Origin of the sequence: Acinetobacter sp. AR2-3, assembly GCF_001878775.1 — a bacterium.
GTDB lineage: Bacteria > Pseudomonadota > Gammaproteobacteria > Pseudomonadales > Moraxellaceae > Acinetobacter > Acinetobacter lwoffii_D.
Window position 1 is genome coordinate 1 of the sequence record NZ_MJIQ01000021.1, and the last position, 57,671, is coordinate 57,671.

The window sequence follows — 57,671 nt, forward strand, 5'->3', positions numbered from 1 at the left end:
GTGCAAATATTAACCAAAAAGAAGATCATTTTTTGATTTATGAAAGAGATCTATTATATCGTCCATTAATTTAATATTTGATTTTATATTTTTAATATCATTCTCCATAGTTTCTTTATGGTTAATAAAATATTTCTCTAATGTTTTATCATCCGATAATAATGATTGTAGAAACTCAATATTATTTTCTTTATCTTTAATTTGATCTAAAAATTCTGTTTTCTTTTTAGAAAAAATCTCTTCCAATTTTTGCTTCTTTGTTCGATTCCTGAGTTCATTCATACGTGGTGTTTCGGTATAAGAAAAAACATTTTTTCTTGATGTTTCATGATTAACTTCTAAATATTGAAATCGTATTAAAACTTTTAAACCAGAATACATCAAACGCTTGGTCTTATCATTTCTGTAGATCTGATTAATATTAAGTTTTTCCCAAAATTTTTTGGCTTCCCAATTTTGAATTTCATAGTTATCGAATAATTCTAAGAATTCGTGATACAACGGCAAATGTACAGGTCTCTTCATGTTCAGTCTTTTAATCTTTTATTAAAAATGAGGATTATAATCCGTGGATATTTAATCCTCAATTAGTGATATTTCTGTTTTTGAGCAATTAGTTTCAAATGTCAGAATTATCAGTTGTGATTGGGCAATTAATACGCAGTAAAAGAACAGAATTGAAAATTACTCAAGAGTCTTTAGCACTTCAATGTGGAATAGACCGTAGCTATGTTGGTCGTATCGAGCGTGGAGAAGTAAACATTACAGTCGAAAAACTGTATGAAATTGCCGTCGTTTTAGAGATAAATGCAAAAGAATTATTACCCTAAACCCTTACTTGTCGTTAATTATTTAATTTCTATGTATTTATCTGGAAATTTAAGATAAATTTTCTCTACAAAATATTGAGAATTCTAAAATGAATACAAAATTTAGTGGGGATTTAGATTTTCCAGACTTAGATGATGTACGCCAAAAGCTTATCGTTTCTGAACTCATTCTAAGAGAAGAGGAAATCGCTTTTTCAATGAAATGGTCATATGCCTCTGGGAATTCTGATATTTGGCTTTTTGACGGTATTGCAGTAAAAAAGGAAGGTATCTTCATCGCTGAAAATGTCATTGGAAAAAAGTATCACGGATCATCTGGTGACGATGATGGGAACACCATTATTTTTAAGCAATTAAAGTTTGATCATGAGTATGGTGAGCTTGATGTGTTTGGTACGATTAAATACAAAGCCCAAGTTTTTGACTTCGAGGGCTTGCTTGAGCAAAGTGATTTTTCTTCACCAGCGATTCAAAACAGAATGGAAGAAACTAGGAAAAAACGAAATTTAGACGCGTCTATCGCAAGAGGCTCACGAAGAAATAATCGATTATTTTTTATTACAACTGAATTAGAGCAATTGCCGATCTATTTCAAATCCTATATTAAAGAAAATCGCATTTTTTTAGCAGAAGCAAAAAAATATGAAGACGTTTTAGGTAAATTGAACCTAGCAAAAAATATTTTGCATTGGGTTCAAGATTGTAAAAAGTGCATTAGTTATTTTGAAAAGAAAATAAATGACATTCAGGATAATCCTGAAAAACTTCACGTATTTTTTGATGATGAAAAACTAGACTTTGCCAATCAGCTGAAGGAAATCTTAGATCAAGAACCGGATACCTACATCATGGACTTTGATTTATTGGATCAGGAACAACAAGAGTACTTCAAAGATACAGAGACTTACTTTGAAGATATTTATACGAAACTTAAGGATCTTGGCTACGAAGTTTATCACGCTTGGATTGATGCAAAATAAAATGATTTGATGCCAATATCTCAAAATATAGGCAATTTTTTGCGACACAAGTTGTCTCATCTTTCTAATTTATCATAGCTTTTTTATCTAAAATTCAACACAATACTCTCAAAGAAATTTGAGAGTCATACCGTGATTACAGGTGAAATTAAAAGCAAAATTGACCAGATTTGGAATGCCTTTTGGAGTGGCGGTATTTCCAATCCATTAGAAGTCATGGAGCAAATGACTTATTTGCTGTTTATTCGCCGACTCGATGAAATTCAGATTACAAAAGAAAAGAAAGCCAATCGTTTAAAAAGAGAAGTTGAGCAACCTATTTTTAAGCCTGAGCAAGATCATTTACGTTGGTCAAAGTTTATTACTTTGGGTGATGCTGCAACACTGTATAACAAGGTTGCCAATGAAGTTTTTCCTTTCATTAAAAACTTAGGTGCAGAAGATGGAACTACCTATAGTCATCACATGAAAGATGCTCGTTTTACCATTCCTACGCCTGCTCTACTTACCAAAGTGGTGGATTTGGTTGCCGATGTGCCAATGGATGACAAAGACACCAAAGGCGATATTTACGAATATATGCTCGGTAAGATCGCTTCAGCAGGTCAAAACGGTCAGTTCCGTACCCCTCGCCATATCATCAAGATGATTGTGGATTTGATGCAGCCTAAACCAACCGATACCATTTGTGACCCTGCATGTGGTACAGCAGGCTTCCTTGTAGCAGCAAGTGAGTATTTAAACGATCACTACAGCACTGAGATTTTTGCTAATCCTGAAGCAGCAAAACGCTTTAGTGAAGAAACTTTCTTTGGTTACGACTTTGACAGCACCATGCTTCGCATTGGTTCAATGAACATGATGCTGCACGGTGTAGAAAACCCCATTATTGAAAACCGTGATTCTTTGAGTGAAACGCATTCACATATTGCGGAAAAATACAGTCTGATTCTTGCCAATCCGCCATTTGCAGGCAGTTTGGATAATGAAAGCTGTGCCAAGAACATTCAAGCCGTAGTCAAAACCAAAAAGACTGAATTACTCTTTTTAGCCTTGTTCTTACGTTTGTTAAAAACTGGTGGTCGTGCTGCGGTAATTGTGCCTGATGGCGTGTTATTTGGTTCATCAAAAGCGCATAAAGATTTGCGTCAAAAAATTGTAGAAGAACAAAAGCTCGAGGCGATTATTTCGATGCCGTCAGGTGTATTTAAGCCTTATGCAGGAGTTTCAACTGCCATTATGATTTTCACCAAAACCATGTCGGGCGGTACGGACAAAGTTTGGTTTTATGATATGCAGGCGGATGGTTATTCGCTGGATGATAAGCGTAACGAGCTAGATGCATCTAAGCATGAAAATAACAACATTCCTGACATTATTGCCCGTTTTAAAAACTTAGAGGGTGAAAAAGGCCGTAAAGCCACAGAGCAAAGCTTTATGGTGGATAAAGCTGATATTGCTGCCAATGGTTATGATTTGTCGATTAACCGTTATAAAGAAGTGGTTTATGAACAAGTGGAATATGAAGCACCAAGTAAAATTTTGGCGGATTTAGAAGAGCTTGAGCAGGATATTTTAAAAGGAATGGCTACACTTAAGGAGTTACTTAAGTGAAATCAGTACGTTTCGGTGACTTATGCAAATTACAAAACGGTAGAGCATTTAAACCTGAAGAATGGTCTGAGGAAGGAACGCCTATTGTGCGTATCCAAAATTTAAATGATGAGACTAAACCATTCAATTATTGTAATTTTGATGTAGAAAAACGCTTTTGGATTAATTCAGGTGATCTATTGTTTTCATGGTCAGGAACGCCTGGAACTTCTTTTGGTGCATTCTTTTGGAATCGTGGAAAAGGCTTCTTAAATCAACATATTTTCCGTGTAGACGTAAAAGAAGAGCTAGTCGATAAGCATTACTTAAGGTATGCGTTGAATTCTTTAATTGTCAAAATTATTGACCAAGCTCATGGTGGAGTTGGATTAAAACATATTACCAAAGCTAAGTTGGAAGAAGTTCAAATCCCACTCCCATCACTTGCAGAACAATGCCGAATTGCATCTATTTTACATCAAGCGGATGAGCTACGCCAAAAACGTCAGCAAGCCATTGAAAAGTTAGATCAGCTTTTACAAGCCACATTTATTGATATGTTTGGCGATCCGATATCAAATCCAAAGAATTGGAACAAATGCCTGCTTGAGAAAGTAACTCATAAAATTACTGATGGAACGCATAAAACTCCTACATATATGAGTTCAGGTATTGAGTTTTTATCAGCTAAAGACATTAAGAAAGGTCGTATTGTTTGGAATACAAACAAGTATATTTCTGAACAAGAACACAGCCAACTCATCAAGCGATGCAATCCCGAAATTGGAGATGTTGTGCTTGCCAAAAGTGGTTCACTTGGTTCAGTTGCTATAATTGATCGTTCACATCAATTCAGTTTGTTTGAAAGTTTATGTTTGATTAAACATGATCGGCAGCAAATTGATGCGATATTTCTTACTAGTATGTTGAGAAGTCCGTCCATGCTTTCTCATTTATTGGGAAAAAATAAAGGAATTGCCATAAAGCACTTACATTTGGTAGATATAAGAGAGCTTGAAATTCTCCTTCCACCAATTGAATTACAGCTTGAATTTTCAAGTAAGATTAGATCTATAGACAGACTAATTGGTATGCACTTATCTTCATTAGAATATATCGAATCTTTATTCAAATCACTACAAAACCAAGCATTTAACGGTACTTTATAACATTTAATTAAAAATATGAGGGAATATATACATGAGCAACTTCTCGTTTTTAGAACCTGAATTTAAAAGCTTGGCTGCCACTGCCAAAGAAGCCGAAAAGCTCGTGTATATTTCCCCACAATTTGCCCTTGCTGCGGCTCGTTCATCACTTGAAAACCTTGTACTGTGGCTGTATCAATACGACAAAAAACTGACTCAGCCTTATGATGCTTCACTGCATAACTTACTCAACGACATAAAGTTTAAAGAAATTATCCCACCCTATATTTGGGACAAAATGGACAACATCCGCATGGTCGGCAACAGTGCCGTACATGGGAAAAAGTTCAAGCAACTCACCACCGAAGAAACTGTAAAACACATCAGCCATTTATTCCTGATGTATGTCTGGTTTGAACGTAATTATGGCTCACCCTCAAAAGACCGCTCTCAGTCGATTTTATTTAACCCAAAACTAATACCAAATACTGACAATACTCAGCAAATCACCGCCAACAAAGAACAACTGCAAAAAGAAACAGAAGCTAAAGAAAAACAGTTTGCTGAACAACATAAAGCTTTACGCGAACGCGAACAAAAACTATTTGAACTGTCCGCAAGTTTAGAAGAGCGTGAAAAATTACTTGCCAACATAGATGCTGAACTTGCACAAAAACGTGCAGACGTTGAACAAGCCAAAATTGCTAATAGCAAAATCGAAGACCCTACCGACTATAAAGAAGACGAAACTCGAAAACTTAAAATTGACCTCATGCTTGAAGAAGCAGGCTGGGAAATTGGCACAACGGTTCGAGAGGAAGTTGCTGTAACAGGTATGCCGAGTCCATCGGGTAAAGGTGCAGTGGATTATGTGCTGTATGATGCCAATGGCTTGTCTTTGGCTGTGGTTGAAGCAAAACGCACATCGACTGACCCTGATATTGGACAGCAACAAGCAAAACTCTATGCCGACTGTTTAGAGCAACAAACAGGACAACGCCCTGTCATTTTCTATACCAATGGCTACAAAACCCGAATTTGGAATGATGTGCAAGGTGGTCCACCACGTTTAGTTCATGGCTTTTATACACAAGCAGAACTGAAACGCCTGATCGAAAGACGTAAGAACAATCCTGATTTAAGTAGCTTCCCGATCAATGCGGACATTGTCGAGCGTTACTACCAAACTCGTGCCATCAAAGCCATGCTTGCAGCCTATCAACGTAAAGAACGTGCAGGCTTACTGATTATGGCAACAGGCACAGGTAAAACACGTACTGCCATTGCACTGGTCGATGTGCTGATGAAAGCCAATGTAGTGCAAAAAGCTTTATTCCTTGCAGACCGCACTTCATTGGTCAATCAGGCACACAACGCTTTTAAAGCCAATTTAAAAGATGCCTCATTCGTCAATTTACTTGAAGATAAGAACCAAGTGGGTCGTGTGTATTTCTCTACCTATCAAACCATGATCGGCTTGATTGACGAAAAAAATGCGGACGGTACACGCCAATTCGGTACAGGCATGTTTGACCTGATTATTATTGATGAAGCACACCGCAGCGTTTATCAAAAATTTGGCGAGATTTTTAAATACTTCGATAGTTTGCTTGTTGGTTTAACTGCGACACCGCGGGATGAAGTGGATCGTGATACATACGCACTGTTTGGCTTAGAAAGCGGTGTCCCAACTGATTACTATGATCTTGATCAAGCCATTGCCGATGGTTATCTCGTACCGCCAAAAGCCTATTCTGTTCCGCTTAAATTTATGCGTGAAGGCGTGAAATATGACGAACTCTCAGAAGAAGAAAAACAACACTGGGATAGTCTAAATTGGGGAGATGAAGAAGCACCTGAGGAAGTTTCAGCATCCAAAATCAATAAAGAGCTGTTTAATACAGGCACGATTGATTTAATGCTCAAGCACTTGATGGAAAATGGTATTAAGACCGAAGGCGGTGATCGTCTTGGTAAAACCATTATCTTTGCCGTCAATCAAAAACATGCCCAGTTTATTGCTGATCGCTTCAATGAAAACTATCCGCAATATGATGGCAAGTTTGCCCGTGTCATTACCCATGCCACTAAGTATCCACAAAGCTTAATTGATGACTTTAGCAAGAAAGACTTAGCTGAGCCACAGATTGCGATTTCAGTGGATATGCTCGATACAGGTATAGATGTGCCTGAAGTGGTCAATCTGGTGTTCTTTAAAGCTGTGCGCTCTAAAGTGAAATTTATGCAGATGATTGGGCGTGGTACACGCCTCTGCAAAGAATTATTTAGCCCTGAAAAAGATAAAAAAGAATTCTTTATTTTCGACTATTGTTCTAACTTTGAATACTTCAATGAAAACCCTGATGGTGCGCCTGTTGCGACCACAGAACCATTAGGACAACGTTTATTTAAAGCACGTTTAAATATCCTGAGTTTACTGAATGCGAAGGACGATGCCACCGAAGAATTAAAAGCTGTACAGCAAGATATGCGTCAGAGTTTACAGACTGAAGTGAAGTCTATGAACAATGAGAATTTCATTGTGAAATCTGAACTTGAGCATGTTGAACATTTCAAAAATGATGATGCTTGGAACAACTTAGATGACCTTGCGATAGGAACATTACGAGAACACATTTCTAAATTACCAAACCAACTTGAGCCTGAAACTTTAGAAGCTAAATTGTTTGATATGCTTTGCTACAACCTTGAGTTGGGAGTATTGGAAAAGAACAATACAGCGATTCAGAGTTATGCCAATAAAGTGATTGAAATTGCTTCTAAGCTGGAAAGCAAAGAAAATATTCCTGTTGTTGCAGAACAGATTGCGCTGATTCAAGATATTCAAACCGTGGAATATTGGAAAGGTATTACCTTGCCAATGCTCGAAGCGATGCGTAAACGTATTCGTGGCTTGGTGAAACTGATTGAAAAATCCACATCGACTATTGTGTATTCTATGCTTGATGATGAAATTGGAGATATGCAAGCAGTCGATATACCAGTCGTTTCAAGTGGCGTAAACCTAGCCCAGTACCGTAAGCGAGTAGAGAGTTTCATCAAAGCGAATGAAAACCATATTACCATCGCAAAGTTAAAGCGTGGTTTAGCACTGACACCGACCGATCTAAGTGAGTTAGAACGCTTTGTTTTTGAAGCACAAGAAGTAGAAAGCCGAGATAAATTTGAAGAATGTTTTGGTACAGATCAATCATTGCCAATGTTCATCCGCTCATTGGTTGGTTTAGATCGCCAAGCAGTACAACAAGCATTTTCTAAATACTTGCAAGGTACAACCTATAACGATAAACAGATTCGTTTTATTGAAATGATGATTGATCATTTGACTCAAAACGGTGTGCTGGATGCGGCACAACTTTATGAACCACCTTTTAATCAAATCCATTTTGAAGGGATTGATGGTGTGTTTGGTGATGCGGATGCTGACAACATATTTGGGGTTGTTGAAGCATTTAATGAAGCGGTGGCATAAGTAGTAATTTTTTATTTAATAAAAGTACAAAGGGTAATTTTATGAATGCACATTCATATGAAATCGAAAAAGCATCTTTAATCAGTGAAATTGATCGTACAAGTTCATTAATTAATAAATTAATTAACAATGTAGATTTGGAACTGTTAAATAGTCAGCAACTAGAAAAGCTTAAAAACTATAGTGAGAAGAATAAAAAACTCAAACACAAATTAGAGAGTAATGAGTTTGAAATTGCTATTGTTGGGTTAGAGAAGGCTGGTAAGTCTACTTTTGCTAATGCCTTGATTGATAACTATGTACTACCTTCAGCACCCGAACGATGTACTTTTACTACAACGAGATTAGTTAGTGGATCGGATAAAGCTACTGTAGAGTTTTATACTGAAGCTGAATTTAATCAAATTTTTCAAGACATGCTTTTGGAGCTTGAATATCCAGCAGCAACAAGCGTTAGTTTTAAAGATTTAGACAGTAATGAATTTGAGAGCTATTTTGCTAATTTAGAAGAAAAAAATAATCAACTGCATAAAAATCATGTAGGTAAAACAGATCAAGAGATTTTAGATATTTTGAAATCTAAGTCAAAATTAACTTTAAATGGAGGAAAGATTGAATTTCATGGAGATGAGTTAAACGAAGATAAATTTCAAACGTTTATTAAAGGAGAAAAAAATGATACTTCAAAACCAAGAAGTGTTAAAAAAATTGAAATTGAATCCTCGAAACTTAAACAGATTGAAACAGCAATAATTTATGATGTCCCTGGTTTTGACTCCCCAACAAAATTGCATATCCGCCAAACAGAAGAACGTTTAAAAAATGCAGATGCCATTATTTTAGTTACGAATGCGGGAACTAATCCTAGTATTCAAGGAACTTCACTAAGTGTTATTAAAAATAATACCGATAGTGATGGAATTGCTTTAAAAGATAAATTATTTGTTTTTGGTAATCAAATTGATAGAGTAAATAATCCTGATCAATTGAATGGTAACTATGAAATCTTAAAGAATGATGTTTTAAAGTATAAAATTGGTACGGAAAAAAGAGTATTTTCTGGGTCGGCATATAAGTATCTTGTGTCTGAAAAAGCTATTATCCAAGATAAAAATTATGAATGTAAATATGATATTGATTCAGGTATAGATGCTATTAGATCTGAACTAGAACATTATTATCAGACTGAGAGATTTCAAATATTAAAGCAGAAAGTAAACACAAATATAAAATGTATTAAAACTACTTTTGAAGAAATTCATCAAAATAATGATTCAAATTATAACCTTGATACTTCCTCTGATAAGCAAAAAAGTTTAATTATTACTGCAGAATATCGTAAAATCCAGAAAAGATTAAGAGACCAACTTAAAACATTTATTTTCAATAAAAAGCATCAGATTCATAACGAAAAGTGGTTATCTGGTAAAATTCAAGAGGAAATTGAAAGTGATAAGTATTTTAACGAAATTGAAGAAGAGTTTTTTGATAAAGTAAGAATTCTTACCGATGAAAGTATTCGTGTCGATTTACAAGTAGAGAAAGTAAATAGACACATGAGAGATGAAATTCATCTACAGTACTTAGAAGATTACCTAAACTTAATCAAAGATATTACTAATGAAAATTGTAAAGAAATTGAAGTTTTATTGCTTAAAGAGTTTGCAAGTGCTGTAACTGGAAATTCCTCATATAGCGAAGAGATTCAAGAATTATGCGAAAATATAATAAATAAAATTACCTCAGAAGTGGCTCATAACTCATATAGATTTACATATCTTGTAGAAAGATTTTCGCGAGATATATTTGATATACTCTTAAATTCTCCGATAGCAAGTCATGATAGGATGAATCGTTTTGAAAGATCTAGTCATGAAGTAATACATCTAGATCACTATTATTCAAAGGGGCAAGGTGATCTTGTAAACTTGCTTTTAAGCCAAAATGAAAGTTCTTTAATTGTTGATGCTGTAAATACAATTCCAAAACTTACAATGGATGTAATTAGAATTGCAAATAGTGTAAATGGTTCTAATCAAACTATTGAATCTTTACAAAAAATACTTAGCTCATTTAAAGATATTGTTCCATCCTCAATTGTTGAGAAAATTCCAAACCCACAAGTTATCTTGGATAAATACAACATACGTCCTAGCACTACAAAGGAAATGGTGATCAAAGAAATTAACAATGATATTAATAACCTTAAAAAAATCTTGATTAAAGCTGTTATCCCAGCCATAGATCTTGAATTGGTATTTATTAATGGTGTTGATAAGCAAGTTAAGCTATTGTTAGCCGCTATGGAAAATGAAAATCATAAATTTGCAAAAACTTTTGATGAATTTTTATCTAATATAGTTCCAATAGTAAAGAAAAATGATCTAGATAATGTGGAAAGTATTATCAAAAAATTAGAGTTAAAAAAATCTATCCTAGATGAATTGTTACAATAATCTCAAGTTCGAATTATGAAGAATTTGATCTGGCAGTCATGGGATGGTTATAGAGACTGCCAGATTAAGTTTGGTCTACTAAAGCATTTTTTAGACTTAATATGGTCGACTTTTGAGTGAATTCAGTGGACTACTCTTAAATGGTATTAGTGGCCTGTTATTGATGATATATACATTACGTGTTAAATAACCACATTTATAAAGAACATTAATTCCTTTATAAATCTTTTTCTTATTTTCATCATTGATAAGATCTTCTGATAAAACATTGTTAATAAAAGTCTTAGCCTCCCATTCTTCAATTACAAGTCTATCAAAAAGATCAAAAAGATCAAAAAGATCAAAAAGATCAAAAAGATCAAAAAGATCAAAAAGATCAAAAAAACGATTATAGAATGGCAATACTCTCTTAGACATCCAGCAATCCAAAATTAAAATGAGGATTATAAACCGTGGACTTATAAACATCAAAAATTAATAGTTCTATTTTTTACTGATCCATCTGAATGAAAGAGTTAGCTAAAGATATTGGAAAATTAATACGCAAAAATCGTGAGATTAAAAAAATTAGCCAAGAGCATTTGGCATTACTGACTGGGATAGATAGAAGTTATTTAGGACGTATCGAAAGAGGGGAAGTCAATTTAACTGTCTTAAAACTTTATATAATTGCTAAGTCAATCGATATAAACCCTAAAGATTTATTGCCCTAATATTCTATCTTCTCAAATACTTAAGAACATTTTAAAATATTATTTCTCCGCCAGTCCCATGGAGTGGTGGGACATTTTTCTTTCCATAATCCTATTTTAGATTTACGACTTTCTATTTCTGCATTAGAGTACAATTGGCGATCAAGATCTGTCTGATCTTTTTGATAAAATTTATAGTGCCAAGCATAACCTTGTTTTATTTGAGACAAATTACAGTCTGTTTCATCTACTAAAACTTTTCCAAGTAACCTTCCATATTTGTCTTTTTCAGTCCATTCAATACGAATTTTTTTAGCTTTATACAAACAGTTAGCTAAAACACGCATGCTCTCTTTACCAAATGCTTGGTCTTTCTCTGGTGCATCAATTCCTTGTAAACGAATTTTTTTCCATTCATCTTTATCTTTTATATGGATGGTATCTCCATCAACAACATATAAAATATTACTAATTACGATACCTGCTGAAGAATAGCGAGGATTATTAGCATAGATAGAAGAAATGCAATTTAGATTTAGAAACAATACTAAACTGCAAGTCATTAATTTATTTAAACTTATTAAGCATTTCAAATGTATTACTTCATCAATCTTAGAAACTGCGGGTTCTTAATTTGCATTTGCATATTATTCTTATATTCCTCTATAGTTCCTCGACCACAAAATCTCTGCCCAATTTTTGCATCAATTTTACCAAAGCGCTCTTCAAACCAACGGTAATCATTATCCCATACTAATATTGTTAATGTTTGGTTTGGATATTTTCTATCCAGATTCAAATAATGTCGATTAGATAAATGCTTTATTTCAACTAATTTACCGCAAGCCATGACTGATTGACCTACATAAAAAGGAGCCTTTATAGCTTCTACTTTCACTTCTGCGGCAAATGCAGAGGACACCATACTTAAACAAAATAAACTTATGCTAAATTTCTTGAACATTATTTTCTTCATGACCTTAAATATTCCAAACAGTTATAAAAACTACTAATGCAACAATAATTATGAGTAAATACCATAGTATAATTTGATCTTTATTAAGTCCCATATTTTTTAAATTACTTTTATTTAATAATTTTGACTTATATACCTCAAGAGCTATACGGTCTTTTTCCAACTTTAAGCTATGTAATCTTTGTGCTTCTAATTTTCGTTTAGCATCATCTTCTGCTTTTTTCCTGTCTCGTTCCTCTTGATCTTTAAAATATTGTTCTAAAACGAGGAGAAAAAAAACAAAACCTACTATTCCTATGATGATACCCATAATATTAATTTACTTGCTCTAAACTGCTTAATTCAATCTGTGGCGTACCTCTATATGACGTAATTTCACCAGAAATACAGATACTATTACCCACATATTGATTCAAATTTCCAAAATTAGAAATATCACTTGACCAAACGACAGCTGTTAAATTTTGTCTAGGATAATTATTACCAAAATTTAAATATATGCCTTTTGAAAATTCTTTTATTTGTACAACCTGTCCACAAACTTTCCTGTATTCACCAATATATTTTGACGCGTCGCTAGCATGTATAAATGATGAGTCTTCTGTATGTGATTCAATATTCTGCTCCTGAGCAGTAACCTGTTCCACTTCAATTTGAGGTGAATCATTCACTAGAGGATCAATGTCTGGAGACTCATTAGAAATTTTATTAAAAGAAGGTTCAGAGTCCACAATTTTGCTTACTGTATCTTTAGAATCAGTATATTTAATATCTGAAGATTTTTCATTTTTCAAAATATATGTAGTTATACCTACTATAAAAATAACTATGAGCCCTAATAAAGCCATATGGATATGCTTTATACCAACAGATTTATTTGATGTAACTATTAATTCAGGACTAGTATTAAGCACTTGTTCCGGCCATTGTAGGTTTGTAGCACTTACCTCTTTATCTTGTTTAGATTCTGGGTTGATGTCTTCTTTTGACTTTGCCTTCAATTCATCAATCTGTTGGCTAAGCCCTTTCATCATTTGTGCAATATTTTTTAATTCATCAGTAGTTCCTACCTCATTCGGAGCTTCTTTTTTCTCAGCCATTTGTGCTTTTAAAGCCATAATTGCTGAGTTTAACTTTTTAAGTTCCTGCTCATGATTATTTTTTATGCTAAGTTCTTTTACCTCCAGTAATTCTTTTTGATAATCACTTAGAGATTTTTGTATCTGTTTTCTAGACTCTGCATCATTCATGTGCTTAATTTTTTGCTTATATAAAATTGTCTGAATTTCGTTGATAACTCTATTTGGATTATTCAACCAAGTCGTATTTGCATAACGTACTAAAGTACCAACATTAGCAACTAATGCATTTTGTCTTTCTAAAGTTTTTTCCAATAGATCATTTTGAAATTTAAAACGACCATCAAGCTCGATTGATAAAAAATACCCTTTTTCTGCATTTTTTATACAAAAGTCAATATAACGATTACCTCCATCAAAATCAGTAAAATGATATTGAGGAATAACATCCTCTGGCTTTAAACCATTAATTTTTTTAAGGATATCAATAACAAATCTTTCTTCAAAATCTACAGGGTGCTGCATCAATTTCCTATTGGAATCTAACCAATTTTCCCAAGTTTGCATCATGCACCCTAAATAATAATATTAAAAATATTGTATTAATAAATAAAGTTTTTTCATCAAAAATTAGAATAACTTCTTTGTTGATATTATCATAAACAACTTATTCAAAGCTAAACTTCTTCTGAAGCATGCTTATATCTTTTTCTGAAATATCAGTTGCACATTGACTTTCGGCATCCCAATAAGAATATTCAATTTCTTTATCTGATGCTAAGTCATTTGGGCTTAAAGGAAGACTATATGTATTTCTTTTTTGATCTTCCTCTAACTGAGGAAAAATATTAATTCCAGTGAGATCTTCCAACGCACATACACTGATCACCTGCACTTTTGGAACAGTATTTTTCAGGGTATTTTCGGCATAGTACACACCTGCAACCCCTGTTTTTGGCATATATATGGCTTTATAGGTTGCTGTTGGAACAATGACCCCCCTACCTATCGTTTTAAGTTTTTTCGTAGCAAATACTGGTCCAGTAACCACATATACATCTTGATTCTTCTTAATCGCAATACCCCGTATTAAATATTCTATTTTTGTTAGTACTTCTAAATTTGCAACTGGTGCTATATTCGCCAATGAAAAACTGTCAAATTGAGCAGTTTTATTTGGCATATCTGCATTTGGAGCTAAACGCCAACGAATATATCCAGAACCACGATAGTCTGAAAGCTTAGAACGATAATCAAGAGGAATCCTTTCCTCTTCATGAAAATTAACTTCTCTAGGCACATTTTGACTTAATCGTTGAACAGTTAAACGCTCAGCTACCCAAAGTGGAGTTTTTGATACTCCTGAGTACATCAGATTAAAACCATTAAAACATAATGGATAAGTATCTCTCTGCAAACTCTCTTTATTTAAATAGGGTGGAACATTTTTGTAAAACTGTTCTAAGCATTTTTTATCCCCTATTGGATAGAGCTTAACCAAAGTTGTTGATACCTGATCATAATAGAAAGCTAATCCAAAACTACTGATTGCTATAATTGCTAAAACTACTTTAATAAAATTTCCAGATAAAAAACCAGAGTCAGTTTTATATTGACTTTTATGTTTTGGCATAACAATCCGACTAATTAATAAAAATATACATTATTTAAAATAATCTCTTAATGAAGAATTTTAACAATTAAACTTTGCAGAAAGTTCTGCAACCATTCCAAAAATTTTGATTTTATATTCTCAATGAATATATCTTGTTCTTTAACAGGCTGACTAGATGAATTATAACTAGACCCATTACTGTTAATGAATCCAAATTTTATTCCTGTCTCAGTAACAAATTCTTCATAAGATATTGGTTCAGGTACAATCTTTATAGATTCATTTTTAATGAGATATACCCAAACTTTATCTTCGCTAGGGTTATAAATTAATTTAAATATTCTAGATGGTTTCCAAACTCTATTTTTACCGATCTTAACTGAATTTTCTTTTTTATCGAAAATAATGCCAGAAAGAATATAAGTATCTCCTTCAGATCTTAAGATATATTTTCTAACATCAGTCTCAATTTTTTTCCATGGACCTCTATTATTGTCTGAATCTTGCGGAAAAATATTAGATAATGCAAAAGTTTGAGCCATACCCCGAGCCGTAATTGAATTACCAGCTGGTACTAGATGTCCTCTATCAACGCTAGGCCGAACATTTTTATAATCAGATGCTTTTGCTCTACCATTAGTAGGTGTTCTAGGATCAGAATAAAAGAAATCTGTCCGTTTCAAACCTTCGCTTTTATTTTTAATTTGTTTAGCACTTAATTTTTCAATAACTAGAAGCGGTGTTTTAGTACGATCTGAATATACTACAGCAAAGTTATCAGAACATAGCTCCCTTATACTCCACTTCATCTTATTAAAATATGTTAACTCAGTTGTCTCTTTTGGATTTTTTTTAGGAAATAAATCAGAACAACCATCAAATGAATTTTGTTTTTGTTTACTGCTATATAATTCTATCGGTCTTTTCTTAGCAATTTCTGAATAATCTATACCACTAATATTTTCTTTAGCAAACACTAATGAACTATTTAGGCAGATACTAAATATGATTAAATAAAAACTAAATTTCACGATTATCAACTTAATAAAAAATTTATATGATATAAAAATATGACTATCATATTTCTATAATTATTTAAAAACAAATACTTAATACCAAATATGATATGATTAGATGGACAGAATTTGTGGTATCATATTGGCCAATGAAAAACTGTCAGACTGCGCAGCCTTGTTAGACATATCGGCATTCGGCGCCATATGACCACGGTCATAACCTGAACCTCGATAATCTGCCAATGTCGCACGGTGTTCAGGCTTTACTGCTGTTTCTTCATGGAAACTGTCCTCACGAGGAATTTTTTTTTGACTTAAACGTGATACCGTAAGTGCTTCCGCCACCCACAGTGGTGTTTTTGATACCCCTGAGTACATCATATTAAATCCATTAAAGCATAATGAATAAGTATCTGATTTGAGACTAGGACGAATTAAGTAAGGCGGCACATCCCGATAAAACTGGTCCAGACAGGCAGAATTGCTGGAAGAGGATAGTGACACCCACTGACTGATTTTTTCCTGGCCAAAAGCGATGGCGAAGCTGCTCGAAGCCACCACGCCCAGAATGACTTTAATACTATTATCATTTAAAAACTGAAAAAAAGAGTTCTTGGATTTACGCTGCTTCTTGGCCATTCTTACACGTACTTTTTAGATCAATACAGATTTTGACCGAGCTTAACAAGCTGTATAAGTGAAGTATATCTTGGCTCTACCATTCGTTTACTAAATAAACAATAACTATCTAAAACCCCAGGTAGTTGTAACAAACTGTCTAATTTTATTTCTTTTTAAATGAGGTTTCTCTGTGTTTGCGTAGCTTTGTTTGGCCCAATGGATTGAGTGTGTAAAGCTAACGGCCTATCTCAATTCGTACAATTATTAGCAATGGTGTCAATCATGAATTCCAAACTCTCTAAAGCATTAGGTTTAGGATTATTCACAAGTGTGATGAGCGTAGCGGCATTTGCCGAGCCACCGGTTCAACCAGGTAAAACACTTGAAAGCTTGTCTAAAGCTAAAATCAGTACCAAGGTGAATGGTCAGGAAGCCTCTTTAGAAAGCTTGGTGAATTCTGGTCAGATCCGTCTGGTCGATCCGCGCACAGCAGCACCGCAACCAGCCATGCCAAATACACAGGCACCGATGCCCAACGATCCAGCGATGACTCAGGCACCAAATTCAGGCACTGTTTCCCCTCAACCACCTGTCACAGAACCAGGTATGAATGAATCAGAGTTGCCGGCCAATCTGGTTGAACCAGCCACTGAATCAGAAGTAGAAGCCAGTACGTCTATGACGATGCCTCAACAACCAGCACTGGAAGAACAACAAGCAGCTGTGACTGAAGCAGATGTGAGCAATGAACAAACTGAAATTGCGGCTCAATCTGATGCAGAGCCAGTACTGATGGAAGAACCTTTAAATGCTGCACCTGAAGTGCCGGCTGCGGTAGAACTCGAACAATAATCTGAAACTCATTTATTTATTGTTTCTCTCATAAAAAAACCAGAGTGTGCCTCTGGTTTTTTTTTATGCTTTTTATTTTATTTACATCTGAATCTGGGTGCCCAGCTCGACCACACGGTTGGGTGGAATTTGATAGAAATCACTGACCGGACTGGTATTGCGCTGCATAGAAATAAACAGCTTTTCCCGCCATGGTGCCATGCCCTCACCCACAGTATGCATAATCCGTTCACGTGAAATAAAGAAACTGATCTGCATCAGGTCATATTCAAAATCCCATTGCTCATAGGCCTGTTGTAAAGCTTCCGGAATATTCGGCTGATCCTTAAAACCATAATAGATAAACACCCGGTAAAAATGCTCACTCAGTTTTTCCAGTTCAATCCGGTCCTGCCTGTCAACAAAAGGAATATCCCGGGTAATCACCGTCAACATGATATTGCGTTCATGCAAGACCTTATTGTGCTTAATATTATGCAACATGGCATGCGGAACAATATTTGGTGTACCGGTCAGGAAAATGGCATCGCCTGGCACAAACTTGGTGCCTTCCCCCATCGAAATACTTTTAATAAACAGATCAATCGGCAAGGCATCCTGTTCCAGCCGGTTCAGTACCAACGCACGCCCGTCTTTCCAGGTCATGAGAATCGTAAACAGTACCGCACCAATCAGAATTGGCACCCAGCCACCCGAAGCGATTTTCAAGGACGTTGAGGCCACAAAGACTAAATCCAGTGCCAGGAATGGTACAGCAAATAACGCTACTTTCCAGACCGGCCAACGCCAGAAGCCATAGGCCAGAATCGAGATCAAAATGGTGCCGCAGAGCATGGTCATGGTCACCGCAACGCCATAAGCACTGGCCAGATTGGCACTATTTTCAAACAGTAAAATCAGGATCAAGACCGAAATAAACAGCAGCCAGTTAATAAAGGGCAGATAAATCTGGCCACGTTCGACTGCCGAGGTATGCTTGACCGATAGACGCGGCAAATAACGCAATTGAATGGCCTGATTGACCATCGAAAATACCCCGGTAATCACCGCCTGCGAGGCAATGACCGCTGCAGCCGTGGCCAGTCCAATCATCGGGAATAAAGCCCAGTCTGGCAGCAGCATATAGAAAGGATTGGCCAGCGCTTCTGGACTGCGCAACAACAATGCGCCCTGTCCGGCATAATTCAGCAATAAACAGGGCAAGACAATAATAAACCAGGCCAGACGAATTGGCAGACGACCGAAATGCCCCATATCGGCATAAATTGCTTCCCCCCCGGTCATGGTCAGAATCACCGCGCCCATGGTCAGGAAAGCCACGTAGGGCTGATCAACCACAAAGTGATATGCCCAGTACGGATTCACCATCCAGAGGACAGACGGGGTCTGGATAATGCTCCACAAACCAAAACCGCCAATGGACAGGAACCAGAGCATGGTTAAAGGCCCGAAAAATTTCCCCATGGTGGCTGTACCGTGACGCTGCACCATAAACAGCCCCGCCAGAATTCCAATCGATAGCGGTACCAGCCATTGATTGAAAATAGGTGTCGCAATACTCAGGCCTTCAATGGCTGAGAGCACGGAGATTGCCGGAGTAATAATCCCATCACCAAAAAATAGTGATGCACCGACAAAGCCCAAAGCAATCAGGAATATTTTCTTTTGATCAGAGATTCGTGTGGTACGCAGGTTTAATGCCAGCAGTGACATGATCCCGCCTTCGCCGTTATTATCGGCACGCATGATTACCATGACGTATTTAAAGCTGATGGTAAGCATCATGCACCAGAAAATCAGGGACAGGATGCCGAGTACAGAAGCTTCGCTAATGGCGAGGTGTGCGGTGAGGAAGCATTGGCGCAGTGCATAGAGCGGACTGGTACCAATATCTCCGAAAACGACCCCAAGCGCAGCCAGTGTAATCACTGGGAGAGCTGCCTTTTGTGCAGTGCTTTGCATATATTGTCTTCGTTTTTTAACAAGCATTTTTACGAATCATAGCACCGCATTAAAAGTTTTTCTGCAAATCAATTGTTTCAGCTTGGCACAGCTGGTTTTTTTCGCTATTATCCTCGGCCTATGGTGAGGTGTCCGAGTGGCTGAAGGAGCACGCCTGGAAAGTGTGTAAACGTTTATAGCGTTTCGAGGGTTCGAATCCCTCTCTCACCGCCAGAATTTAAAAACCCGAATCACATGATTCGGGTTTTTTATATTTAATTTTATCCATCATCCTATCCAGCAAAAAAAATCATCTGCTTAGATCTTAAAATATTATTATCAATCACCTTATGCAAATCATTGAATTGATATCAAGCCTCGTTCATAAAAATCTTTTGCAACAGAACACTTACGCTCAATTCTATTTTTAAAATTTTCATTTTTCATCAGCCAGAAAACTGATGAATTGTGCAGTTTCTGTACGCCATTCATTTCAGGTTTTTATTTATGTGTTCAAACAAAAAACTGGCACAGAAATAGCTTAATTTTATTGTCATCAAAGCTATGTTATGTTGCTTATAAATCAACTAAAAGGAGAATAAAAACCACAGGATAGAAAGAAATAACCAAGTGAACCGAGCCATTCAAATTTGAAGTTAAAAAATAGATACACTGCTATTCGGAGAGCGAACATGAATAACAGCGCAAACTATGCCAAACAGATTAAAAATGCAAAACGTGGCGGTTATACCCCAACTATTGCCAAGGACATCAATAAACATAAAATTCAAAAAGCCTTGAGACTCATCGAACAGTGGAGAAGCCTCGCTCAAGAACTCAAACCTCAAATGCAGTTTGATATGGCCTTTACTTTAGAGGAATGTGCACAAGAATTAGATCGCATCCTGAAAAACAGATAAACCTTATAACCGACTCATATCCAGAACCAATCCTGTGCTTTCACCCTCGCCCATATCTTCACATATGGGCGATTTCTTTGCGCATAGCCCAAAACAGAACTTTTCATCCATCGGGTCAAAATAAACAAATCCTGCCGAAACAGTTTAAACGGTTATTTTTTGGCTTGCGTGACCAAAAAAAATCTGTAAAATGCACTCCACCATGCCGGCATAGCTCAGTTGGTAGAGCAACTGACTTGTAATCAGTAGGTCCACAGTTCGAATCCGTGTGCCGGCACCATATCTTAGCCTCGCTTTTTAGTGAGGCTTTGATGTTTCTGGGTTTTGGTATTTTCAGCTGAGTTTTCTTGCACTTTCTAGTGCTTCGATTGTGCCGTCACTTGCACATATCTCACAATCCCTTCCTGATATAATTTTCGGCATAGTTTCGCTGTCATCTGAATTTTAAAATGATCCAGTTTTGAACCTTGAGCCTGATCATCTGATGCTTTTGAATTCAAAGTTTTTTGCACATAATCCGCAAAGCCTGAAAATACCGGCTCAGACAGATCCTGAATCTGGATATTTTTAAATTCAAAACGATCCAGACAGGCATATAATGCACCCACTGTCATTAAATCTTTTAAATTCACATCGGCAGATTTCAATAAAAACTGATATTTACGCCGTTGTAATGCATTTAAATTTTCCCAACGCTCGGACAAAACCAGATGATGAAAACCAATCCGTGCATTTGAATTTAAAACACTACGGATCTGCTCCAAGAATAAAGGCACAGGACTGTGATAAGCCGCATCCAGACACAGCACCACATCAAAACGCTGGGAAAATGGCAATTCTTTTAAACGCAAAAATGACGCCTGATAAATGGCATTCAGTTCTGGCAGATGTTGCTGAATATTAGCTACACAAGCAGCCTGCAGCTCAACCCCCGCCAGATATTGCACCTGATAGTGTTGTTGCCAGTACAGCAAACTTGCACCCTGACCGCAGCCTAAATCCAGCAGTTTATCTTTTGAATTTAAATTTACAGTTTGTGCAAGGTGATCGGTGAGCATACGACAGGCAGCCGCATAATCCTGCTGACCGGCTTGCCAATATCCTAAATTGCTCCAGGGCAATTGCGCATGATCGCCCAACACAGCGGCATCAATTGCATACTTGTGCTGAGGAAGACGCTGACGCAGTGCCTGAAGCCATTGCATGGATTAATAACCCAGTTGTGGAGCCACCTCAACCACAGGTTTTAAACCTTGGAATGGTAAAGGTGCACCAAAAATTTCCGCAATTTTCATCGCTGAAGTCACTGCCGATTCCAGAATTGGCAAACCGTCACATGACCATGAGCCACAGAAGAAGACCTTACGGTTGGCATCCAGATGACGTTGCTGCAATTCCTTATTCAGTGCCACGGTATTGGCATCGACCACTGCACGCGTCAGCATGACCGATTTGATCACTTTCTTCGGATCAATGTCGGTTACCGGACGCCAGGTCTGAAACACGGCCGACTTGCCGACCAAAGAAGGTTCAATCGAGTTAAGCCACACGGTAAATTGCTGACGGGTAAATTTACGGTCCATCATATAGCTGAGTACGGCCCAGTCTTTACGTTTTGGCGGCATCACGCTGGCATCGGTATGAATCACCAGTTCGCCCTGTTCGAATTTGAATTTCTTCAATAATTCAATTTCACTGGCAAACTGTTCTGGATCCAGGAACTCCTCAATTTTGGTGGTCGGTGTCGCGACAATCACCCGGTCAAACAGTTTTGAATAACCGGCCGCATTTTCAACTTTGACCTGATCGCCCTGCTCTTGTACCAGTGTAATTGCTGAACCGTCTTCAATTTGAATGCCTTCAATCAGCTTATCGACCAACGCTGGTGTACCGCCTTGCAGACGCAGTAACGCATCGCCATCGGTTAATTGACGCAGAAAAATTAACAACGGTTTAGCTGGCCATTCACCAATGGTTTTCGGATTGCAGGTACAGATGGTATATAGCACCGGCATCACCGCACCGTGCCAGAACACTTCTTCAATCTCGTTACGATTGATAAATTCTGCCAGGCTGATGTCCTGATTTTTCGATTTAAAGAATTTGGTCAATGCAACTTTTAACTGCAACAGGCCTTTGACCAGACGCCAGCCATACTGCTGCAGGCCTTTACGGTTATTGATAATCGGGATATTGCCAATTCGGCTACGCGATGTGGTCAGCCAGGTTTCAGTTTTATCTTCAAATAACCAGCTGCAGGCCATATAGGTCCGCACCGGATAAGTTTTAATGCCCAGATGCGTGGCCAGACTCAGGGTGTTTTTCCACAGATAGGGGTTCATCACACGTAAAGGTGCGTCAATCAGGCCCCCTTCAAATTCAAGGCTATGACTGTCCATGCCGCGACCTGGAAGTGCTTCAAAAATCGTGATGTGATGCCCTGCGTCCTGGAGAATTCTGGCTGTAGCCAGTCCGGCCATGCCACTACCAATTACTGCGATATCCAAACTGATCATCCGTCATTGAAAAACTACAGAAATTATGTACCATGCGCCAATCAAACAGGTTATTAAAATCTTCCAGAATATATATTTTTCGTAAAGGCCTTTTTGTTCAATTTCACCTGCTTTTTATTCATTTTTTTGCAGCAGTTAAAATTCCATCAAATATAGGATTTTATTTATATTTTTATTTAAAAGATAAAAAAATTACTTTAAAAACAAATAATTTAATTAACCATTTTTATAATCCTTGGTTGACAAAAACTTTCAAAATACCTATGATTCGCAGCATAAGAAAACCATAAATTCATCCGGTTCCATTCAGATGCATTTATGCGAAAATTGTTTAAAACGACAAGAAACTACAGCGCCTTATAAAATAAAAGCCTCTGCGAAAGCAGAGGCTTCTTTGTTTTCAGGCCTGGTTGATCATGCAGCATGGTATTGAGCTTACTTGATTGCCTCTCATAAGCCGCTTAAAAAGCATAGAGTGCAATTCCTCAATCCTCATGTTGTTCTCAAATAGAAATCAAATGGCATGATTTTTTTGTCTAGAATTCATAAATCTCTAAACTAAAAAAATAAAAAATCCAGCAACTTATGCTGGATTTTTTGCTTCAAAGAACTAGGTTTGAATTAGATTTTACCCACCAGGTCGATTGACGGCGCTAGTGTAGCCTCGCCTTCTTTCCATTTTGCTGGACAAACTTCACCTGGGTGCGCATGTACATATTGTGCAGCTTTCACTTTACGAAGAAGCTCTTGTGCATCACGGCCAATACCACCCGCGTTGATTTCAATGATCTGGATTTTACCTTCTGGATCAATCACGAAAGTACCACGATCTGCCAGACCTTCAGCTTCAATCAATACTTCGAAGTTTTTAGACAAAGTCCAGGTTGGATCACCAATCAATGGATACTGGATTTTACCAATCACGTCAGAGGTATCATGCCAAGCTTTATGGGTGAAATGAGTATCGGTAGACACGCCATAGATTTCTACACCCATTTTCTGGAATTCAGCATACTGATCAGCAAGATCGCCTAATTCAGTTGGACAAACAAAGGTGAAATCTGCAGGATAGAAAAACACCACTGACCATTTTCCTTTCAGGTCTTGCTCAGAAACTTCAATGAACTGACCATTGTGGTAAGCAGTTGCATTGAATGATTTGATTTCAGTATTGATTAAACTCATGAGATATTTCCTCTGGCTTATTTCTGGGATTGCTTATCTTGTGAAGCTAGAATACGAAAAATTTCAAAATAGGTAAAACCGCAAATTTTTATAAAAATGATCGCTTTTTTAGATCATTAATTTCTATTAGTATTGTTAATCTCATTTATTTTCTCGATGCAGAGTTGTGCTGATCAAAAGCAAGATAATGCTTTAACACTTATGATTCTTCTAATAAGTTGGGCTTTATGCAAACTCAATACCAATCTTCAAGACATAAAAAACCCACCGCATTCAGGTGGGTTTTAATGATGATTTACCGTTCTAATAGATCAAAATGGAAGGTCATCATCTAGATCTGCTGCAGGTGCTGCTGTTGGAGCAGGTGCAGATTTTGGCGCAAAACCACTCGGATTATTATTGCCATAACCGCCGCCCTGGTTGTTGCTAAAACCGCCTTGCTGTGGCGCTGAACCATAACCTGATTGCGGGTTATTGCCATAACCACCCTGGTTGTTGTTCGCCTGATTATTGTTATTAAAGCGTGGCTGGTTAAAGCTGCTCTCGCCCTGATCATTTTGAGGACGGCTAGAGTCTAACATCTGCATTTGTTCACCACGAATTTCCGTCGTATAGCGCTCCTGACCATTCTGGTCAGTCCACTGACGGGTACGTAATGAACCTTCAATATATACTTTTGAGCCTTTACGAAGATATTGCTGTGCAATTTCACCTAAACGGTTATGCAACACGATACGGTGCCATTCCGTTTGTTCTTTACGTTCACCGGTACTTTTATCTGTCCACGAATCGCTGGTTGCGATCGAGAATTGAGTGAGAGAGCCACCATTTGCAAAAGTTTTGGTTTCCGGATCTTTACCCAAAGTACCCACTAAAATAACTTTATTTACACCACGCATTTGCCGTTTACTTCCTATATATTTCTGTATTTTACTTTATAAGAGTTATGCTTAAATGGCTACCTCTTTACCCAACAAGTGCGTTAATTGTTGTCGCGAAGCATCATCAATCTGCTGTTTATCGACTTTTACATAGGCAACTTGCTGTTCAGACATCACCACGACCTCTTCAATACCACGAATCGCCAAAAGCTGAGAAGTCCATTCGTCAGTTTGTCTGCTTTCCGGCAAACGCAACACCAGCGATGACAGATAGCGTGGCTGTGCCAGTCCTAAACTCATCAGCAGCCAGATTATCGCGATCCCTGTCAGGATACTCCAGCCCATCGAGGTATTGTTCAGCAGTAATAATTGTCCGCCAATCATACCGCCAAAGAACGCCCCTAAAAACTGGCTACTGGCATTCACGCCCATCGCGGTGGCTTTGGACTGGATCGGTGCCGCTTTCGATAACCAGGACGGCAACAGAGCTTCCATGACATTAAAGGCAATGAAGAACAGTCCTAGACCAATCAGCAAGACATATTTGGATTCAAAACCAAATGCCATCACCATCAAACCCAGAATAATACCGGTAATGGCTACCAGAAAAATTGCGCGCATTTTGTGGTATTTTTCTGCCAGGATAATACTTGGAAAAGCAAAGAACAGGCTCAGTACCAACAGCGGCAAATATACCCAGCCATGACTAGAAAGTGGTAGATCAGCAAATTCGATCAGCTGTGAAGGTACATAGATAAACATTGCAGTGAGCAATAAATGCAGGGTAAAGACGGAGACATGCAGACGATTCAGATCCCCGATTTTGATTACCTGTTTCAACTGTGCCAGATAGCCTTGCTGAAAGTTTTTATGATGCCGCGTGACTTTAGGCACCATCAACAGCATGGCAATCGCCGCCAGGCCCATCACCGTAGTCACCCAGAATAATCCCGAGATGCCAACCAGACCCGTCAGCCAAGGCCCCAGACTAAAGGCCACCACAAAAGACAGGCCGATACTCATGCCCATCATCGCCATGGCTTTCATGCGGTTTTCTTCACGGGTGACATCTGCCAGCAACGCCATCACCACAGCAGATACTGCACCACCACCGGCGATCGCTCGGCCGATAATCACGCCATAAATGGTGTCCGACATGGCCGCAATTGCACCGCCCAGCGCAAATAGTAGCAGCCCTAAAACCACCAGTGGCTTACGGCTGTAACGGTCGGCAATCAGGCTGAATGGAATCTGCAATAAAGCCTGGGTCAGACCATAGACCCCGACCGCCAAACCGATCAGTGCAGGTGTTGCATATTGATATGCCTGCCCTGCCACAGAAAACACCGGGATAATCATAAACAACCCCAGCATGCGCAGTGCAAAAATACTGCTCAGGGCAAAGGTTGAACGACGTTCTAAAGCATTCATCATAAATTATGGCGATTGGGTTAATTAATCTGGAGCCCAGATTATAGGACATTCAGCTCATTAATAAGACATGAATTTTATTTGAAATAAAGATGATGCCAATCTAAAAACAAAAAAGCGCAGCCGGAGCTACGCTTTTTATTCAGGAACAGCGCTTTATTTGTCTAAAGCCGCCTGACGCTTTTTGTATTGAATCGAGGCAAATACTGCCCAAACAATAAAGGCTACACCGATCAGACCGGTTACCACTTCTGGCACATGCAGACCGGTTCCGCTGGCAATCATAATGAAAGCCAGTGCACCGATGGCATAATGCGCACCATGTTCCAGGTAGATATAAGCATCCAATGTGCCCTGCTCAACCAGATAAATCGTCATTGAACGGACAAAGATCGCACCAATTGCCAGACCCAGCATGATGATGACCACGTCTGAGGTAATCGCAAAGGCACCGATCACGCCATCAAAACTGAAAGAGGCATCCAGGACTTCTAGATAGAGGAAACCACCAATACCGGCTTTCACTACACCCGTCGGTACGCCATTTTCATCATGACGAATGGCATTGCCTTCTTCATCGACTTCCGGTTCACCACCGAGCATATGGCTCAGAACCTGCACACCGATATAAATCACGATGCCCCAGATCCCCGCCATAGTCACTGCCAGACGCTTAGCTTCATCGACATTGGCTGCCATAATTAACAAGGCTACCAGTGCGATAAACACCGACATCGCCGGTACATTGGCCAGATTGGACAGACGGCGTTCCACCCGTCTGAACCAATGCGTGTCTTTTTCTTCATCCAGGAAGAAGTTCAGGAATACCATCAACAGAAAAGCACCACCAAAAGCAGCAATCTCAGGATGATGTGCCATTAAACGTGCTGAATATTCTTTCGGATCATTCAGGGCCAGACGTACCACTTCCATAAAGTCCAGGTCTGCAGTCACTGCAACAATGACCACTGGGAAGATCAAACGCATCCCGAAAACTGCAATCAGAATACCGACTGTCAGGAACAGCATTTTCCAGAAATGATCCCAACCCCGTAGGACTGAGGCATTGACAACCGCGTTATCAAAGGACAACGACACTTCCATAATCGCCAGAATAGCGGTAATGGTCAGCGCTGTGAGCATGGTTTGCAGGCCTGCGTCCGGACCATGGGTATAACCCCAATACGCAGATAAACCAAGACACACGATCGAAAATGCAATCGAGAAACCAAAATGTTTCAACATACACAACGACCTTGGATAAATTAAATAAATGTATGGCTGCGAGAGAGCAGCTATACGAATAGGAAAAGTTAAGCTAATTATGAAACTTTTAGCGCATAAACCAAAGCACTTCCTGAGCTGTTTTATCTTATTTTCTGTTTTTAGAATTTGCCGATCTTTTAAACAGCCCGATCTTTGCTATAGTGCCGCATGGTTTAACTTGAACTGCGAAGGATTTTCAGCATGAGTTTTTCACAAGAGGTATGGCAACGTAATCTCGGACTTTATCAGAAGACCCTGGCCTTGCCCTTTAATCAGCAACTGGCGCAAGGTACTTTAAGCCGTGAAGCCTTTAGTCATTATGTGATTCAGGATGCGCATTATTTACTCGCCTATGGTCGTGCACTGGCCGTGTGTGCCGCCAAAGCTTTTGAAGCGGACGATGTAATCCAGTTTGCCGAGGCAGCCAAAATAGCGATTGTGGTGGAACGTAGCCTGCATGATGGCTTTATGCAGGATTTTGGCATTAGCAAAGAGCAGTTTGAAAATACCCCGCTGACTCTGGCGTGTCACCACTATACTTCTTATCTGACTTCGACCGCCTGGTCAGAAAGCTACCCGGTGGTGCTGGCCTCGTTGCTGCCTTGTTTCTGGATTTATGCCGAAGTTGGCAAAGATATTGTCGACAACTCTGCGCTGAATAATCCGTATCAAGCCTGGGTGGATACCTATTCAGGAGAGGAATTCCACACTGCGGTACGGAATGTGATTGCAACCGTTGACCGTGTTGCGGCGCGTGTCGATGCAGATACACTGGAAAAAATGCATGCAGCTTATACGCATGCTGCCCGTCTGGAATGGTTATTCTGGCATAGTGCCTTTGAGCAACGCCAGTGGCCTGGTCTGGATGAATAAGACGGACGAATAAAAAAAGCCCTGTTTAAGACAGGGCTTTTTGGTTATAGCCGTTTAAAAAAATTTCTACTGTCATAAACCGATCATAAAAACGGCTTAGTCTGAAAAAAACAAGGATAGAACGGGCCACTACGCTAGACCTAGCTATAAGCCCAAAATTGCCGCACAATAATTGAGAATAATTATCAATTAATAAATTCAATCCCGGAAAGAGGCAGACAATATGGACACTTTAGGCACCGAAGCGATTCGGGCATTTTTTACCCTGCAATGTTGCTGGTTCAACAATGAAGAAATCTATCTGGAACAAGGCTGTCTAGATTGTGGTTCGGCAGCCACTTATCTGATTTACCATACCAACACGCATATCCAGAAACATCTGCTGAAATTTATTGAAAAGTATCGCTGTCATCAGGCACGCCGTAACGATTTGCTCGACCTGGATTTTTTCCGAAAAGACTATGAGGACTTTCTGCACATTCTGGAAAATGAAGTCAATTTTTATGCACGTCTGCATCATGATGTGCTACGTGACCGCTGTTTTGAAGAGATTGAGTCGATCTTTGAACGCCGTTATGCAGCGGCTTGTTAAGTATTTACCTTGTACATGATGATTGTGAATATTTAAATGATCTGCTGTTGTGTTTCTTAATGTTGTGATGAATTGACCAATCACCGACATAACTTGACGTTTAAAATACTTTTATTTGCACTTGAACATTTTTCATCCGGTATCATATAAGGGTTTTTGATGAATATTCTAGGATCCTTGCATGAGCCAAAGCCACATCCGTATTCGAGGCGCACGTACCCATAACCTGAAAAATGTGAACCTTGATATACCACGCGACAAGTTTGTGGTGATTACGGGACTGTCTGGTTCAGGAAAGTCCTCGCTTGCCTTTGATACCTTATATGCCGAAGGTCAGCGCCGTTATGTGGAATCGCTGTCTGCCTATGCCCGCCAGTTCCTCTCCCAGATGGAAAAACCGGAAGTGGATTCTATTGAAGGCTTGAGTCCAGCGATTGCCATCGAACAGAAATCTACCAGTCATAACCCGCGTTCGACCGTGGGTACCATTACCGAAATTTATGACTATTTACGCCTGCTGTATGCGCGTGTCGGTACACCGTTCTGTCCTGAACATGATCTGCCGATGGTGGCACAAACGGTTACTGAAATGGTCGATGCAGTCAAAGCATTAGAAGAAGGCACTGCTCTTTTACTATTAGCACCGGTGGTGCGTGAACGTAAAGGTGAATATACGGCGCTGTTTGAACAGCTACAAAGCCAGGGTTTCGTCCGCGCCCGCGTCGATGGCGAGATCATGGAAATTGATCCGCCACCTGAACTGGACAAAAAGAAAAAACATACCATTGAAGTGGTGGTGGACCGTTTTAAAGTCCGTGATGACTTAGGTAACCGCATTGCAGAAAGTTTTGAAACCGCGCTACGTTTAGGTGGTGATATCGCGATTTTATCCTGGATGAAGGGCGAGCATAACGATCGTGTGTTTTCAGCCAAACACTCCTGCCCGGAATGTGACCGTGCAGTGGCTGAACTGGAACCACGCCTGTTTTCATTCAACAATCCTTTTGGTGCCTGTCCGGTCTGTGATGGTCTAGGGACCCGCAGCCATTTCAGTGCCGACAAACTGATTCCTAATCCTGAGGTCAGCGTTAGCCAAGGCGCGATTCGTGGTTGGGACCGTCAGCGTCCTTACTATTACAGCATGATCCAGAAAGTCGCCGAGCATTTTGGTTTTTCTCTGGAAACTCCATGGAATGAACTGGATGCCGACACCAAGAAGAAATTTCTCTACGGCACTGGCAAAGAAAAAATTGATCTGAGCTATATCGATGAACGTGGCCGATGTCATAATCGGGTCATTCCTTTTGAAGGGATTTTGCCGCATCTGGAACGCCGTTATCGTGAAACTGAAAGTAATTATGTGCGTGATGATCTGGCGCAGTATTTATCCAATGCTGCCTGTGATGCCTGTGATGGTTCACGTCTGAATGAAATTTCGCGTAATGTGAAAATTCTGGACAAGACCATTGCTGACATTACCCGCATGTCGATCGGCGATGCTGAAAGTTATTATCAGGGCATTCATCTGGAAGGTGCACGCGGTGAAATCGCCGACAAGATTTTCAAGGAAATCCGTGAACGTCTACATTTTCTGGTATCGGTTGGCCTGAATTATCTGAGTCTGTCCCGTTCTGCCGAAACCCTTTCGGGCGGTGAAGCACAGCGAATTCGTCTGGCTTCACAGATCGGTGCCGGTTTGATGGGCGTGATGTATGTGCTGGATGAGCCGTCAATTGGTTTGCATCAACGTGATAACGACCGTCTATTACAGACCTTGATCCGTCTGCGTGATCTGGGCAATACCGTGCTGGTGGTCGAGCATGATGAAGATGCGATTCGTGCCGCCGATCATATTATTGATATCGGTCCGGGTGCCGGTGTGCATGGTGGGCATGTGATTGCCGAAGGAACGTATGATGAAATTCTGGCCAATCCGGACTCGCTGACCGGAAAATATTTATCCGGAAAATTAAAAATTGAAGTGCCGAAAAAACGGATTCAACCGCCTAAGCCTAAAGAACAGATCAAGCTGATGGGAGCATCCGGGCATAACCTGAAAAAAGTCGATCTGACCATTCCTTTAGGTATTATGACCTGTGTTACCGGGGTGTCCGGTTCAGGTAAATCGACCTTGATTAACCGGACTTTGTTACCTTTGGCGGCGACCCAGCTCAATGGTGCCACCACTTTAACTTCGGAAAAGTTTGAATCGATTGATGGTTTACAGTTCCTCGACAAAGTGGTGGATATTGACCAGAGTCCGATTGGACGTACCCCGCGTTCCAATCCGGCGACTTATACCGGCCTATTTACCCCGATTCGTGAACTGTTTTCACAGACGCAAGAAGCCAAGGCACGCGGTTATGCTGCCGGTCGTTTCTCGTTTAACGTGAAAGGTGGCCGCTGTGAAGCCTGTGAAGGTGACGGCATGATCAAGGTAGCGATGCACTTCCTACCGGATATGTATGTGCCATGTGATGCCTGTCATGGCAAACGCTATAATCGTGAAACGCTGGAAGTAAACTATAAGGGCAAGAATATTTCCGATGTCTTGCAGATGACCGTTGAAGATGCCATGCATTTCTTCGATGCGATTCCGGTGATTCACCGTCGTCTGGAAACATTACATCAGGTCGGTTTGGGTTATATCCGTCTGGGTCAGTCTGCGACCACTCTTTCTGGTGGTGAAGCACAGCGTGTCAAACTGGCACGTGAACTGGCCAAACGCGATACTGGTCAAACCCTATATATTCTGGATGAACCGACCACGGGTCTGCATTTCCATGATATTGCCAAACTGCTGGATATCCTGCATCAGCTCCGTGACAAGGGCAATACCATCGTGGTCATTGAGCATAATCTGGACGTGATTAAAACTGCTGACTGGGTCGTGGACTTAGGTCCTGAAGGTGGTTCAGGTGGTGGTATGATTGTTGCGGAAGGTACGCCTGAACAGGTTGTGAAAGTGAAAGCGTCACATACGGGTAAATTCTTGAAGCCGTTGTTGAAGTAATTTTTTTTAAATCCTCCCCAACCCTCCTTTGAAAAAGGAGAGATTTTTCTTCTTTATCTGACGTCATATAGGACTTAGGGGTAGGGGCGATTTTATCCATCCAATAAGTATGATAAAACGGTGATTCATTCACCGTTTTTTTATTTCTCACTATTCTATTAAACGAATTGCTTCAGCCAATTGTGCCAGTTCTTGATCATCTGCTCTTTGCGCATCATGCGATGAAATATAACCTTCATAGGCATCGAAATATTTATCGATTGAAGAATTCACGGGTTGCCAATTCTCATGCAGGCCTTGGGTCTGATGCATCGGAAATAATTTGGCATGCACATGATCGACACCAAAACCTTCAAAAATCATCCCTGTTCTGCCCACATCCTCAAAATAATGATCCAGCTTTAAGGCCACTTGTTTGGTATATAGCATCAGATCTGTCAGAACCTGATCATCCAGTTCGAATGCGTAGCTCGAATAATGCTGTTTTGGGATGACGACAGTCGCGCCCAAAGTATTGGGAAAGATAGTCAGAAAAGCCATAAACTTATGATTTTCATCAATCAAATGACAGGGTATTTCACCCTTGACGATTTGACAGAAAATGCAATTTTTACTCATTTTAAATACTCCTGAAATTTTATAATTTTTTTATTTATTTGAATAAATGGCACTGATGATGTTTTATAAAAACTACATCTCGAAATTATTTTTTAATTTTAAGTCACACGCTTATACCATTTAAACTTCTGCCACCGCATTACGTCCTTTGGCCTTTGCTGCAAACAACGCATCATCTGCATTTGACAATAAAGCCATCCAGGACATGGCACCAATGGCAACCCCGATACTGACTGAAATCTGAATCTCGTCTCCTGCTGCAGTCACAATATGACGCTCAGCCACTTCAGCCCGAATGTTATCGGCCAAAATCAATGCCTGCTGCATCTGGATATTTTCAATCAGCACCAGAAATTCATCGCCCCCATAACGTACCAGCAAATCTGTAGCACGGACATTGGCCTTTAAACGCTCGGCCACCAGCTGAATCACCTGATCGCCAATAATATGCCCATATTGATCATTCACCTGTTTAAAATGATCAATATCAATAATCATCAAACAGGTTTGGCTCAATTGACCCGGCTGATTTTCCATAAAACGAATATATTCTTCTAGCGCGAAACGGTTGGATAATCCGGTCAAAGAATCGGAATGGGCAATATTCTTTAAACGGAACTCTAGCGCATCACGTTCTTGCAACATCTGTTGCAATTTCTGAATGGCAGCGAATAAGGAATCCGAATGATTCACTTCACGCAACCGCATATCAACTTTCTGACGACCCGAGTTTTTAGACAAACTCAACAACATGCGGCGTGCCTGAATCAGTGGCAAAAATACCTGTTTGCGTGCAAAGACCATGGTGGAAATCGCGGTGAGTAATGAAATCAGCGATACCAACACGCTCCAGATCAAACGCTGCATATTGCTGTTCATTTCTTGAATAGCGGCATCTCTGCTGTATTGCAGCAGATAAGTTTGCAGGTCTACCACAGTCGCAAATTTATCTACGATCGCTTCAGTCAGCTCTGTTCCGCTCAAACGGTAGTCACGTTGTTCCAGACTGTCACTGATCAGCTCACTCACAATCGGTAAGCCCTGCTGAATAAACTCGGTTTCTACCCGTCGATGTAAACGGATGAATTCCTCTGTTTTATCTTGAGCAGGTTGAATGGTATCAATCAAGGCCCACAAATAACGCACCTGATGTTGGGTCTGTAAAGAGCGGGTAATATTTTCAGTGGGAAGCGGCGCTTCAAAAGCCACATGCGCCATGATAGATGAGGCCACCCGCCCCGCCTGGTCACGTAAATCAGATAAAAATAAAATCTGGCTAATATAGTTATTCAGAGGGGTCGATGAGCTATCTGAAGCCACCGCCACGTCACGTAAAAGTTCACGACAATTTTCCCAGGCAGCAAACATGGCCAGAATCGCCTGATCAAGTTCTTGTGCACTACGTTGCTGACGTGGCATCCGGGTATAAGCATCAACCTGTGCACGTCCTTTTTTCAGGCTGATTTCAAGCTGTGAAAGTTGCTGACTCAGGTTGTTAAAACCGACCTCCGTCAAGACATCAGCCGTCTGGTAGAGCTGCTGATCCACCTGTCGACGGTAGCTGATTAGCTCTTGCTGATGCTGGGCAAATTCCTGCACCGAACTCGACATGGCCTTATTGGCAGGCGCACGCTCACGCGAAATTTTATTTGCCAGATCAGCGACCTGCTGTAATGCATTCAATTGTTGATAGGTTTGTCTGGATTTTAAATAACTTTGACTGCTACTCACAATTAAGGGAATACAGATGCAAAGTAAACATAAAATAATAATCGACATCGACCAGTACAAACGTTTACTGATCCACTCAGAGCGTAAGGTATTCATGCTGTTGTATTACGCCCCAATATGACAAGCAAAGCTAAATAGATTGATTATTATACAAATAAAACAGGATGGTCTTAAAGCCTTTAGCCCTACTTCACTTATGTTTTTAATGAATTTTTATCATCTATTATTTTTCAGATACTTAAGTTGGTTTATTTGAAATGTTAATGCAGGGTTTCGTGACCACAGCTCTCTATAAAGTCTTATAAAAAAAAAGGGAATTTAAGCAGCTAAAAAAATATAAAAACTTGCTTTCTGCACTATTTACACCTGCAACAAATAGGTGCATAATGCACCGCATTAGGGCGAGTTAAATTATTCCTCAGCAGATATTTTAGTTTACCCGCAAATTTTGGCGAAAAAACCCCGATTTTCTATGAAAATCGGGGTTTTTTTTAGCTATTGAATTTTAGACCTCTATTTTTACTTTTTAATATGCACTATTTTGGTGCTTAAAATTATTATAATATTTCTTCTTATCATCTTTTTTAATTAAAGGTTTTTCAGAAACGGAATGATCCGAAATAAAAAATGCTGGACAAAAAAAAGCCCAACCTTGGGGAAAGCTGGGCGATAAAACAAAAAATTGTGGAGAATCAGGCTAAATCACTCTGAAAGTGTGAACTCTAACTTGATTTTCATATTATGTAAAATTCCCCTAAAAATGTAAAGCCGATTGCTTCAGTCAAGATTATAAATCATGCCCATTTAGCTCAAAAAACAGACATCCACTCTAAAGCCCAAGCTGATGATGCTCTAAAATCAAGCAATCCAATCAAGACATGAGGCGCCAGACACCTTGCACTTCTTGACAAATTTATGAATTAGCTCACTTATTTTTAATTGTTTTAATAGATAAACATATGAAATTTAATCGTATTAAGTGATTTAAATAGCCACACAATTTCTCCTTAATCTTTAATCCCAACTCTATATTTAAAGTCTAGCTTTTTGTTATACAAGATTTTTTATCTAAAATGGCTTCCGAGCCTAATACTTGAATTTTACACAAAATTAATACAATGATTTAGCTTAAAAAAATAGCGATTTTGAATTAGATTGACTTAATAAATTGTTACAATACAATATGTTCTAAAGTTGTACACATCTTGTAACAAAACGGTAAATATCATGAAAAAACTCGGTTTAGCCACTGCTTTATTATTAGCCATGACCGGTGCTCAAGCATATCAATTTGAAGTTCAAGGTCAGTCAGAGTTCATCGACAACACTGCGAATGAACAGAACTTCACTGGTGCGGTTCAAGGTACTTACTACTTCAACAATGTTGATGCTTCTAAAGGTCCTTTAGCTGAAGCTGCTTTTTTAAACCAAGCATCTAATGTTTCTTTAGCATATAACTATGGCGAATATGATGAAGCGGGTCTAGACATCGTTTCTCATACATATGGTGCTAAAGCTGAAGCATATATCCCGACTAAATTTGTTCCTGCTTATGCAAGTGCATCTTATAACCACACCATTAATGACAGCAAAAATGCACTTGAAACTGATGACAATGGTGACCGCTATGCATTAGAACTGGGTGCATTACTAATCCCTAACTTCTTGGTTGCTGTGGGTTATACCAGCGTTGCTGACCAAACTTCTTATGATGCTTTCAACATGTTTAACAACGGTGTTGCTAAAGCTGCTCTTGAATCTGGCACAATCAATGAAGACCAAGACGCAATCACTGCCCGCACTAAATATGTAGGCGCGATTGACGGTACTAACATGTCAATTGGTTTTGAAAGTGGCCTGGTTTATGGTGAAGATACTGCCTACAACTTAGGTACAACTCTTTTCCTTAACCCACAGTTAAGCGTTGGCGCATCTTATATGGAATCTAGCTTTGCTGATTCTCCAGACAAAGCTTGGGGCGCGAACGTAAACTACTTCATCACTCCTGCTGTTGCAGTTGGCGCATCTTATGTAAATGCAAATGCTGAAGGCCAAGCACTGGATACACAAACGATTGGTGTAAATGCCAAATTCCGTTTCTAATTTCTGATTAGATGCTGAAAAGAAAAAAGGACGCATATTGCGTCCTTTTTTATTGTTTTATGACTTCGTTTACTCAGGTGTACGTACCAGACTTAAGAAGTGCAAATGACGTTCATATTGGTCAATGATGTCCTGCAATAGATCTTCTTGCGTCCACTCCATCACATCATAACCCTGCCCACCTTCTCTTAAAAAGACTTCTGCCTGATAGGAATCTACGCTCGCATTCTCCAGTTCAGACATAAAGCTTGGACTTAAAGTCTGGGTGGCATTGACCTGATAGATAAAATTAATTTCATCCTGATGATCAACACGGAGCTGTATACCGTCTTCTAGCGGGCTAATCACCACGTGTAATCGGCGCCGTTTCAATTCACTTTGAAAGCTGAGAAATGCCTTATTCACTGTATTGTGAATATACTGCTGCACCTCTTCCTGAGTGTGCGGATAATGCATAATCAGGCCTAATCGCTGTTGCCAGCTGCGCGGATTCTGGATCGCACGCGGGGTAATCCGTGCGGCTTGCAGCGCATGCATTTTGGTAACATCCAGATGTAAGGCTTTGATTAATCCCCAACACATCAGCAGCATAATAAATGTAAATGGCAAGGCGCTCATGATCGTGGCCGATTGCAAAGCCTCTAAGCCACCCGCCAGTAATAGGATGATAGCCAATAAAGCCATGAGCACTGTCCAGAACAGACGCTGCCAGGTCGGCGAATTATCACTTTTCGCTGTCAGATAATCAGTCACCAATGCCCCTGAATCGGCAGAAGTTACAAAGAACAGCATCACCAGTAAAGTCGCAATGATACTGGTCACTGAACTGAAGGGTAGATTAGCTAAAAATTCGAATAGAGCCACAGATGAATCACGCTGAACTGCTTCTAGCAAGTTAGTATTGGCTTCATGCATAATGCTGTACAGTGCGGCATTGCCCATAAAGCCCATCCAGATCAGGGTAAATCCGGTCGGAATCAGCAATACACCCACGATAAATTCACGAATACTACGCCCTTCCGAGACCCGGGCAATAAACATCCCAACAAATGGTGACCAGGAAATCCACCAAGCCCAGTACATGATGGTCCAACCGCCAATCCAGCCACTTGGCTGATAGGCATACAGATTAAAGGTCATGCTAAACAGATTTGAAACATACTGTCCGGCATTCTGAATAGTGGTCTGTAACAGGTAAATACTCGGACCTGCCACAAAGACAAAAATCAGCAACAGCAGTGCAAGTACCAAATTTAGTTCAGATAAACGTTTAATTCCTTTGTCTAATCCAAAAAATACGGAAGTCGCCGCCATGGCACTGACCACAATAATCAAAATGACCTGAGTACTGGGTGCCTGTTCAATGCCAAACAAATAGTTCAAACCTGAATTGATTTGGGTCACCCCGAAACCAAGCGTGGTGGCGACACCAAATACCGTACCAATGGTGGCGAAGGTATCGACGCCATCTCCAATCGGACCATAGATCTTTTGACCAATCAGTGGATACAAGGCCGAACGGATTTTTAAAGGCAATTGATGCCGATAAGCAAAATAAGCCAAGGATAGGCCAACAAGCGTATAAATAGCCCAGGCATGTAAGCCCCAGTGAAAAAAGGTGACCCGCATAGATTGTTGTGCAGCCAGCACGGTTTCAGGTTCACCGGCAGGTGGCGTGACATAATGCATCACCGGTTCGGCCACGCCAAAGAACATCAGGCCAATCCCCATCCCTGCGGTGAATAACATCGCGAACCAGGAGGCACTGCTATATTTCGGCTGGCTATGGTCGGGCCCCAGTTTGATTTTGCCCATATCCGACAGGGCAATATAAACCAGAAGGATGAGAAATATCGCCACCGACAATACATAGAACCAGCTAAAGGAGGTGGTAATCCACTGGTTCATTTGCTGGGTGAGAACTGAAAAAGTATCGGGTGCAAATACGACCAACGCTAAAAATATCGCAATAATGGCGACAGTACTGATAAAAACATTTGGATTGATATTGGCAAACCAGGATGGTTTTGTGGAAGGCATACATCCTCCATTTTTTAGAAATTGGATCGACAAACAGCGTCAAATAATTATTGGTAAGGTCAAAATGATCAGACAGATTCAATCTATGGAAGCTAGATCTCCTGCTATTTTAGGATGTGACACAAAATAAAGCCGTTAAGTTACTGTAACCAATACAATAAAAGGATGAGCGTCATTACTCAGGCGGGTTTTCTCTATTTTTCACGTTCTTTTTATGCGGTAGACGTGCGATATATTGCAAGGCAATTAAGCGGGATACAATCAGTGCCAGATACATCACCCCGACAAACATCTGAATAATCGCTAACATCCGTGCGACCGGACTGACCGGCATGATATCGGACAGTCCTGTTGCAGACTGTACACTGAAGCTGAGAAAAATCAGATCCAGCCAGGGTTGATAGGCTTGCAGATCGGAGTCTGAAAAGCTGTACGGCACCAAGAGCTGGCAGATACTGTAAAGGAAGGCAAAGCCCCAGGCTAGCAAGGTAAAGACCGCCCCAGCGGCAAAAAGTTCATCCTTGGTCAGATAACGGTCATGAAACATATAACGCAGCAGGCCATAGGCTGCACTGAAATAAGCACCAGCTTCAAACAGGTTGGCGGTGACATGGATCCAGGTATAATGCAGCCCCAGCACAATCAGGGAGGAGAAGAAAATCGCGCCGGCGACAAAGCTGAGTCCTAAAATGGTAAACATCGGAGTCTGGCGAATGACTCTGGCAATCACCAGTAAAACCAGAACACCCAGTACCCAGGTTCCCGCCCGATAAGACACGCTTTCATAACTCAATACCGACAAGATCAAGATCAGCAATTGCAGGCACAACAGCCATGCCGAAGGCAGATGGGTAAAGCTGTTCCAGAACTGCTGCAGAGATTGCTTCATAATGCCCTTCTTGTTGCTCTTCTTGTCACTATCTTCATGTAGGGAACACATTGTTATGGTTAGCCGCTTTTAACATAGCATGCTCAAAGCAGCTTGCAGATATGCGATTTGTATGAAAATTACTGAAATAACACTGCACAAATCCAGCCAGCTCAATTCAATACGGCGTTTATACTAAAGAAAAAACTTGATGATATCTCCATAAAAAAAGCCCCTGACGGGGCTTTTTTAGCGTAGCGCAGATCTTAGTGATCCGATGCACCTGAGATACCAATACCAGTTTGTGAGCGTACAAACTGCGCATCAAAGGCTTTGCGTTCTGCCTGAGCCTGTGCCGAATTATCCGTCACAGAGAACAACCAGCAGCACAAGAATGACAATGGCATCGCGAAGATTGCAGGACCATTGAACGGGTTCACTGGCGTATCAGAAATACCCAAAGTATCGACCCATACTGCTTTAGACAGCACAATCAAGGTTACTGCGGTTACCAGACCGGCAACACCACCAATAACTGCACCACGTGTCGTCAAACCTTTCCAGAACATAGACAATACTAGTACCGGGAAGTTGGCACATGCCGCAACCGAGAATGCCAGACCGACCATGAAGGCTACGTTTTGTTTCTCGAACAGAATCCCGAGAATCATCGCGAAGATCGCAAGACCTAAAGTCGCAATCTTAGACATACGTAGTTCCGATTCAGGCGTGGTTTGGCCTTTCTTCAACACGTTGGCATACAAGTCATGCGAAATTGCTGAAGCACCTGACAGGGTCAAACCTGCAACCACTGCAAGAATCGTGGCAAATGCAACTGCAGAAATAAAGCCCATGAACAGGTCACCACCGACTGCATCAGACAGGTGCACCGCCGCCATGTTATTACCACCCACCAGCTCCAGCTTGCCAGTCACAGCCATTTTCGCAACATCAAGGAATTGCGGGTTGTTCGATACATATAGAATCGCACCGAAACCAATGATGAAGGTTAATAGGTAGAAATAACCAATAAAACCTGTAGCAACTACGACTGATTTACGCGCTTCTTTGGCATCTTTTACCGTGAAGAAACGCATCAGGATATGTGGCAGACCTGCGGTACCAAACATCAATGCCAGACCTAAAGAAATCGCATCAATCGGATTAGACGCCAGACTACCCGGACCCATGATCTTGGTCGCATCTGCCAGGCTCAAGTCATGCACTTTTGAATAAACACCAATCGCCTGCTCAAACATGTTGGTAAAGCTGAAGCCCACGCCTTTCATGACCATAAATGCCATAAAGGTCGCACCAGACAGCAACATCACCGCCTTGATGATCTGTACCCAAGTGGTTGCCAACATACCGCCGAACATCACGTAGGCCATCATCAACAAGCCAACGATCACGACTGCAATGTTATAGTTCAGACCGAATAGAAGTTTGATCAGCTGACCTGCACCCACCATCTGTGCAATCAGATAGAACGCGACCACAACCAGTGAACTTAGAGCAGCCAAGGTACGTACCGGTTTTTCCTGCAAGCGGAAAGACACTACGTCTGACAGGTTGTATTTACCCAGGTTACGCAGACGTTCTGCCACCAGGAACAATACAATCGGCCAGCCCACCATGAAACCCAGTGAATACAGCAAGCCATCAAAACCGGACAGGAATACCATCGCGGAAATACCCAGGAACGATGCAGCTGACATATAGTCACCGGCAATCGCCAGGCCATTCTGGAAACCGGAAATACCGCCACCGGCAGTATAGAAGTCTTTGGTATTGGTGGTTTGTTTTGCTGCCCATTTGGTAATAAACAGCGTAGCACCTACGAAAATCACAAACATGATAATCGCGTGCCAGTTGGTCGCCTGCTGTTCTGCTGCACCCAGATCAGGACCAGCGAATGCAACGCCTGAAGCCACTATCGTGGTCGCCAGGGCAATAAGAGAATTCCATTTCATCTTAGTGGTGTCCTTTTTCATGCGCAATCGCTTCGACTTCACGGATTGCTTCTTCAGTCAATTGATCAAGTTTGTTATTGGCAATGTAGGAATACACACCACACAAGATAAACGACAGGACAATGATACCTAGACCAAGTGGAATACCCCACGTGGTCACACCACCTGAAATTGAAGACAATAGAAATTCTTTGTTGTAACCAACCAGCAACATGAAACCCACATAGACAAATAGCATAATGCCGGTCAACGTCCAGCTGAGCATACTTTTCTTGCGGACCATTTCCTTGAATTTTGGATTTTGTAGAATACGATCTACTTGTACCTCATCCATAATTACTCTCCTGTAGCCCAACCTTGGGCTGCCTATTTTTTAATTCGAATTATCACTGTTGCACGTTAACAATAATCGTAGGTGCTTGTAATTTAGACTTTGGTCGTTAAAAATGATCAATTTAAACTGTAGCGTTCACGATGCGTTATCATAGCGGCATGCTCAGTACACATCAGGCTATATGAACAGTTGGCTCATCATAGGGGTACTCGCCCTCTATATCGCATTACTCTTTATCTGCGCTTTCTACGGGGAAAAACATGCCAGCCGGCTGAGTACCCGTGGGCGCATGCTATTGTTTAGTTTAACTTTAGGCGTCTACTGTTCCTCCTGGACCTTTTATGGCGCCACGGGTGCTGCGGTACGTGAAGGCATTATTTTCCTGCCGATCTATCTGGGTCCGCTGCTCTTCGTTGCCGTCGGCTATGACATCTGGCGCCGTTTGGGACGGGTGAGACAGCATCATGCCATTTCCTCGATCGCTGACTTTGTCGCAGCACGCTATGGTAAAAGTGGTCCCCTCGCTTCGCTGGTAACCATTCTAGCAGTAGTGGCAATTGTGCCTTATCTGGCCTTGCAGTTACGTGCCATTGCCCTGAGTGCCGCCGTCATTCTGGAACCTTCCGCAGGTGTAACCGGCACCACCAATGGCGTGCTGTTTCTAACTGGGGTTCTGGCAATACTGGCGATGATGTTTGGTACCCGGCAGATTGCCAATACTGAACAGCATGGCGGGCTGATGCTGGCCGTAGCATTTGAGTCTTTTGTTAAACTCTTCGCCCTGTTGGCAGTCGCCTGTTTCTTTATGTTTGAAGCACCAGAAAATCTGGCACAGATCAGTAACGATATCAGTACCACTTTTCATGATGTGCAACTGTTTGGCGTACCACAAAGTTTCTGGATTCAGACCCTTCTGGCGGCACTGGCGATTATTTGCCTGCCGCGCCAGTTCCATGTGGCGGTGGTTGAGCTGCGCGATGAAAAACATATCCGCGGTGCGCGGCGCTGGTTTGCGGTCTATTTGATTCTGACTACCCTGGCGATTATTCCCATTGCCAGCTGGGCGCTACATGCTGCACCGCAATATCTGGCCATTCCGGATGTGGCGGTACTGTCCTTGCCACTTAGCTATAACCAAGACTGGCTCACTTTATTAGCCTTCTTGGGTGGTTTTTCTGCCTCTACCGGGATGCTGCTGGTGTCTTCTGTGGCACTGTCAATCATGCTCAGCAATGACTTGATCATGCCGGCGTTGTGGCGTTTAAAGCTGATTTCCCGGCATGACAAACGCTTGCCGCTGGTGCTGAAATTTACTCGCCGGGTCTGTATCCTGGGCGTGATGTTGATGGGCTTCCTGTTCTTCAATTTCTTTAATGATATTGACCAGTTGTCGGTTTTTGGTCTGTTGGCATTTAGTGCGGTGGCACAATTCGCCCCTGCCCTGATCGGTGGCCTGTACTGGCGTGGCGGTAGTAAACAGGGTGTCTATGCTGGACTCCTGACCGGTTTTGCCTTGTGGGCTTATACCCTGCTGTTTCCAACCATTTTGCGCAGCCTGCCAGAAGCCTATAGCAGCTTTAGCCAAAGCTTGCTGAATCAAGGGCCTTTTGGCTGGAACTGGTTAAGACCGGAAGCCCTGATCGGTTTTGAGTCTTTTGATCCGCTGACCCATGGAGTAGTTTGGGCACTGGGCTTAAATACCCTGCTGTATATCTGGATTTCCCGTATTTTCCGGCCGAGTATTGCCGAACAGATTCAGGCCGAAAGTTTCTTCTATTATGAAACCAAGCCACTACCCTCGCAGAGTCCTTCTAACGAGGTCAGCTATTCGCATCAGGATGTCGCACGTTTAAAAGTCGGTGACCTGATTACCCTAGCCAAACGCATTACCGGTGAAGGGCCCACTACCCGCGCTTTTCAGCAGTTCTGCACCCAAAACAGTGTCGAACTGAATGAAAACAGCAGTGCCAATGGCATGTGGTGGCGTTTCACTGAACAGTATCTGGCGGGGACTATCGGGGCAGCTTCAGCACGTACCCTGTTGACCACGGCTATGGTTAATAATGGTTTGGCATTGGGTCAGGTCGCCAATATTCTCGATCAGGCCTCGCAATGGCAGCGCTTCAATCAGAACCTGATCATGACCATGATTGATCACATGACCCAAGGGGTCAGCGTGGTTGATGAAAATATGTGTCTGGTGGCCTGGAACAATCAGTATCTGAAACTGTTTGATTATCCGACCGATATTGTCTATGTCGGTTGTCCGATCGCAGACCTGATCCGTTATAACGCTGAACGTGGTGAATGTGGTCCGGGTTCGGTCGAAGAACATGTCCGGAAACGGATTCACTGGATGCAAGTCGGCAGTGCCCATGAATTTGAACGGATTCGTAAAGATGGCCGCGTCATTCAGATGCGCGGTAATCCGATCGAAGGCGGTGGTTTCGTAACGACCTTCGCCGATATTACTGCCTTCCGTGAAAATGAAGCCGTGCTTGAAGCCCGCGTTCAGGACCGTACCCAGCAGCTGGCCGATGCATTGTCCGAGCAGCAACTGGCGCGTGAACAGGCCGATAAGGCCAATATGTCAAAAAGCCGCTTCATTGCAGCCGCCAGTCATGACCTGTTGCAGCCAATGCATGCCGCGCGCCTGTTCAGTACCGCACTCGAACAAAGCGTGCAGAATGATGAAGACCGCAAGACCTTACAACAACTGGATCGTGCTTTGCATGGTGCAGAAAGCATGTTGTCTGCCCTGCTGGATATTGCCCGACTGGAAGGCGGCACCATTCAGCCGAAACGTCAGGCTTATCCGCTGCATGACCTGCTCAGCGATCTGGAACTCCAGTTCAAATCCATCGCTGCACAGCGTGGTATCAAGTTCAGTGTGCATGATGCACAGTTCTGGATTGATACCGATCCACAATGGATTCGCCGGATTATCCAGAACTTTGTCAGCAATGCGTTGCGTTATACTGCCAGAGGTAAAGTGGTGGTCGGTGTATTACGTTCGAGTAGCAGACCGAATCATATCCGCATTGGCGTCTGGGATACCGGCCCAGGGATTGCCGAAGAACAGCGTATCAAGCTGTTTCAGGAATTTGAACGTTGCGGCCACACATCTCCTTGGGGTGAACAGGGTCTAGGCCTAGGTTTGGCGATCGTACAACGCATGACCAGCATGCTGGACTATCCGGTACATGTGTCTTCTGCGCTGGGTAAAGGTTCCTGCTTTATGATTGAAGTGCCTGTGATCGAAGCACCGAAAGTGGTCGCAGCACCGGTTCAGGCCGTACCTTTAAAGAGCAAAGCCTTTAAGATTCTATGTCTGGATAATGATGAAACCATTCTGGAAGGCATGTCGACCTTATTGACCAAATGGGGTTATCAGGTGTTTAAAGCCACTGAACCTGAACAAGCAGCCATGCTGATTCAGCAGGAAAATATTCAGGTCTGGCTGGTGGATCAACATCTGAATCAGGACAAGATCGGTCTGGATTTCATTCTGGAACATCGTTCGAAGGATATTCCGGTCGCGTTGATTACCGCCGATTCCGATCCGGAATTGCCGCAACGTCTAAAAGAGCTAAACATTGTTCTGCTGAAAAAACCGCTGAAACCGGCCTCATTACGTTCATGGTTATCTGGACTGAAAATTTCCGACTCCTAAGTAGATAACGATCTGATCAATGCCCATTTCACACCCTGAAATGGGCATTTTTTATACTCAACTGCCACATAAACTTACCTAGCTTGCATAAAATTTATTCTAATGTGCTAAAAGCAGCAAATATGCCGAAAATACAGCTGAATAAATTGACCAAAATGCTCATTTTTTAATTCACTATGGCAAAAACTGACGAATGTATTAATGTACATGTGTACACTTAGTTACAATTAATTATCTTATTGTTTTTAATAAAAATTAAAGAGTAATTTTCCACTACTATAACTTTAGTCGTATTTTTTATCCCTTGCACTTGGCTCTAAAAATAGAGGAATAAGAAACGATCAGTTCCCATCTCATGCAGCCTTAATTTTTTGGTCGCTGATCTATTTCTGCATATCGGAGTTCTTCACATGAACATAGATCAAAATCATGGCCTGAATCAGACCCAGCAGTTTCACCGTCAATATGGCGCCAATGCCTTATTGCCAAGTATTGACTGGGCACAGATCTTTAAATACAGCAAGCTGAATGATGCCCAGTATCAGGCACTGGAGACGCTGTATCAGAGTGCAGTCCCTCTGGCACTGCAAGTCTTTGATGAATTACATTTTGATGTCTTTGAACCTTATGCCTACAAGCCGCAAGGTCTGGGCCTATTTGAAAAGATTGCTGAACAGGAAGACAAGCTGATTCAGTCTTTAGAAGCCGAAACAGAGGATCTTCCGGCAAAAACCCGTCATCAGATCTGGAGCATGTTGCTGCGTGGTGGCGCGGTACTGGTCTTTAAGGCCTGGCTGGGTAAGGTCAAAAATAAAGAAGATTGCCTGGACACCACCCAGTTTGATGAACTGTCTGATCTGTTATTTATTAAAACCTGCCCACATGAGTTGGCGCAGCGTTTACATGTCGATCCGAATACGCGCGACGAACATGTCTTCCTGATGTATGAAAATGAAGTTTATCTGGACCGTTTTAACAGTCTGGAAACTGCGGCGCTGTTTGTCGATCTGGGTGTTTATGATGCGACTTTCCTGAGTCTGCGTGATGATCGCGTGGCGGAATATCTGAAATCGAAAGGTTATGTCACTGAAGAGCAGATTGACGAATTGCAATGTGCCTTAAATCCATTGTTTTGTGATGATTTCACCCGCAAGCAGGATTATATCGCCTAGCTGACTCAGGCCTTTGCACTCAATTTTTCAGATTTCACCCATAAAAAAAGACCTCCAAGGAGGTCTTTTTCAATTCGGCTATGCAGAACTTACATTTTGCGGTCTTCAATATTCAGTGCATTAATGGCCAATACCGCTTGTGTCCGGTTTTGTACTCCGAGTTTACGGAAGATTGCCGTCACATGCGCTTTAATCGTCGCTTCTGACACATCCAGTTCATAAGCAATCTGCTTGTTTAATAAACCTTCAGCCACCATCATCAATACCCGGAACTGTTGCGGCGTCAAAGACTGGATCCGTTCTGCCAAAGCCGTTTCATCGGCAGCACGCGGATCAAAATTCATATTGGCTGGCAGATTTGGTGGTAACCAGATTTCACCTTCCAGCACTTCACGAATCGCTTCACCGATATGGCTTGGGTGGGCAGATTTAGGAATATAGCCCATTGCACCATGCGCGATCGCACGCTGGATAATGCTGACTTCTTCATGTGCAGACACTACAATAATCGGTAAAGACGGATATTGTGCGCGGACATGCACGAGGGCAGAAAATCCGGAAGCGCCCGGCAGGTTTAAATCCAAGAGCACAAGATCAGGCTCAGGGCCATTTTCTAGACGTTCATAAAATTCATTGACTGCCGCAGTTTCATGAATCTGGGCTTGTGGCAGGCTATAACGTACAGCTTGAATCAAGGCATGACGAAATAGTGGATGATCATCAACGATTAAAATATTCATAGGCAACGTGAGAGAGATCTTGGCACGGTAGTCCCTATTCTAACCACACAACCCGGTTAAGGATATGCAAGACACTACAATTTTTAAAATAATATGCAGTTTTTCTTCAAAATTGCCCATTTTTGCACTATTGCAATAATTGTTTAATTCTCATCACTTTTTTATATATCACTTATTCCTCACTGAAAAAGCTTATCTACATTCAATATAAATATAAATATCATAAACTTAACCCTAAATTAATTTTAAAAAATCAGGTCTTTGTCGTATATCGCAAAATCAGATAACTTTTCAGCTTTTCGTTATTTTACACGCCTTCGCTGAATCGGGATTAATAGGGACATTCCGAGATTATCCCTATTTTTCAGGTTCTAAATATGTCTAATTTTAATGCGCAAAAACCCTTAAATATTGTTGCCGTATCTGGCGGTTTAAATCATCCTTCAAAAACCGAAGCCTTGGTTCAGGCCATTCTGGATGAGCTTGGGGAAGCGACACCAATCAATGTGCATTTCATTAAATTTAGCGAAATTGGTTCGCTCTTGGGCGGTGCAATTTACCGCAATCAGTTGCCGCAACGCGTTCAGGATGATCTGGCAGCAGTAGAAGCCGCAGATGCGCTGATTGTGGGCACTCCTGTATACCGCGCTTCATTTACCGGCCTGTTCAAGCATTTCTTTGACTTTGTCGAGCAAACGGCGCTGGTGGATGTTCCGGTATTACTGGCGGCTTCCGGTGGCAGTGACCGTCATGCGCTGGTGCTTGAACATCAACTGCGTCCATTATTCAGCTTCTTCCAGGCACAAACTTTACCGATTGGGGTCTATGCCACCGACCGCGATTTCACCCCTGCATATACCATTCACAGTGAATTGCTCCGCGACCGGATTACTCTGGCTGTGGCGCGTGCATTGCCGATTCTTGAATGGGCACCGGCCAAGGGACAACGTGCTGAGGTCATTAAAGAAAAAACCATTCAAGCGAGTCAAAATCTGGGCATTAACAAGCAGATCGAACAAGAAGAAGTATTACCTTCTGCAGCCGTGCCGAGCCTGGATGCCGCAGAATCGCGTTTACATAGCAAAAAAGCACCAAAGACTCAAGTGGCTTGAACACTGCATTGCAGAGGGTGATGAATATGTCGAATGATAAAAATATCGTATTTGCCTATTGGGTACCGAATGTCAGTGGTGGCTTGGTGGTCAGTAACATCGAGCAGCGCACCGACTGGAGCTATGACTATAACGTGCGTCTGGCACAAACCGCTGAACAGGCAGGCTTTGATTATGCTCTGACCCAGATCCGTTTTACTGCCGGCTATAATGCAGAAAACCAGCATGAATCGGTGAGTTTCAGTCATGGTATTCTGGCCAAAACTGAACGCCTGAAAGTCATTGCCGCGATTCTGCCGGGTCCTTGGAAGCCGGCACTGGCTGCCAAACAACTGGCGACGATTGACCATCTGAGCAATGGCCGGATTGCGATCAATGTGGTCAGTGGTTGGTTCCGTGGTGAATTTGATGCGATTGGTGAAGAATGGCCGGAACATGACGAGCGTTATGCCCGTTCGGAAGAGTTTATCCGTAGCCTGAAAGGGGGCTGGACCCAAAACAACTTTAATTTTGAAGGTAAATATTATCAATTCAAAGACTATACCCTGAGTCCGAAACCGCTACAAAAACCGCATATTGAAATCTTTCAGGGCGGCAGTTCCCGGGCAGCACGTGATATGGCTTCTCGCGTATCTGACTGGTACTTCACCAATGGCAATACCCCGGAAGAGCTGAAAAAACAGATCGATGATATTCGTGAAAAAGCCAAGGCAAATCATCACTCGGTGAAAATTGGTGTAAATGCCTTTGTGATTGCACGCGATAGCGAAGAAGAAGCCCAGGCCGTCTTGCAGGAAATTATTAGCAAGGCCAATGTGCAGGCAGTAAAATCTTTTGGTGAGGCCACCCGTGAAGCCGGCGCAGCAAGTCAGGAAGGTGAAGGCAACTGGGCCAAATCCACCTTTAAAGATCTGGTGCAATACAATGACGGGTTCCGCACCAATCTGATCGGGACACCGCAGCAGATTGCTGAACGGATTATCGAACTGAAAAAAGTTGGCGTTGATTTGATTCTGTCAGGCTTCTTGCACTTTATTGAAGAGGTTGAATATTTTGGCCAGAAGGTACTGCCTTTGGTTCGTGAGCTTGAAGCACAACAGGTAACGCCTGTGCAGCAAGAAGAAGCTGAGCCCGTATAATCATTCTAATAAATCTCAGCAGATTCACTCCCTCCCTCGAGGCTCGGCTTGGGGGATTTTTTTATGTGATAAAATTGTTGTCTGGCTAGGTTTAAGACCATCAATTCCTTAAAATTCTGCACTAACGACTTTCCAAGAATTTTAACAATGCAACTGATCTGGTTTCGTCAAGACCTCCGCATTCATGATCATGCCGCGCTGTGGCATGCCACCCAGCAAGGCACCTGTATAGCACTGGTGGTTCTCTCTCCCGAACAATGGAAGCTGCATCAGGATGCCCGGATTAAAATCGATTTTTATCTGCGCCGCCTCGACGTCTTAAAGCAGCAGTTAGCGCAGCTGAATATTCCATTAATCATTTTAAATGTTCCCTTATGGCAAGACCTGTCTGCCGAAATGCTAAGTCTGTGCCAAAAACTGCAGATTGATACGCTACATGCCAATATTGAAGTGGGCGTGCATGAACTGCAACGTGATGCACAGGTACAGCAGATACTGGAACAGCAGCAGATCCGGGTCGAGCTGTATCATGATCGCAGCCTGTTTCCACTGACCAGTATCCGCAATCAGTCCAATCAACCCTATCAGGTCTATAGCGCATTCAAGAAAAAGTGCTATGAGCGACTGATTCAGAATATACCGGGCTGTTACCCTGACATTCAGGCTCAAGATCCGGTTGAATTACCAGACCAGCTGAACAGCTTTGATCTTCAAAAATTTGCGGCTGATTATTCTGTCGATCATACTGCCCAGCTCTGGCCTGCGCAGGATCATGCTGCCTTAGAGCTGCTCGATGATTTTATCGAGGATAAAATAGCTCACTATAAAACCGAGCGAGAGCTACCTGCAGTCGATGGTACCAGCCGCCTGTCACCGTATCTGAATATAGGCATCCTCTCAATCCGTCAATGTATGCAGACCCTGTTTAAGGACAGTTATTTCCAGATTGATGATATCGGTCAGCAGACCTGGCTGGATGAACTGCTCTGGCGCGAGTTTTATCTGCATACCCTGTTTGATTTTCCCCGTGTATCTAGGCATCGGCCTTTTAAGGAAAATACCAATAACATCCAGTGGCGCAATGCACCGGATAATTTGGCTGCCTGGCAACAAGGACAAACCGGGATTCCAATTGTCGATGCCGGCATGCGGCAAATGCGGGCCACTGGCTGGATGCATAACCGGGTGCGCATGATTACTGCGATGTTTCTATGTAAAAACCTGCTGATTGACTGGCGTCTGGGAGAAAGCTGGTTCATGCAGCATCTGATTGATGGCGATCTGGCAGCGAACAATGGCGGTTGGCAATGGTGTGCCTCGACCGGCATGGATGCCGTACCTTATTTCCGGATTTTTAACCCGGTCAGCCAGTCACAGAAGTTTGACCCGAATGGGGATTACATCCGTCAATGGGTGCCAGAACTGACACATCTGAATGCTAAATCTATTCATGAACCCTATGCTAAAAATCCGGATCTTGCACTGGATTATCCAAAACCGATTGTGGATCTAAAAGCCTCTCGTGTAAGAGCGATTGAAGCGTTTAAGTAAATTTAAAACCAAACTTTTTCATCCCGAATAAAACAGCCTCCGATAAAGAGGCTGTTTTATTTTTAGATCAGGAATAAAAACTCGGATCAGGCACTTTTCCAGTCAGCACCCATTCCCCCACTTCCTGATATTTATAATCGATCGGGTCATGCAAGGTCTGGGTGCGGACATTGCGCCAGAAACGGTCCAGATTGAGCTTGGCCGTGGTGGCCCGCGCACCCATCACCTGGAAAATATTCTGGGTAATATAGAGAGAGGTATTGGTTGCGGCAATTTTCGCTGTGGCAATGGCAACTGAGACTTCACCGCGCTGTTCAGCACTTAAATCATTCCCAAGCTCCCAGGCTGCCTGTAAAGCCTGAACCGCTTTATCTGCCAGTAAACGTCCACCTTCTAGTTGTACATAGAACTCGGCAAAATGCTTCTGGGTAAAAGGATCATTGACTGCATCTTCTGCCAGTGATTTGGACCAGGCTTTTTGAGTTTTTACGGTCTGTTTGGCGACGTCAAATGCCCCTTCTGCCACGCCCAAAAACAGATGTACGAAAATCAGTTGGGCAATCAAAGGACGCAGGCTGGAATATGGCGTACTCAGTGGACCGGGATTTAACAGCAATTCATCTTCATGAATGTTGACCTGCTCAAAATGGCTGGTACCACTGTCGGTCTGGCGTTGGCCTATATTATTCCAGTCACCCAGAAAGCTCACGCCCTCTCGCTGGGTAGGAATCACACCTATCAGCAATTTTCCGGCTTCGTTATAGCCTGAACACAGCAACATATCCGAATCGATCGAACCCGAGCAGAAGCTTTTATCGCCATGAAAAATATATTCGTTTTCTGAAACTTTTATGGCTATGGTACGACGGTCCAGCGGATTCAAAGTATTACCCCAGAACAGATTATTTTGGGCAGTCTGTTCAAACCACGGAGCATATTGTTCAGATTGAGAAAATAATTGCACGGTCGCAATCAGCAAATGGTGAAAGCCATAGACATGGGCCAATGAACTGTCGACTTGGGCAATGGTCTGAATGGTGCTAAAAATGGTCTGCCAATCTGCTTCCTGACCGCCATACTGCTTCGGAATAGACAAACCGAGCAGGCCACTCTGACGAATCAGGTCACGCTCAGCTTTGGGATTCCCCCCCTGTTTGTCCCGCTCTGCTGCAGTTGGGGCAAAAGTTTCAGCCAGTTCCCGGGCAATCTCTAAAGGCGACTGATCGAGATATGATTGTCGTATATTCATTGTTTTTGGACCTATATTCAGCATGGCTCGAGCTTAGCAGATTGCAGCCTGTCACTATATCCGAAAGCATGCAGAGCTTATTCCCGATATAAAAATACCGGCAGGACGCCGGCATTTAAAAAGTTTAAATTTAAGCGTTATTACGCTGTACCTCTGCGATCAGATGATCCACCACTTGCGGTTCAGCCAGGGTGGAAGTATCTCCGAGACTGTCCAGCTCATCAGCTGCAATCTTTCTCAGGATCCGGCGCATGATTTTCCCGGAACGGGTTTTTGGCAATGCCGGCGCCCAGTGCAAGGCATCGGGAGTCGCCACTGGCCCGAGAATCTTGCGTACCCAGTTGACCAGCTCCCCACGTAATTGATCTGAACTGGCAACATCAGCCTGCAAGGTCACAAAGGCACAAATTCCCTGACCTTTAATATCATGCGGCATACCAACTACAGCGGCCTCTGCCACCGATTCATGCGCCACCAGTGCACTTTCAATTTCTGCAGTACCTAAACGGTGTCCGGATACATTTAGGACATCATCCACCCGGCCGGTAATCCAGTAATAACCATCTTTATCACGACGTGCTCCATCCCCAGTGAAATAGGTACCCGGATAGGTCGAGAAATAAGCTTCAATAAAACGCTCCGGATTGCCCCAAATGGTACGCATCTGACCCGGCCAGGAGTCTTTAATCACCAGATTACCCTCAGCTTCGCCTTCCAGTTCCTTGCCATCGGCATCGACAATAGCCGGTTGTACGCCGAAAAAAGGCCGTGTCGCAGAACCCGGTTTTAAATCAGTCGCACCCGGCAATGGCGTAATCATGAAACCGCCAGTTTCAGTCTGCCACCAGGTATCGATGACAGGACAGCGGCTTTCACCGACCACAGTGTAGTACCAGTTCCAGGCTTCCGGATTAATCGGCTCACCCACTGATCCTAAAATTCTCAGGCTACTGCGATCACTTTCCCGTACAAAAGCATCCCCTTCTCGCATCATGGCGCGGATCGCCGTTGGTGCAGTGTAGAGAATAGTGACGTTATGCTTGTCGACAATATGCCCGGTACGTGCCCAGCTTGGATATTGCGGTACACCTTCAAACATTACCGTTGTCGTACCATTCGAGAGAGGCCCATACAGCACATAGGAATGTCCGGTGATCCAGCCCACATCTGCGGTACACCAGAACACATCATCCTGCTTGATATCAAATGCTTCACGGAAGGTGCAGTTCACATAGGTCAGATAACCGCCAGTGCTATGCATCACGCCCTTAGGCTTGCCGGTGGAACCTGAGGTATACAGGATAAACAGCGGATCTTCGGCATTCATTGGCTCCGGTGGACAGATGTCATTCACTGACATAATTTCCGTGTGATACCACAGATCACGCCCGTCCTGCATTTCAATCGGGTTACCGGTGCGGTGTACCACCATTACATTTTGAATGGAGTCTGTACCCGCCAGTTTCAGTGCTTCATCGACATTGGCTTTCAGCGGAATGGCTTTACCGCCGCGCATGCCGGAATCGGCTGTAATCACCATTTTCGCCTGACAGTCTTCAATCCGGCTAGCCAGAGAATCTGGCGAGAAACCACCAAATACCACGCAATGTACCGCTCCGATCCGTGCACAGGCCAGCATGGCAATCGCGGCTTCAGACACCATCGGCATATACAGCATGACCCGGTCGCCTTTCTGGATGCCATTTTTCTTCAGCACATTGGCAAAACGGCAGGTTTCATCATGCAGCTCGGCAAAGGAAATAATCTTGTGCCGCGAAGGATGATCCCCTTCCCAGATGATCGCCGGTTTATAAGGATGTTCTTTCAGATGCCGATCCAGACAGTTGGCACTGACATTGAGCTGACCATCGGCAAACCATTCGATTTTAAAATCGTCTTTATTAAAACTGGTATTTTTGACTTGGGTAAAGGGCTTGATCCAGTCCAGACGTTGCGCCTGTTCTGCCCAAAATTTATCTGGCTGTTCTATAGAATACTGATAACGTTCGAAGTACTGGTCTTCGAGCGTACGTGCTGTTTTTTTAAATTCTTCGGGTACTGGATAGATCTCTTGCATAGGTCACTTCCTTGATTTTGTTCTATCTCATCACGAGAGGTTAATGCTGCGTTGTTGATTGTTTTTTATGCATAATGGCAGTATGGCCTGCTTATTTCAAATCCGGCAATCATGCTTTCGTCGTAGATTGTTTATACAAATTCAATCAAAATAAACCACAACTTACAGTACAGAATCTTCTGCGCAACTGTGTATGATCTGTAGCACAGCCCTTTAAAAATAAAATTGATCGCTTGTAGTTATTTCATCTGATTTAGCAGGATACACTTTATGAAATCGCCTGAATCTCCCTACTTTAACCCGCCTGCGCTGCCTGCAACCGATCATCCCCTGTCGATTAAAGGTCGCTTCGGGCGCTTGAGCTTTATTGCCTGGTCGGCATTTCTGTATTTCATTTTTTTATTTGGCAGTATCGCACTGGGTCTCAGCATTGATATTGTGAATATTTCTACCCACTCCATGGATCCCAACTGGCTGATTTCACTGCAAGGTTTGGCCAGTATTGTTGTACTGGCCATGGTTCTGGTCTATGTGTATTTCGCTTTAGTGGTGACCGTTCGCCGTTTGCATGATATGAACCGCAGTGGCTGGTGGGCGCTATTATTTTTGCTGCCGCTAGTAAACATTTTTGTATGGCTTTATATCGTTTTTGGTGCGGGCGATCGAGGCACTAATCAGTATGGTCCGGCACGGATGACCTTGCTCTGGGAAAAAATTCTGGCCTGGCTGATGATTATCCTGACCCTGCTTAGCTTGTTGGGATCTATCGCTTTATTCAGTTATATGAGCGGTGAAGAACAAACACCTACCCCTACTGAAATGATGCAAAAAACCACCAAATACTTTTAACAACAGCGCCGTTATTTTTAAAATTATCCACTGGTGACTTCAAGCCCTTATTAATTTTTTGCTGAACATCAGGCAAAATAGGCAAAATTTGAATTGTGGAATTTTTGTGGCAGAGCAAAACAATACCTTAAGCCAGGTAACTGAGGGCACCACGGAGTTGTTACATCAGGCAACTGAAAAAACGACCCAGACCGTGATTGAACATACCGCCAAGTATAATGATGCCTACAGCACCATTGACAAGATCATGGAAGGTTTCTGGGAACGTGTGCCTTATTTCTGTATCGCGCTAATCGTGATTACGATTTTCTGGTTACTCTCCAAAGTCTTCAAGTTTTTCGTACGTAAAACTTTGGAAAACCGTTCTTATACCCGCCAGAATCTGGTGTTGGTACTCAACCGTGTCGGCAGTACCTTTATTATTTTCTTTGGTATTCTGATTGGACTGGTGATTGCTGTTCCTGGCTTTACCCCGGGTCAGCTGATGAGTGCCCTCGGAATTGGTTCGGTCGCGATCGGTTTTGCCTTCAAGGATATTTTCCAGAACCTGCTTTCTGGCGTGTTAATTCTGCTCAGCGAACCGTTCAAGATTGGCGACGATATTATCGTGAATGGCATGGAAGGGACGGTTGAAGATATCCAAATTCGTGCGACCTTTTTACGCTCACCGGATGGCCGTCGTATTGTAATTCCGAATGCAACGGTCTACACCAGTGCGGTTACGGTGAATACTGCCTATACCCGTCGCCGCTGCGAATTCGTGGTGGGTATCGGCTATGAAGATGACATCCAGAAAGCCAAGGACCTAATCACCGCTATTTTAGATAAAGATCCAACCATCCTGAGCCAGCCTGGCTTTAGTGTCAACGTCACGGCGCTAGCTGACTTTTCTATTACCCTAAAAGCCTTCTGGTGGGTCGATACCACTGAAACCGGCACCGGAACTTCAATCAGTGCAGTGCAGGAACGGGTGATTCAGGCTTTTGCCGAGCATAATATTTCGATTCCGTATCCGGTACAGGAAGTCAAAGTCTATCGTGGTGAAGGCAATGAAGAAGCTTCAGCACGCGCTAAACAGTCGACCTAAAACATAGGGAATCACAGTTTCTGTACGAATAATACGGTTGCCCAGACTCACAGCCTGGCAGCCGTTTTTGATGAGTAAATCAACTTCATATGGAATAAATCCACCCTCCGGACCAATAATAATCGTACAGGGATGCTCAATCGCAAATGGCATCGCATGCTCTGCATAAGGATGTGCCACATAAGCCGGACCATCCGTACTAATCAAACCCGGCAAGATATCTTCAACAAAGGGTTTAAAGCGTTTATAGAGCTCTATTTTCGGAGCAATCGTATCGCCTGCCTGTTCCAGTCCCAGCTCGATATAATGATTTAACTGCTGTAAAAATGAGGTTTGCCAATAGCTTTTATCGACGCGATAGCTATGCAGTAAAATGATTTTTTCAACGCCCAAAGTGACACTGTCCATGATCAGACGGCGCAGTACTTTCGGACGTGGCAAGGCCACAATTAAAGTCACTGGCAATTTTTCTGGAACCGCTTCTTCTTGCAGTGGTTTCAAGCGCGCTGCTTTTTCAGAGATTTCGACAATCTCAGTCAGGTAACGCTGACCTTCCCGAATTCCAACTTTTAATGTATCCCCCACCTGAATCTGTAGATGTTGCTGTAAATGTTCCAATTGCCGAGTTGAGGTAATCGACCAAAGTTCAGTTTCGGTTTGACGTGGATCAAGCAGGACGATATTCATAAGGAAGATAAAACCAAAACATTAACATGCAAAATATTCAAATTAGGTATTATCGCCAAATTTGAAATCGTGTGTGGCGACATGGATGTTGCCCGCGGTACTGAGGTACAGGAAGTACCTTCAGTACCGCAAAGGATTTTTGCTACTTTTAATCACTTAAAAGTAGAAATCTTCTACGAATGACCAGTTGTCTCAGAAAGGTAGATTGAGAATATGACTAGCACACACTTAGAGATACTGATCAATCACCTGAATATGCTTGGCAAGCGATCCCGTATTTAACTGCATAATTTGCTGCGCTGCCGCATTCAAGATTTCCGCCTTAACCTGATCTTGCAAAAGTTCCAGTAATACCTCTGCAGCCTGCTGGGCATCCTGCACCACTGCGACTGCGTCTGCCTGAACGAACTCATCCACGATAGTCTGAAAATTAAAATAGTTTTTGCCTAAAACAGTCGGCACATTCAGCGCAATCGGCTCCAAAATATTATGTCCACCACCTGGCTCATTTAAAGAACCACCGACATAACAGGCCTGGCTCAAAGCATACCAGAGCCACATTTCACCGATCGAATCGGCCAAATAAACCTGGGTATCTGCTTCGATACGTTGCCCTAAACTACGACGCTGAGTTTTTAATCCCAAAGACTGTGCAGCCTGGAACACCTCATCAAAACGTTCCGGATGGCGCGGTACCAC

The 57,671-nt window shown here is 41.9% G+C and carries 47 protein-coding genes, 2 tRNA genes and 1 pseudogene (1 of these 50 running past the window's edge); 23 read left to right on the plus strand and 27 right to left on the minus strand.

The features are described 5' to 3' along the window. Positions 1-9 precede the first annotated feature (9 nt). Positions 10-525 (minus strand): hypothetical protein, encoded by a 516-nt coding sequence (locus BFN00_RS01395; RefSeq protein ID WP_071850232.1) that lies wholly within the window; start codon positions 523-525, stop codon positions 10-12. A gap of 98 nt (positions 526-623) precedes the next feature. On the opposite strand from BFN00_RS01395, the gene BFN00_RS01400 reads away from it, so the two are divergent. From BFN00_RS01400 to BFN00_RS01425, 6 genes are all read left to right on the plus strand, one after another. Next, positions 624-830: a helix-turn-helix domain-containing protein gene (locus tag BFN00_RS01400; protein WP_071850233.1), complete on the plus strand. Its 207-nt coding sequence runs from the start codon at positions 624-626 to the stop codon at positions 828-830. Between the two features lie 89 nt (positions 831-919). Next, a complete protein-coding gene (locus tag BFN00_RS01405; RefSeq protein ID WP_071850234.1) occupies positions 920-1,810 on the plus strand; it encodes a hypothetical protein in 891 nt (296 codons plus the stop codon). Between the two features lie 132 nt (positions 1,811-1,942). Beyond that, positions 1,943-3,424 carry a type I restriction-modification system subunit M gene (locus BFN00_RS01410; RefSeq protein WP_071850235.1) on the plus strand — a complete coding sequence of 494 codons (1,482 nt, stop codon included), beginning with the start codon at positions 1,943-1,945 and terminating at the stop codon, positions 3,422-3,424. After that, positions 3,421-4,572, plus strand: coding sequence for a restriction endonuclease subunit S (locus BFN00_RS01415; RefSeq protein WP_071850236.1), 1,152 nt, complete (start codon positions 3,421-3,423; stop codon positions 4,570-4,572). The genes BFN00_RS01410 and BFN00_RS01415 overlap by 4 nt, the downstream gene beginning before the upstream one ends. Positions 4,573-4,603: 31 nt before the next feature. Continuing rightward, on the plus strand, positions 4,604-8,044 hold the full coding sequence (locus BFN00_RS01420) for a DEAD/DEAH box helicase family protein (RefSeq protein WP_071850237.1): 3,441 nt from the start codon (positions 4,604-4,606) through the stop codon (positions 8,042-8,044). A gap of 41 nt (positions 8,045-8,085) precedes the next feature. Further along, the gene (locus BFN00_RS01425) at positions 8,086-10,500 is read left to right on the plus strand and encodes a dynamin family protein (RefSeq protein WP_071850238.1); all 2,415 of its coding nucleotides are present in this window, start codon (positions 8,086-8,088) and stop codon (positions 10,498-10,500) included. Positions 10,501-10,596: 96 nt separating this feature from the next. On the opposite strand, the gene BFN00_RS01430 is transcribed toward BFN00_RS01425, so the two are convergent. Then, a complete protein-coding gene (locus tag BFN00_RS01430) occupies positions 10,597-10,917 on the minus strand; it encodes a hypothetical protein (RefSeq protein ID WP_071850239.1) in 321 nt (106 codons plus the stop codon). An 89-nt stretch (positions 10,918-11,006) separates the two neighbouring features. Between BFN00_RS01430 and BFN00_RS01435 the strand changes: the two genes are divergently transcribed. Beyond that, positions 11,007-11,213: a helix-turn-helix domain-containing protein gene (locus BFN00_RS01435; protein WP_067727935.1), complete on the plus strand. Its 207-nt coding sequence runs from the start codon at positions 11,007-11,009 to the stop codon at positions 11,211-11,213. Between the two features lie 20 nt (positions 11,214-11,233). Here BFN00_RS01435 and BFN00_RS01440 read toward each other — a convergent pair whose 3' ends face one another. The 7 genes and pseudogenes from BFN00_RS01440 to BFN00_RS01470 form a co-directional block, all read right to left on the minus strand. Then, positions 11,234-11,737 carry a thermonuclease family protein gene (locus BFN00_RS01440; RefSeq protein ID WP_171260751.1) on the minus strand — a complete coding sequence of 168 codons (504 nt, stop codon included), beginning with the start codon at positions 11,735-11,737 and terminating at the stop codon, positions 11,234-11,236. A 53-nt stretch (positions 11,738-11,790) separates the two neighbouring features. Further along, positions 11,791-12,168, minus strand: coding sequence for a hypothetical protein (locus tag BFN00_RS01445; RefSeq protein ID WP_227509873.1), 378 nt, complete (start codon positions 12,166-12,168; stop codon positions 11,791-11,793). A 4-nt stretch (positions 12,169-12,172) separates the two neighbouring features. Then, positions 12,173-12,478, minus strand: coding sequence for a hypothetical protein (locus tag BFN00_RS01450; protein ID WP_071850241.1), 306 nt, complete (start codon positions 12,476-12,478; stop codon positions 12,173-12,175). A gap of 4 nt (positions 12,479-12,482) precedes the next feature. Next, positions 12,483-13,814, minus strand: a complete 1,332-nt coding sequence (locus BFN00_RS01455) for a hypothetical protein (protein WP_071850242.1) — start codon at positions 13,812-13,814, stop codon at positions 12,483-12,485. 100 nt (positions 13,815-13,914) lie between these two features. Beyond that, the gene (locus BFN00_RS01460; protein ID WP_067727928.1) at positions 13,915-14,880 is read right to left on the minus strand and encodes a DNA/RNA non-specific endonuclease; all 966 of its coding nucleotides are present in this window, start codon (positions 14,878-14,880) and stop codon (positions 13,915-13,917) included. A 47-nt stretch (positions 14,881-14,927) separates the two neighbouring features. Then, positions 14,928-15,839 carry a DNA/RNA non-specific endonuclease gene (locus tag BFN00_RS01465; RefSeq protein ID WP_071850243.1) on the minus strand — a complete coding sequence of 304 codons (912 nt, stop codon included), beginning with the start codon at positions 15,837-15,839 and terminating at the stop codon, positions 14,928-14,930. A 168-nt stretch (positions 15,840-16,007) separates the two neighbouring features. Next, positions 16,008-16,517 (minus strand): annotated as a pseudogene (locus BFN00_RS01470) (DNA/RNA non-specific endonuclease); the annotation flags it as partial. Positions 16,518-16,781: 264 nt separating this feature from the next. Between BFN00_RS01470 and BFN00_RS01475 the strand changes: the two are divergent. Continuing rightward, positions 16,782-17,351, plus strand: coding sequence for a hypothetical protein (locus tag BFN00_RS01475; RefSeq protein WP_071850244.1), 570 nt, complete (start codon positions 16,782-16,784; stop codon positions 17,349-17,351). 81 nt (positions 17,352-17,432) lie between these two features. On the opposite strand, the gene BFN00_RS01480 is transcribed toward BFN00_RS01475, so the two are convergent. Next, the gene (locus BFN00_RS01480) at positions 17,433-19,313 is read right to left on the minus strand and encodes a potassium transporter Kup (RefSeq protein ID WP_071850245.1); all 1,881 of its coding nucleotides are present in this window, start codon (positions 19,311-19,313) and stop codon (positions 17,433-17,435) included. 122 nt (positions 19,314-19,435) lie between these two features. On the opposite strand from BFN00_RS01480, the gene BFN00_RS01485 reads away from it, so the two are divergent. From BFN00_RS01485 to BFN00_RS01495, 3 genes are all read left to right on the plus strand, one after another. Then, a tRNA-Ser gene (locus BFN00_RS01485) sits at positions 19,436-19,526 on the plus strand. A 458-nt stretch (positions 19,527-19,984) separates the two neighbouring features. Then, a complete protein-coding gene (locus BFN00_RS01490; RefSeq protein WP_004647282.1) occupies positions 19,985-20,212 on the plus strand; it encodes a hypothetical protein in 228 nt (75 codons plus the stop codon). A 204-nt stretch (positions 20,213-20,416) separates the two neighbouring features. After that, a tRNA-Thr gene (locus BFN00_RS01495) sits at positions 20,417-20,492 on the plus strand. Between the two features lie 76 nt (positions 20,493-20,568). On the opposite strand, the gene BFN00_RS01500 is transcribed toward BFN00_RS01495, so the two are convergent. Together BFN00_RS01500 and BFN00_RS01505 are read right to left on the minus strand one after the other, a co-directional pair. Beyond that, positions 20,569-21,417: an SAM-dependent methyltransferase gene (locus BFN00_RS01500; RefSeq protein ID WP_071850246.1), complete on the minus strand. Its 849-nt coding sequence runs from the start codon at positions 21,415-21,417 to the stop codon at positions 20,569-20,571. A 3-nt stretch (positions 21,418-21,420) separates the two neighbouring features. Beyond that, positions 21,421-22,728 (minus strand): FAD-dependent oxidoreductase, encoded by a 1,308-nt coding sequence (locus tag BFN00_RS01505; protein WP_071850247.1) that lies wholly within the window; start codon positions 22,726-22,728, stop codon positions 21,421-21,423. 32 nt (positions 22,729-22,760) lie between these two features. Between BFN00_RS01505 and BFN00_RS15750 the strand changes: the two genes are divergently transcribed. After that, positions 22,761-23,018: a hypothetical protein gene (locus tag BFN00_RS15750; RefSeq protein ID WP_143115410.1), complete on the plus strand. Its 258-nt coding sequence runs from the start codon at positions 22,761-22,763 to the stop codon at positions 23,016-23,018. A gap of 331 nt (positions 23,019-23,349) precedes the next feature. On the opposite strand, the gene ahpC is transcribed toward BFN00_RS15750, so the two are convergent. From ahpC to BFN00_RS01525, 4 genes are all read right to left on the minus strand, one after another. After that, positions 23,350-23,913 carry an alkyl hydroperoxide reductase subunit C gene (ahpC, locus tag BFN00_RS01510; protein WP_005105379.1) on the minus strand — a complete coding sequence of 188 codons (564 nt, stop codon included), beginning with the start codon at positions 23,911-23,913 and terminating at the stop codon, positions 23,350-23,352. Positions 23,914-24,224: 311 nt separating this feature from the next. Then, positions 24,225-24,812, minus strand: coding sequence for a single-stranded DNA-binding protein (ssb, locus tag BFN00_RS01515; RefSeq protein ID WP_005245776.1), 588 nt, complete (start codon positions 24,810-24,812; stop codon positions 24,225-24,227). 51 nt (positions 24,813-24,863) lie between these two features. Then, positions 24,864-26,228 carry an MFS transporter gene (locus tag BFN00_RS01520; protein WP_071850248.1) on the minus strand — a complete coding sequence of 455 codons (1,365 nt, stop codon included), beginning with the start codon at positions 26,226-26,228 and terminating at the stop codon, positions 24,864-24,866. Positions 26,229-26,381: 153 nt separating this feature from the next. Continuing rightward, the gene (locus BFN00_RS01525; RefSeq protein ID WP_071850249.1) at positions 26,382-27,470 is read right to left on the minus strand and encodes a DUF475 domain-containing protein; all 1,089 of its coding nucleotides are present in this window, start codon (positions 27,468-27,470) and stop codon (positions 26,382-26,384) included. A 222-nt stretch (positions 27,471-27,692) separates the two neighbouring features. Here BFN00_RS01525 and tenA point away from each other — a divergent pair, with 222 nt between their 5' ends. From tenA to uvrA, 3 genes are all read left to right on the plus strand, one after another. Next, on the plus strand, positions 27,693-28,364 hold the full coding sequence (gene tenA / locus BFN00_RS01530; protein ID WP_071850250.1) for a thiaminase II: 672 nt from the start codon (positions 27,693-27,695) through the stop codon (positions 28,362-28,364). A 223-nt stretch (positions 28,365-28,587) separates the two neighbouring features. Then, the gene (locus tag BFN00_RS01535; protein ID WP_004281385.1) at positions 28,588-28,956 is read left to right on the plus strand and encodes a hypothetical protein; all 369 of its coding nucleotides are present in this window, start codon (positions 28,588-28,590) and stop codon (positions 28,954-28,956) included. 181 nt (positions 28,957-29,137) lie between these two features. Next, the gene (uvrA, locus tag BFN00_RS01540; RefSeq protein WP_071850251.1) at positions 29,138-31,969 is read left to right on the plus strand and encodes an excinuclease ABC subunit UvrA; all 2,832 of its coding nucleotides are present in this window, start codon (positions 29,138-29,140) and stop codon (positions 31,967-31,969) included. Between the two features lie 150 nt (positions 31,970-32,119). On the opposite strand, the gene BFN00_RS01545 is transcribed toward uvrA, so the two are convergent. Both BFN00_RS01545 and BFN00_RS01550 read right to left on the minus strand, forming a co-directional pair. After that, the gene (locus BFN00_RS01545; protein WP_071850252.1) at positions 32,120-32,587 is read right to left on the minus strand and encodes an HIT family protein; all 468 of its coding nucleotides are present in this window, start codon (positions 32,585-32,587) and stop codon (positions 32,120-32,122) included. A 120-nt stretch (positions 32,588-32,707) separates the two neighbouring features. Continuing rightward, a complete protein-coding gene (locus tag BFN00_RS01550; RefSeq protein ID WP_071850253.1) occupies positions 32,708-34,414 on the minus strand; it encodes a GGDEF domain-containing protein in 1,707 nt (568 codons plus the stop codon). Between the two features lie 1,131 nt (positions 34,415-35,545). Here BFN00_RS01550 and omp33-36 point away from each other — a divergent pair. After that, positions 35,546-36,421: a porin Omp33-36 gene (gene omp33-36, locus BFN00_RS01555; protein ID WP_071850254.1), complete on the plus strand. Its 876-nt coding sequence runs from the start codon at positions 35,546-35,548 to the stop codon at positions 36,419-36,421. Between the two features lie 69 nt (positions 36,422-36,490). On the opposite strand, the gene BFN00_RS01560 is transcribed toward omp33-36, so the two are convergent. The 4 genes from BFN00_RS01560 to BFN00_RS01575 form a co-directional block, all read right to left on the minus strand. Beyond that, entirely contained in the window at positions 36,491-38,461 is a 1,971-nt protein-coding gene (locus BFN00_RS01560; protein ID WP_071850255.1) for a glycine betaine transporter, read from the minus strand. A gap of 175 nt (positions 38,462-38,636) precedes the next feature. Beyond that, positions 38,637-39,350: an ion channel gene (locus BFN00_RS01565; protein WP_071850256.1), complete on the minus strand. Its 714-nt coding sequence runs from the start codon at positions 39,348-39,350 to the stop codon at positions 38,637-38,639. A gap of 245 nt (positions 39,351-39,595) precedes the next feature. Next, complete coding sequence (locus BFN00_RS01570; RefSeq protein WP_082180539.1) at positions 39,596-41,302, minus strand: cation acetate symporter; 1,707 nt, start codon at positions 41,300-41,302, stop codon at positions 39,596-39,598. A gap of 1 nt (position 41,303) precedes the next feature. Then, on the minus strand, positions 41,304-41,636 hold the full coding sequence (locus BFN00_RS01575; RefSeq protein WP_004281374.1) for a DUF485 domain-containing protein: 333 nt from the start codon (positions 41,634-41,636) through the stop codon (positions 41,304-41,306). Between the two features lie 181 nt (positions 41,637-41,817). Here BFN00_RS01575 and BFN00_RS01580 point away from each other — a divergent pair, with 181 nt between their 5' ends. Both BFN00_RS01580 and BFN00_RS01585 read left to right on the plus strand, forming a co-directional pair. After that, entirely contained in the window at positions 41,818-45,309 is a 3,492-nt protein-coding gene (locus BFN00_RS01580) for a hybrid sensor histidine kinase/response regulator (protein ID WP_071850258.1), read from the plus strand. A gap of 410 nt (positions 45,310-45,719) precedes the next feature. After that, positions 45,720-46,481 (plus strand): hypothetical protein, encoded by a 762-nt coding sequence (locus BFN00_RS01585; protein ID WP_071850259.1) that lies wholly within the window; start codon positions 45,720-45,722, stop codon positions 46,479-46,481. An 89-nt stretch (positions 46,482-46,570) separates the two neighbouring features. Here BFN00_RS01585 and BFN00_RS01590 read toward each other — a convergent pair whose 3' ends face one another. Further along, positions 46,571-47,221, minus strand: a complete 651-nt coding sequence (locus tag BFN00_RS01590) for a response regulator (protein ID WP_004281370.1) — start codon at positions 47,219-47,221, stop codon at positions 46,571-46,573. 377 nt (positions 47,222-47,598) lie between these two features. Here BFN00_RS01590 and msuE point away from each other — a divergent pair, with 377 nt between their 5' ends. From msuE to BFN00_RS01605, 3 genes are all read left to right on the plus strand, one after another. Next, positions 47,599-48,333 (plus strand): FMN reductase, encoded by a 735-nt coding sequence (gene msuE / locus BFN00_RS01595; RefSeq protein WP_071850260.1) that lies wholly within the window; start codon positions 47,599-47,601, stop codon positions 48,331-48,333. A gap of 26 nt (positions 48,334-48,359) precedes the next feature. Then, positions 48,360-49,472 carry a dimethylsulfone monooxygenase SfnG gene (gene sfnG, locus BFN00_RS01600; RefSeq protein ID WP_071850261.1) on the plus strand — a complete coding sequence of 371 codons (1,113 nt, stop codon included), beginning with the start codon at positions 48,360-48,362 and terminating at the stop codon, positions 49,470-49,472. Between the two features lie 147 nt (positions 49,473-49,619). Further along, complete coding sequence (locus BFN00_RS01605) at positions 49,620-51,023, plus strand: cryptochrome/photolyase family protein (protein WP_071850262.1); 1,404 nt, start codon at positions 49,620-49,622, stop codon at positions 51,021-51,023. A gap of 67 nt (positions 51,024-51,090) precedes the next feature. On the opposite strand, the gene BFN00_RS01610 is transcribed toward BFN00_RS01605, so the two are convergent. Next, positions 51,091-52,272 (minus strand): acyl-CoA dehydrogenase family protein, encoded by a 1,182-nt coding sequence (locus BFN00_RS01610; protein ID WP_071850263.1) that lies wholly within the window; start codon positions 52,270-52,272, stop codon positions 51,091-51,093. 130 nt (positions 52,273-52,402) lie between these two features. Further along, positions 52,403-54,349 (minus strand): acetate--CoA ligase, encoded by a 1,947-nt coding sequence (acs, locus tag BFN00_RS01615; protein ID WP_071850264.1) that lies wholly within the window; start codon positions 54,347-54,349, stop codon positions 52,403-52,405. A 270-nt stretch (positions 54,350-54,619) separates the two neighbouring features. Here acs and BFN00_RS01620 point away from each other — a divergent pair, with 270 nt between their 5' ends. Together BFN00_RS01620 and BFN00_RS01625 are read left to right on the plus strand one after the other, a co-directional pair. Continuing rightward, positions 54,620-55,198, plus strand: coding sequence for a DUF805 domain-containing protein (locus BFN00_RS01620; RefSeq protein WP_071850265.1), 579 nt, complete (start codon positions 54,620-54,622; stop codon positions 55,196-55,198). 106 nt (positions 55,199-55,304) lie between these two features. Beyond that, complete coding sequence (locus BFN00_RS01625) at positions 55,305-56,285, plus strand: mechanosensitive ion channel family protein (RefSeq protein WP_004281355.1); 981 nt, start codon at positions 55,305-55,307, stop codon at positions 56,283-56,285. Here BFN00_RS01625 and BFN00_RS01630 read toward each other — a convergent pair. Further along, positions 56,259-56,972 carry a 16S rRNA (uracil(1498)-N(3))-methyltransferase gene (locus tag BFN00_RS01630; protein ID WP_071850266.1) on the minus strand — a complete coding sequence of 238 codons (714 nt, stop codon included), beginning with the start codon at positions 56,970-56,972 and terminating at the stop codon, positions 56,259-56,261. The genes BFN00_RS01625 and BFN00_RS01630 overlap by 27 nt on opposite strands. 228 nt (positions 56,973-57,200) lie before the next feature. Further along, on the minus strand, positions 57,201-57,671 hold the 3' portion of the coding sequence (locus BFN00_RS01635) for a 3-deoxy-D-manno-octulosonic acid transferase (RefSeq protein ID WP_071850267.1). 810 nt of this gene lie beyond the right edge of the window; 471 of the gene's 1,281 nt are visible here — the last part of the coding sequence; the start codon falls outside the window, past its right edge; the stop codon is at positions 57,201-57,203.

What these genes read in the sequence shown, in the direction of transcription:
- BFN00_RS01395 (WP_071850232.1), bottom strand. Translation starts at nt 525, where the DNA reads ATGAAGAGACCTGTACATTTGCCGTTGTATCACGAATTCTTAGAATTA.
- BFN00_RS01400 (WP_071850233.1), top strand. Translation starts at nt 624, where the DNA reads ATGTCAGAATTATCAGTTGTGATTGGGCAATTAATACGCAGTAAAAGA.
- BFN00_RS01405 (WP_071850234.1), top strand. Translation starts at nt 920, where the DNA reads ATGAATACAAAATTTAGTGGGGATTTAGATTTTCCAGACTTAGATGAT.
- BFN00_RS01420 (WP_071850237.1), top strand. Translation starts at nt 4,604, where the DNA reads ATGAGCAACTTCTCGTTTTTAGAACCTGAATTTAAAAGCTTGGCTGCC.
- BFN00_RS01425 (WP_071850238.1), top strand. Translation starts at nt 8,086, where the DNA reads ATGAATGCACATTCATATGAAATCGAAAAAGCATCTTTAATCAGTGAA.
- BFN00_RS01430 (WP_071850239.1), bottom strand. Translation starts at nt 10,917, where the DNA reads ATGTCTAAGAGAGTATTGCCATTCTATAATCGTTTTTTTGATCTTTTT.
- BFN00_RS01435 (WP_067727935.1), top strand. Translation starts at nt 11,007, where the DNA reads ATGAAAGAGTTAGCTAAAGATATTGGAAAATTAATACGCAAAAATCGT.
- BFN00_RS01445 (WP_227509873.1), bottom strand. Translation starts at nt 12,168, where the DNA reads ATGAAGAAAATAATGTTCAAGAAATTTAGCATAAGTTTATTTTGTTTA.
- BFN00_RS01450 (WP_071850241.1), bottom strand. Translation starts at nt 12,478, where the DNA reads ATGGGTATCATCATAGGAATAGTAGGTTTTGTTTTTTTTCTCCTCGTT.
- BFN00_RS01455 (WP_071850242.1), bottom strand. Translation starts at nt 13,814, where the DNA reads ATGCAAACTTGGGAAAATTGGTTAGATTCCAATAGGAAATTGATGCAG.
- BFN00_RS01460 (WP_067727928.1), bottom strand. Translation starts at nt 14,880, where the DNA reads ATGCCAAAACATAAAAGTCAATATAAAACTGACTCTGGTTTTTTATCT.
- BFN00_RS01475 (WP_071850244.1), top strand. Translation starts at nt 16,782, where the DNA reads ATGAATTCCAAACTCTCTAAAGCATTAGGTTTAGGATTATTCACAAGT.
- BFN00_RS01480 (WP_071850245.1), bottom strand. Translation starts at nt 19,313, where the DNA reads ATGCAAAGCACTGCACAAAAGGCAGCTCTCCCAGTGATTACACTGGCT.
- BFN00_RS01490 (WP_004647282.1), top strand. Translation starts at nt 19,985, where the DNA reads ATGAATAACAGCGCAAACTATGCCAAACAGATTAAAAATGCAAAACGT.
- BFN00_RS01500 (WP_071850246.1), bottom strand. Translation starts at nt 21,417, where the DNA reads ATGCAATGGCTTCAGGCACTGCGTCAGCGTCTTCCTCAGCACAAGTAT.
- BFN00_RS01505 (WP_071850247.1), bottom strand. Translation starts at nt 22,728, where the DNA reads ATGATCAGTTTGGATATCGCAGTAATTGGTAGTGGCATGGCCGGACTG.
- BFN00_RS15750 (WP_143115410.1), top strand. Translation starts at nt 22,761, where the DNA reads ATGCGCCAATCAAACAGGTTATTAAAATCTTCCAGAATATATATTTTT.
- ahpC (WP_005105379.1), bottom strand. Translation starts at nt 23,913, where the DNA reads ATGAGTTTAATCAATACTGAAATCAAATCATTCAATGCAACTGCTTAC.
- ssb (WP_005245776.1), bottom strand. Translation starts at nt 24,812, where the DNA reads ATGCGTGGTGTAAATAAAGTTATTTTAGTGGGTACTTTGGGTAAAGAT.
- BFN00_RS01520 (WP_071850248.1), bottom strand. Translation starts at nt 26,228, where the DNA reads ATGATGAATGCTTTAGAACGTCGTTCAACCTTTGCCCTGAGCAGTATT.
- BFN00_RS01525 (WP_071850249.1), bottom strand. Translation starts at nt 27,470, where the DNA reads ATGTTGAAACATTTTGGTTTCTCGATTGCATTTTCGATCGTGTGTCTT.
- tenA (WP_071850250.1), top strand. Translation starts at nt 27,693, where the DNA reads ATGAGTTTTTCACAAGAGGTATGGCAACGTAATCTCGGACTTTATCAG.
- BFN00_RS01535 (WP_004281385.1), top strand. Translation starts at nt 28,588, where the DNA reads ATGGACACTTTAGGCACCGAAGCGATTCGGGCATTTTTTACCCTGCAA.
- uvrA (WP_071850251.1), top strand. Translation starts at nt 29,138, where the DNA reads ATGAGCCAAAGCCACATCCGTATTCGAGGCGCACGTACCCATAACCTG.
- BFN00_RS01545 (WP_071850252.1), bottom strand. Translation starts at nt 32,587, where the DNA reads ATGAGTAAAAATTGCATTTTCTGTCAAATCGTCAAGGGTGAAATACCC.
- BFN00_RS01550 (WP_071850253.1), bottom strand. Translation starts at nt 34,414, where the DNA reads ATGAATACCTTACGCTCTGAGTGGATCAGTAAACGTTTGTACTGGTCG.
- omp33-36 (WP_071850254.1), top strand. Translation starts at nt 35,546, where the DNA reads ATGAAAAAACTCGGTTTAGCCACTGCTTTATTATTAGCCATGACCGGT.
- BFN00_RS01560 (WP_071850255.1), bottom strand. Translation starts at nt 38,461, where the DNA reads ATGCCTTCCACAAAACCATCCTGGTTTGCCAATATCAATCCAAATGTT.
- BFN00_RS01565 (WP_071850256.1), bottom strand. Translation starts at nt 39,350, where the DNA reads ATGAAGCAATCTCTGCAGCAGTTCTGGAACAGCTTTACCCATCTGCCT.
- BFN00_RS01570 (WP_082180539.1), bottom strand. Translation starts at nt 41,302, where the DNA reads ATGAAATGGAATTCTCTTATTGCCCTGGCGACCACGATAGTGGCTTCA.
- BFN00_RS01575 (WP_004281374.1), bottom strand. Translation starts at nt 41,636, where the DNA reads ATGGATGAGGTACAAGTAGATCGTATTCTACAAAATCCAAAATTCAAG.
- BFN00_RS01580 (WP_071850258.1), top strand. Translation starts at nt 41,818, where the DNA reads ATGAACAGTTGGCTCATCATAGGGGTACTCGCCCTCTATATCGCATTA.
- BFN00_RS01585 (WP_071850259.1), top strand. Translation starts at nt 45,720, where the DNA reads ATGAACATAGATCAAAATCATGGCCTGAATCAGACCCAGCAGTTTCAC.
- BFN00_RS01590 (WP_004281370.1), bottom strand. Translation starts at nt 47,221, where the DNA reads ATGAATATTTTAATCGTTGATGATCATCCACTATTTCGTCATGCCTTG.
- msuE (WP_071850260.1), top strand. Translation starts at nt 47,599, where the DNA reads ATGTCTAATTTTAATGCGCAAAAACCCTTAAATATTGTTGCCGTATCT.
- sfnG (WP_071850261.1), top strand. Translation starts at nt 48,360, where the DNA reads ATGTCGAATGATAAAAATATCGTATTTGCCTATTGGGTACCGAATGTC.
- BFN00_RS01605 (WP_071850262.1), top strand. Translation starts at nt 49,620, where the DNA reads ATGCAACTGATCTGGTTTCGTCAAGACCTCCGCATTCATGATCATGCC.
- BFN00_RS01610 (WP_071850263.1), bottom strand. Translation starts at nt 52,272, where the DNA reads ATGAATATACGACAATCATATCTCGATCAGTCGCCTTTAGAGATTGCC.
- acs (WP_071850264.1), bottom strand. Translation starts at nt 54,349, where the DNA reads ATGCAAGAGATCTATCCAGTACCCGAAGAATTTAAAAAAACAGCACGT.
- BFN00_RS01620 (WP_071850265.1), top strand. Translation starts at nt 54,620, where the DNA reads ATGAAATCGCCTGAATCTCCCTACTTTAACCCGCCTGCGCTGCCTGCA.
- BFN00_RS01630 (WP_071850266.1), bottom strand. Translation starts at nt 56,972, where the DNA reads ATGAATATCGTCCTGCTTGATCCACGTCAAACCGAAACTGAACTTTGG.